We start from the raw sequence: 57,671 nt of genomic DNA on the forward strand, positions 1-57,671 counted from the left end.
TCATTTATGTTGTCATCGTCGGCGGTGGTGGGCGATAGCGGGCTCGAACCACTGACCCCCTCCTTGTAAGGGAGGTGCTCTACCAACTGAGCTAATCGCCCCGTCGTCGATGGAGGTGCATTATAGGGATACTACATTCTGAGTCAACGGTTTTTGAATAGATTTTTTCTGTTCGTTGCAAAAATAATCAAGATGTTTTAATTATCACCTAACAAGTGCCCTTTTTAATCAATTATCTACAATATCTTACTAAATTTTCTTAGAAAAAAATCACCAAAAGCTATCCAGACTAAAAATCTTAGACACTATTTTTTCAATTTGATGATTTTCTTTATCTGTAAAGAGAGAAGCTGATTGAGGATTCATTATAGGATGATAGAATAGAGGGACATTTTAGCAATGCTTAATAAAATCAGGATGCAAGGTCAGCGTATGAAGTCATCCTTTCATGGATGCGCGTCTCCCTTTTAGCCCGTAATATAACAATCGTGTTCATTCCCTATTGTTGTGTTGCATAAAATCCGATGAATATAAGCGCACAAGAAACAACGTTTCGCAATTAAGGCAATCTCGATGAGTAAAATCAAAACCCGTTTTGCACCAAGCCCAACTGGCTACCTGCACGTTGGTGGTGCTCGTACCGCCCTGTATTCCTGGTTATTTAGTCGCCACAATCAGGGCGAATTTGTCCTGCGTATTGAAGACACCGACTTAGAGCGCTCAACCCAGGAAGCTATCGATGCCATTATGGACGGTATGAACTGGTTGAATTTAAATTGGGATGAAGGCCCTTACTACCAAACTAAACGTTTTGATCGCTACAATGCTGTGATCGACGAAATGCTAGAAGCTGGCACCGCTTACCGTTGCTACTGTTCTAAAGAGCGTTTAGAAGCATTACGCGAAGATCAAATGGCTAAGGGTGAAAAACCACGCTATGACGGTTGCTGCCGTGATCATGAACATAACCACACGGCGGCAGAGCCACATGTTGTCCGTTTCCGTAACCCACAAGATGGCTCTGTTATTTTCAATGATACCATTCGTGGGCCAATTGAATTCAGTAACCAAGAACTGGATGATCTGATCATTCGCCGTACTGATGGCTCACCAACTTACAACTTCTGTGTTGTTATTGATGACTGGGATATGGAAATTACTCATGTCATTCGTGGTGAAGATCATATTAATAATACACCTCGTCAAATCAATATTCTGAAAGCATTGGGGGCACCAGTGCCTGAATATGCTCACGTTTCGATGATTCTAGGCGATGATGGCAAAAAACTCTCTAAACGCCATGGCGCAGTTAGCGTTATGCAATACCGTGATGACGGTTATCTGCCACAAGCACTACTAAACTATTTAGTTCGCTTAGGCTGGTCACACGGCGACCAAGAAATCTTCACGATTGAAGAGATGAAAGAATATTTCTCTCTTGATGCTATCAGCAAGTCAGCAAGTGCATTCAACACTGAAAAATTACAGTGGCTGAACCATCACTACATCAATACCCTGCCAGCTGAAGAAGTAGCAACCTACCTCGCATGGCATATCGAACAACAAAATATCGATACCAGCACAGGTCCACAATTAGTTGAATTAATCAAACTATTAGGTGAACGTTGCAAGACACTGAAAGAAATGGCGGAATCATGCCATTACTTCTATCAAGATTTTGACGAATTTGATGCTGATGCAGCGAAAAAACATTTACGTCCAGTCGCTCGTCAACCATTAGAAGTAGTGAAAGATAAACTCATCGCTATCTCAGATTGGACTGCGGAAAATGTTCATCAGGCAATCGAAGCAACAGCTGCTGAGTTAAACGTCGGTATGGGTAAAGTGGGTATGCCACTACGTGTTGCAGTGACAGGTGCGGGTCAATCCCCAGCTTTAGATGTTACCGTTCACGCTATTGGTCAAGCACGCTCCATTGCTCGCATTGAAAAAGCATTAGCGTATATCGCAGAACGCGAAGCATCTGCACAATAAGCCCCTCTCTATTTACTGCCTCTTAACTTCAGGGGCAGTTTTCTTTTTGCCTCCCCCTTCAAATGGGAATTGATTGCAAAATGTTCTATATTTCAGCAATTAAACCCGAAAAACATATTAATATATTGACACTCCAACCGAGCTTGAATATGATGCCTCCCGTCCAAAAGATTTTGTTTGGGGCTATAGCTCAGCTGGGAGAGCGCTTGCATGGCATGCAAGAGGTCAGCGGTTCGATCCCGCTTAGCTCCACCATCTAAAACCAGTTTAGATGGTAGAATTTGAACAATAAATTCCAACAAAAACACTTTCGTTCGGGGGCTATAGCTCAGCTGGGAGAGCGCTTGCATGGCATGCAAGAGGTCAGCGGTTCGATCCCGCTTAGCTCCACCAAATCTCCCTTATTTCCCATTCTTATTTACTTAATTGTTCTTACCTACTTTCCTAAAAATAACACCTAAAATTTCACTTAACTCATTCAATCCTACTTATCTATCTGTTCACAACTAATTTACTCATATATAATTAACTTATAATTTTATTTAAATAAAATTATTCAGATGTGCAATCGCATATCGTTTGTTTTCCACTTCAACTAGGTGAGTTATGCCACACATAGATGCCGATATCATCGTGATAGGAGCAGGTGTTTCAGGTTTATCAGTCGCAAATCAGTTACAATCTCAACATAAAAAAATCCTTATTTTAGAAGCTCGCAATCGCCTCGGTGGACGAATCCATACCCAAGAAATTGACAACCAATTTTATGATTTAGGCGCATCATGGATCCACGGGATCACCAATAATCCAATTAATGCGATTGCTCAGCAGCACCATATTCAAACTGTCGTTTTCAATTACCAAGATGCGATTTTCTATAAGAAAAATGGCTTGGTTTTATGTGAAGATGAAAAAGAGGCTTTTGAAGCAGGCCTTGATTATTTGATGAACCAGTTTGAAATCATGTCATCTCCTTGCCAATTTAATAATGCGGCAGAAGCGCTAACTAGCTGGCTCCAAAGCCCGGAGTTTCACCATTTGCTCACCGTACAACACCGTGCGGATCAATCACTATTTGAGCAGCTGCAAGTGAGTTTACATGAATTTTTTGAGGTCATCGCAGAAGATCCCTGTGCATGTACGCTAGAGACCTTATCACCGCATTTTTTACAATTAGAAGGCTTTTGTGAAGGCGATGAAGTGATTTTCCCTCGAGGGTACTCACAAATCATCGAAACGCTATCTGATGGGCTAAATATTCGTCTTAACCATCCCGTTAAGCATATTGATTACCATGATAACCACGTTACCGTGACAACCCATGATGACCAACAATTTCATGCCACTAAAGTGGTTATTACTGTACCGCTTGGTGTCCTGAAGAAAGAAGCTATTCAATTCACACCAGCACTACCTAATGTAACTCAAGATGCGATTAACCAACTTGGATTTGGTGTATTCAATAAACTATTTATCACTTTTGAGCATGCATTTTGGCGTAAGGATTCACTCAATAATGTGAATAGTATGTATATCCATGAGTCTGATTACTGGCTCAATTTTATGGATGTAAGCACGATTTACCAAAAACCAACCCTACTCTTTCTATTTGGTGGGTTGTCCGCAAAATGGCTTGAGGAGTGTGATGAGCAGACCGCATGGCATGAATTACAAGCATCACTCTGTAAAGTGTTTGATCATGTTCCCGCGCCAATACGTTTGATGAAAACCGAATGGGAAAAAGATATTTATGCGTATGGCTCATTTAGTTATCCTGCATCTAACTATTCAGCCAATCAAATCGCACAATTAAAACAGCCTATTGATAATAAAATCTTCTTTGCGGGAGAGCATTTAGCACTATTAGGCGCAGGTACTGTGCATGGCGCTTACCAATCAGGTATAGAAACGGCTAATACAGTGATCAGCACACAATAATAGGCCATTAAGCCTCTACCCCTTATTGGCGTTTTAGAGGCTTAACAATGCTATCTAGCCCTTCAATCTTCAGCCCTAATGTCATTTCCATCAACTGTCCTAACCGCCCTGCCGGAAACTCCCCTTTTTTATAAAACCATAATAGGTATTCCTCTGGCAGGTCAATCAGTATGCAACCTTTATATTTACCAAACGGCATCGATGTATTAGCTATATCAATTAAGTCTTGTTTTTCCATTCTTTCCTCATGCTTTATCGATAGAAAGCCTTAGACATAAAAAAACGGCATTCACTGAATGCCGTTTTTCACTGTAACACTTTTTATAGCGGTAACTACAGGATTAATCCAACCACTGCCGCAGATAAGAAGCTTACCAGTGTTGAACCATACAGTAATTTCAGACCAAAACGTGCAACGGTATTTCCTTGTTTTTCATCTAACCCTTTAATCGCACCAGCAATAATACCGATAGAAGAGAAGTTAGCGAACGAAACTAAGAATACGGATAAAATACCAACAGAACGGTCTGATAAACCTGATGCCACTGCTTTTAAGCCATCCATTGCTACGAATTCGTTAGTGACCATCTTCACAGCCATGATGCCGCCAACTTGCAGTGCTTCATTAGCAGGAATACCTAACATCCAAGCAAATGGATAGAACACATAACCCAGCATGGTCTGGAAGCTCACGCCGAATATCGCGGAACAGATACCATTAACCATGGCAATCAGTGCAATAAAACCAATCAGCATCGCAGAAACGATAATCGCAACTTTAAACCCTGCAAGAATATATTCACCTAGCATTTCGAAGAAACTTTGACCTTCATGCAGACTACGCATTTGGATCTCTTTTTCCCCTTCAGGTGGGTACGGGTTGATCAGTGATAATACAACGAACGTACCAAACATGTTCAGCACCAGCGCTGCAACCACATATTTTGGATCCAACATCGTCATGTATGCGCCAACAATTGACATTGAAACGGTCGACATCGCCGTTGCTGCCATCGTGTACATTCTTCTTTCTGACATGCTGCTTAATTGGTCTTTATATGCAATAAAGTTTTCTGACTGACCCAGCAATAATGAGCTCACTGCGTTGAATGACTCAAGTTTACCCATACCGTTAACTTTCGATAACACCGTACCGATGATACGAATGACAAAAGGCAGTACTTTAATGTGTTGTAGAATACCAATCAGCGCTGAAATGAAGATGATTGGACACAGCACTTGCAGGAAGAAGAAGGCCAAGTTTCCTTCAATCATTCCACCGAAGATGAATTTAGTCCCTTCTGCTGCATAACCCAACAAGTGGGTAAAGACACCAGCAACAGCAAGAACAAAGGACTCACCAATACCTGATTTTAAGAACAAGTAAGCGAGCGCAATTTGAATAACGAGCAATTGAATAACGTAGCGTGGACGAATCCCTCTACGGTTACTACTCGCTAGAATCGCAAGTGCAGCGATAATAACTATGGATAAAATAAAGTGCAGGATCGAGGTCATATTTGACTCCAACAAAGTTACGAATCAGTCTATGCGCATATTCTATGTAATGGGCAACATTTAAATGAGATTAAAATCACATTAATATGAAAACTGGCTCTACCATTTTTCCAAAAGTAACGACCAGATCACGTTTCACGAATCACGTCCCAATAACAACAGGATAAATGTTAGCCAGAAAATAATAAATGCCATTATCCCCTTGGTTGATAATGGCATTGCGCATTAAATATAGGTCACGATTAGATATTCAGCAAACGAATTAACTCTTCTTCATCAATGACTTTTATGCCGAGTTCAGTAGCTTTCGCTAACTTAGACCCCGCCGCTTCACCCGCAATAACTAAGTCCGTTTTTTTCGACACACTACCTGCGACTTTCGCACCTAAAGCGACCAGTTTATCCTTGGCATCATCACGAGAAAGTGTTGACATCGAACCTGTCAGAACAACTGTTTTACCCGCAAATGGACTGTCAATTTCAGCACTATTAATGACTTTAACTTCTGGCCAATGGATATTCGCAATAGTCAGTAAATCATGAATAACTTGGCGATTATGTTCTTCACGGAAAAAATGCACGACATGCTTCGCAACCACTTCACCAATATCCTGTACAGTTTTCAGTGAATCTTCATCTGCTGCCATCACCGCATCTAACGACGCGTAATGTGCGGCGAGGTTTGCCGCAGTGGCTTCACCCACTTCACGGATCCCTAATGCATAGATGAAACGGGCGAGTGTAGTTTGTTTAGATTTCTCTAACGCATCAATCAGTTTTTGCGCGGATTTTGGTCCCATTCTTTCTAGACCCGTTAATTTACCCGCTGATAATTGGTAGAGCTGCGCCGCATTTGCGACATACTCTGCATCCACCAATTGCTCAATGATTTTATCTCCCATGCCATCCACATCCATTGCACGGCGAGAAACAAAGTGCTTCAGAGACTCTTTCAACTGCGCCCCGCAGGTTAACCCGCCTGTGCAGCGAGCTACCGCCTCCCCTTCTACACGCTCAATATCCGAATTGCATACTGGGCAGTGTGTTGGAAATATAATTTCACGGCTATCCGCAGGGCGTTTGTCCATGACAACACTGACAATTTGTGGGATCACATCCCCTGCTCGACGGATTACGACCGTATCACCAATGCGAACACCTAAGCGATCTATCTCATCGGCATTATGGAGTGTCGCATTACTGACGACGACACCTGCAACTTGTACTGGCTCTAAACGTGCCACAGGTGTGATGGCTCCAGTGCGCCCAACTTGGAATTCAACATCCTTCAGCAATGTTATCTGTTCTTGGGCTGGAAATTTAAATGCCGTAGCCCAACGTGGCGCACGCGAGACAAACCCCAATTCCTCTTGGATTGCAATATCGTTCACTTTAATCACTACACCATCGATATCAAAACCGAGTGTTGGGCGAATTTTTTCAACATGATGATAAAAATCGAGAACTTGCTGGCAACCCACACGCAGTTGAACATGCTCACTGACTGGTAATCCCCAAGCTTTAAATTGCATTAACCGTTCATAATGGGTATCCGGAAGTGTTTTTCCTTCCACCAGCCCCACGCCATAGCAATAAAAGGTTAATGGACGTTTAGCCGTAATACGTGGATCTAACTGGCGAAGGGAACCCGCTGCCGCATTACGTGGGTTAGCGAAAATCTTACCATCCGTTTTACGTGCTTCTTCGTTCATCGCCTCAAAGCCTTTTTGAGGCATAAAAACTTCACCACGAATTTCAACACGCGCAGGAATATTATCCCCGCGTAAACGTAGCGGAATTGCTTTGATCGTGCGTACGTTGGCCGTGATATTTTCGCCAACAGTACCATCACCACGGGTTGCCGCTTGAACTAACTCACCATTTTCATACAGCAAACTGACAGCTAGACCATCTAATTTGAGTTCGCAGCAAAATGTTAATTCAGTGTGGTTATGCAGTCGGTCTTTCACGCGTTTATCAAATGCGAGATAGCTTTCTTCATCAAATACATTATCTAAAGAAAGCATGGGAATTTCATGGCGAACAGTGTCAAATGCCGCTAAAGGTGCTGCCCCTACGCGCTGCGTTGGTGAGTCCGTTGTGATCAGCTCAGGATGTTCTGCTTCAAGCGCCTTGAGCTCTTGCATCAGTTTGTCATATTCCACATCGGGAATTTCAGGGGCATCCATAACATGATAGAGGTATTCGTGATGGCGCAATTGCTGTTTTAACGCGTCTATTTTTTGTGTGAGTGCGTCAGGATTTTTTTTCGTCGTCATGTTTCACCAATAGATATAAAAAACCCCCTAAGTCGGGGGTTTTAATTAACTTAATGTATTTCGAATTCTTGCATGATACACCTCTATTTTTTGAGGTGTCAGTATTTTTCGTTCATCATCCAATACAACACCGCCTGCATCTGATGCGATGCGCTGCGCGGCTTGAAGCATGAGTTTAAAGTTTTGGCTCGCCTCACCGTACGATGGCACCATCATAAAGATAGAGACACCCGGCGTCGTGAAATCAGCCATAGCTTCTGGATCAAATGAGCCTGGCTTCACCATATTCGCCAAACTAAAGAGGACTGGACCAGACCCCGCTGGGTGCACATGGCGGTGGAAAATATTCATGGCTCCGAATTGGAAACCTGCCTGAAGAATACTTTGCAACAAAGCTTCACCTTCAAGAACTTGACCATGATGTGCCGCAACGTGCAGTACCAGAACAATTTCTTTTTCGCTTGCAGAGGCGGCTTTCTCGGTCGATGCAGTCTCAGGCTCTTGTGCAACTTCAGCGTGAGAATGTGCAACTGACTGCGCCGTATCCTGAGAAACTGGAGCTTGTGTTGCAGGCGATTGAGGTGCTCGCTCTTGAACGGGTGCAACAGAGGTTGCCGGCTCAGGATAAATTCTTACTGGCTCTGAAACATGTTCTTGAACATCAGCATCATCCGCAATATTAATCGTTAATTGCTCTGGTGCCTGACGATTATCGGCATGTGGAGCAAATACTGGCTCAGAAGCAACTGATTTAGCGACTTTAGGAGCAAGTTGCGGTGAGTGCTCTGCCGTTAAATTAAACTCAGGCTCTGCGTCACGTTGCGTTGTATGAGATGGAGAAATATGAGGTTGAACAACGGGCTCAACACGCGGCTCTTCTTTCACCATATAGATAGGCTGATCGTCAACAGCGACTTTTTGTGTCGGTTGATTCTCAGTAAACAAAGCAGAATCATCATATTCAGATGAGTTTTCCTGCGTGTCATTCTTTCTACGTTTTACAGGTCTGTCGCGAAATAACTTAGAGCGCTCTTTACGGCTGGTCCATAAACCATGCAGTAATAAAGCGACAATCGCTATCGCACCTACGACCACTAATATTAGACGCAAATCCTGCATCGCTGCTATCTCTAGTTGATGAATAATGATGCCATCACGGCGGAAACTACCTTAAGATTATTTCTCAATTGCTCTAAGTGCAACCCTCAGAACGATTTTCTTACAAGAAAGAGAATATTCCGCTTTCATTTGCTGCTTTTTTATACAAAATTATCACTAGTCAGTGTAATTTCATACCTATATGATACATGCTCACCCGTAAAGGAGATAATAAGAAGTATGACCCAATCGACATTTTCGCCACAAAAAAATCACTCTGGATTTTATTACTTTTCCCAAGGGTGGCGACTAATCACTCGTCCTGGTATTAAACGTTTTGTACTTTTGCCTCTGTTAGCAAACATTCTGTTACTTGGTGGTGCTTTTTGGTGGTTATATAGCAAACTGGGTGGATGGATTGAGCAGGTCATGAGCTATATTCCTAGCTGGCTACAATGGCTTGACTATTTAATTTGGCCCCTCGCTGTCATTTCTATCTTACTGGTATTTAGCTATTTCTTTAGTACCATCGCCAATATTATTGCGGCGCCATTTAACGGCTGGTTATCCGAGCATTTAGAAGCTGAACTGACGGGTAAACCTGCTCCTGATACAGGTATGGCTGAACTACTAAAAGATGTGCCACGCATGATTAAACGTGAATTTGTGCGTATTGCTTACTATTTACCACGCGCTATCGTGCTATTGGTCCTGTTCTTTATCCCAGGGATTGGGCAAACTGTCGCCCCTGTTTTATGGTTCCTATTCGGCGCATGGATGATGTCCATTCAATATTGTGACTATCCTTTTGATAACCATCGCGTTGGATTCAATGACATGAAGCAAGCGCTCTCAAAAGACCGCGTGAATAATGTTCAATTTGGTGGTGCTGTCAGCTTACTCATGATGATTCCAATTCTGAACTTAGTGATCATGCCTGTTGCCGTCTGTGGAGCAACATTAATGTGGGTCGACCGCTATCGCGCTCGTTATGCTCGCTACTAATACTTTTTAGGGATATGCAGGTACCCCACCTGCATATCCCTACTGTCAACGCTTCTCACTATTCTGCTCTCCATCATACTTTCAATCTTGGTTATAATAATGCGCTTTTAAATAACCTATGGTTATATTCTAGTGTTAAATCATATTTGCAATAATCAGTTGTTCGAGTATGTTGAATTCATATTCAATTGTGAAAAGCACACCTAATTCTTGGCTAACCGTTAATTTTAAGGATGTCCCATGAGCAAAATTTATGAAGATAATTCGTTGACCATTGGAAATACACCATTAGTGCGTTTACAGCATTTTGGCAATGGAAATATTTTAGCGAAAGTGGAATCTCGCAACCCAAGCTTCAGTGTAAAATGCCGTGTCGGCGCAAACATGATCTGGGACGCAGAGAAAAAAGGCATCCTGACAAAAGATAAAGAATTGGTAGAACCAACCAGCGGAAACACCGGTATTGCCCTTGCCTACGTGGCCGCTGCGCGCGGTTATAAATTAACATTGACCATGCCAGAAACCATGAGCGTTGAACGCCGTAAGTTACTAAAAGCCCTTGGCGCAAATCTGATCCTGACTGAAGGGGCAAAAGGCATGAAAGGTGCGATTGCCAAGGCGGAAGAGATCGTCAATAGCAATCCTAATAAATATCTGTTACTTCAACAATTTAGCAACCCCGCCAACCCTGAAATTCACGAAAAAACAACCGGTCCTGAAATTTGGAATGACACCGATGGAAACGTGGATGTTGTCGTGTCAGGCGTCGGTACTGGTGGAACAATTACTGGCATCGGGCGTTATTTAAAACACACCAAAGGGAAAAAAGACGTGGTTATGGTCGCGGTAGAGCCAACGACCTCCCCAGTCATTACACAAGCGCTAGCAGGTGAAGAGATCAAACCCGGTCCCCATAAAATTCAAGGGATTGGTGCTGGATTTATTCCAGGTAACTTAGACCTCTCTATTATCGACAAAGTCCTTCAAATTAGCGATGACGAAGCCATTTCAACCGCACGTGAACTCATGGAAAAAGAAGGTATTTTAGCCGGGATTTCATCAGGTGCAGCAATTGCAGCAGCAGTAAAACTGGCCGCTTTACCTGAATATAAAGGTAAAAATATTGTGGTTATTTTGCCTTCATCCGGAGAGCGCTACTTATCCACTGCCTTGTTTGCCGATATTAATGCAGAATAATAAACGCTAAGTTAACATTACGTTAAAAAAGCACCAGTTAGGTGCTTTTTTTGTGGGTGAGATCATAAATTAGCACGGATTGAGATGATTTATTATCCGGTGTTTAGTATTAAACATAGTAATTATTTCACACCTCGAAATTAATCACTTTTTGGTCACTTATGTTCTGAAATGCAGAATACCCACCAAAAGTGTGGTGTGATACATAAGCTAAAAAAATGATAATTTGGTTGATACCAAACAAAGTAGCAAACCAGATGAATCATTGATAATCTAAATTATACGCATGTACAGCATATTTCATCTACAATAGGCTGTGTCATCATAAAAAACTTAAAATCACTGAGGAAATATTATGTTCCAGCAAGAAGTTACTATTACAGCACCTAATGGTTTACATACTCGCCCTGCGGCTCAATTCGTTAAAGAAGCAAAAGCATTCACTTCTGATATCACCTTGAGCTCAGGCGGTAAATCAGCGAGCGCAAAAAGTCTGTTTAAACTACAAACTTTAGGTTTAACTCAAGGTACAGTAGTCACCATTTCTGCTGAAGGTGAAGACGAGCAACAAGCAGTTGAGTTTTTAGTTAAACTGATGGGCGAGTTAGAATAATTTTCCACTCTGCCATCTTGTTTTAACGTAATAATTCCCCGTCCCTGAATACATTATTCGGGGACACCTGCTTAATCACTTATATCTACTGTTGTCTCTGCAACATCAAAACTCCTATCAGTAGTAAGGTAATATTATGATTTCAGGAATTTTAGTATCCCCAGGTTTTGCTTTTGGTCAGGCTCTCATCCTCAAAGAAGATCCTATTGTTGTCAGCACCCGTAAAATTACTGACGAGCAAATCGATAAAGAGATCCAAAACTTCATTGATGGACGAAACAAATCAGCTGAGCAGCTTAGCCTTATCAAAGAGAAAGCAGAAAAAAATCTTGGTGCGGAAAAAGCTGAGATTTTTGAAGGTCATATCATGCTGCTGGAAGATGAAGAGTTAGAGCAAGAAATTGTCTCCCTCATCAAAGGCGATAAAAAAACAGCGGATGCTGCCGTTTATTCGGTCATCGAAGACCAAGCACAAGCACTCGAAGCGCTAGATGATGAATACTTAAAAGAACGTGCAGCAGACGTGCGTGACATCGGTAAGCGTTTACTCAAAAACATCCTTAATATTCCAATTGTTGATTTAAGCGCAATCACCGAGGAAGTTATTTTAGTTGCACCTGATTTAACCCCATCCGAAACCGCTCAGTTGAACTTAGACAAAGTTTTAGGCTTCATCACTGACCTCGGTGGTCGTACTTCTCATACCTCTATCATGGCTCGTTCACTAGAAATCCCTGCTATCGTCGGTACAACTGACGCCACCAGCAAAGTGAAAAGCGGTGATTTCATTGTGTTAGATGGCGTAAACAACACCATTTATCTCAATCCATCTGAAAGCGAAATTGACAAACTGAAAGCCTTCAGAAATGAGTACCTGCAAGAAAAAGAAGAGCTGGCAAAATTAAAGGATTTACCCGCAATAACCTTAGATGGTCATCAAGTCGAAGTCTGTGCCAACATTGGTACCGTGCGCGATGTCGCTGGTGCTGAACGCAATGGTGCAGAGGGTGTGGGTCTATACCGTACTGAGTTTTTATTCATGGATCGTGATGCTCTACCTACAGAAGAAGAGCAATTCCAAGCCTATAAAGCCGTAGCAGAAGCCATGGGTAGTCAAGCTGTCATTGTTCGTACCATGGATATTGGTGGCGATAAAGACTTACCATACATGAACTTACCGAAAGAAGAGAACCCATTCCTTGGCTGGCGTGCAATTCGTATTTGTCTTGATCGCAAAGAAATTCTACACTCTCAATTAAGAGCTATTTTAAGGGCGTCTAAATTTGGTAAACTGCGTATCATGTTCCCGATGGTTATTTCTGTTGAAGAAGTTCGGGAACTGAAAGCAGAACTTGAGATGCTTAAAGGGCAGCTACGAGAAGAAGGCAAAGCCTTTGATGAAGCCATTGAAGTCGGTATTATGGTGGAAACACCAGCCGCAGCAATTATTGCACATCATTTGGCGAAGGAAGTTGATTTCTTCAGTATTGGGACGAATGATCTCACTCAATACACTTTAGCGGTTGACCGTGGTAATGAGCTGATTTCTCACCTTTATAATCCGATGTCTCCAGCCGTCTTGAACTTGATTAAACAAGTGATTGACGCTTCTCACGCAGAAGGTAAATGGACGGGTATGTGTGGTGAATTAGCAGGTGATGAACGTGCGACCTTATTGCTGTTAGGCATGGGGCTGGACGAATTTAGTATGAGCGCAATCTCAATTCCTCGTATCAAAAAGCTGATTCGTAATGCGAATTATGCAGATACACAAGCGCTAGCGGAACAAGCACTTGCTCAACCAACAGCCGAAGAATTGATGAAACTTGTAGATACCTTTATCCAAGAAAAAACGTTATGCTAACAGCAGCACATTAGTTCGGTCCCATATAAAACGATTAGGAGAAGGTCCATGGGTCTGTTTGACAAACTGAAATCACTAGTTTCGGAAGACAAGAGTAGCAGTGGCAATATTGAAATTATCGCGCCATTATCTGGCGAAATCGTCAATATTGAAGATGTACCAGACGTTGTGTTCGCAGAAAAAATTGTCGGTGACGGTATTGCTATCAAGCCTTCTGGCAACAAAATTGTGGCTCCGGTTGACGGTACAATCGGTAAAATCTTTGAAACTAACCATGCATTTTCAATTGAATCTGATGATGGTATCGAACTGTTTGTTCACTTCGGTATTGATACTGTTGAACTTAAAGGCGAAGGCTTTAAACGCATCGCAGAAGAAGGTCAATCTGTGAAAAAAGGCGATGTCGTTATTGAGTTTGACTTAGCTCTGTTAGAAGAAAAAGCGAAATCAGTTCTAACGCCTGTTGTTATTTCAAACATGGACGAGATTAAAGAACTGAATAAATTGAGTGGTACAGTGACTGTTGGTGAAACCGTCATTATGCGTATTAAGAAATAATTGCGCTAAACCTGAAATAAACCACTGAATGATAAACCACCAGTCACTTATCGATACTGGTGGTTTTTTATTGGAAGCTTCACTCTGACTTTAGTTTATTAATGTTTTATTTATCAAAAACACCCGTTGATAGATACCGGTCTCCACGATCGCAAATAATCGCGACAATCACCGCTTTAGGATTCGTTTTTGCCACCCGCAGAGCTCCCGCAACAGCACCACCGGAGCTCACACCACAGAAAATACCTTCACGTTTTGCTAACTCTTTCATGGTATCTTCAGCCTCTTGCTGGTTCACATCCAGCACATGGTCGACTAACTGACTATCAAAAATACCCGGTAGATACTCTGGAGACCAACGGCGAATACCTGGAATTTGACTCTTTTCAGCGGGTTGTAAACCCACAATCTGCACATCGGGTGATTGGCTTTTTAAATAACGGCTGACCCCAGTTATTGTCCCTGTGGTTCCCATACTGGAAACAAAATGGGTGATTCTTCCTGCGGTTTGCTGCCAAATCTCGGGTCCCGTTGTTGTAAAATGTGCCAACGGATTATCTGGGTTGTTGAACTGGTCTAGAACTTTTCCTTCGCCATTGTTTGCCATCTCTTGAGCCAAATCTCGCGCGCCTTCCATGCCTACCGTCGTGCTGACTAGAATTAACTCCGCGCCATAAGCTTGCATCGATGCTTTACGCTCCTGGCTCATATTGTCCGGCATCAGCAATTTCAGTTTGTAACCTTTCACTGCCGCAATCATGGCTAACGCAATCCCCGTATTGCCACTGGTTGCCTCGATTAATGTATCCCCTGGTTTGATCTCCCCACGTTTTTCCGCTTCGTTAATCATTGAGAAAGCCGCCCTATCCTTCACAGAGCCTGCGGGGTTATTACCTTCGAGTTTGACCCAGATTTCTGAATCCAGACCTTCGGTCAGGCGTTGCAGACGAACCAACGGCGTATGACCAATAAACTGTTCCAACGTTGACACTGTGTTTTTCCTTATAATAATTTTTTATTGATTGATAATATAATTAACAATCAATTCTAAAATCAATCATCCCTTTTAAATCTACGCGCTTTTAGCAAGAGAGGGGAAAAATAATGGCTCTTTTCCCTGATAAATTTGTGTCTGCTGGCTTCCTAAATAATAATGTTCACCTCTCAGTGGAACCGTATTTGCATCCTGCCATACCACAGATAACGTTTCCTCACTCCACCCTAAAGGCTGCACAGTTAATTGCCAAAAATGCCCTCTAGGTCCTGATTCAATGACTCTCACAGGCAGCTGGTGAAGTTCATCCGCTTGCTTTTGCAAACGAATATCCCAAGGACGAATAAACACATCAACATCGCCTTGTTGAGCACTGATTTGAGGCAGTGGGAAGGTAAAATTCGCGACCTGCAATTGAGAACCTCGAATATTCCCAGCAATTTTGTTCACCTCCCCCATAAATTCAAGGACAAAACGTGTTTCAGGTGCTTGCCAAATTTCATTCGGGGTGCCAACTTGTTCAATATGCCCTTGGCTCATCACCACGATCCGATCTGCCACTTCCATGGCTTCTTCCTGATCGTGCGTCACAAAGACACTGGTAAACTTTAATTCTTCATGGAGCTGACGTAGCCAACGACGTAATTCAATACGCACTTGAGCATCTAGAGCCCCAAAAGGTTCATCTAGCAATAAAATTTGCGGCTCAACAGCTAATGCTCTTGCTAGCGCTACCCGCTGTTTTTGCCCACCAGAAAGCTGAGATGGGTACCGTTCAGCCAAATGCGCTAGTTGCACCATCTCTAGCAATTCCATGGCTTTTTGCTTAATAACCGCCTTAGATGGGCGCTGTTTTCTCGGTAACACCGTTAAACCAAATGCGACATTCTCGAATACCGTCATATGACGAAACAGCGCATAATGTTGGAAAACAAACCCCACATGCCGGTCTTTCGCATGTACTTGGCTAACATCTTGCCCATGAAAGCGTAACGAACCGTGACTTTGCTGCTCTAATCCGGCAATAATGCGCAGTAACGTGGTTTTACCCGAACCTGAAGGTCCTAACAACGCTACCATTTCCCCTGAGCCGATATCCAATGAGATGTTGTCCAGCACCTGCGTTCTGCCGAACAATTTACCGACATGATTAATTTCAATACTCATAATTAATGGGCTCCTGACTCAGTTTGCTGCCGGCTTAAATGCCATTGCAAAGCACTTTTTACAATCAACGTGATGATCGCTAATAACGCTAAAATTGCCGCAGCAGTAAATGCGCCGACGGTATTGTAATCTTGATGAAGTAATTCCACTTGCAGAGGCAATGTATAGGTTTCCCCACGAATAGCACCAGATACCACAGAGACTGCACCAAATTCACCGATAGCTCGTGCATTCGTTAATACAACACCATAAAGTAATGCCCAGCGGATGTTGGGGAGCGTTACTCTCCAGAACATTTTCCAACCCGATGCGCCTAATAAGGTTGCCGCTTCATCTTCTTGGCTTCCTTGGCTCAGCATTAACGGAACTAGCTCCCTTACCACGAATGGACACGTCACAAAAATAGTCACTAATGCCATTCCCGGCCATGAAAACATGACTTGTATATCAAACCCTTCTAACCAGCCGCCAAACCAACTATTCGAGCCATAAAACAACAAATAGAGCAACCCCGCCACGACCGGAGAAACAGCAAAAGGAATATCCACTAACGTCAGTAACAATTGGCGACCTGGGAACTGAAAACGCGTTACAAGCCACGCCAACATCACTCCAAACACCAAATTCACTGGTACCGTTATTAATGCAATAAGCAGGGTTAGTCCAATTGCATGCAGCATATCGGGATTACCAATATTGGCTAATACTTCTCCCAACCCTTTTTGAAAGGCGGTGATGAAAATCCAGATAATTGGTACCACTAATAACAAAGTAGAAAAGAATAGCCCTATCGTAATGAGCGCCCATTTTCCCCAATTGATGCTTCTACGTTGAGTCATCGGAAACGGTGTAATTTGTCCCATTAGTGCCCGCCTAATCGTTTACCAAAACGGCTTTGAATAACATTCACTGTAAAGAGTAAAAATAATGACACGGCTAAAATCACGGAAGCAATGGCACTCGCGGCTGGATAATCAAATTGCTGTAATTGGCTAAAAATCATTAAGGAGACCACCTCCGTTTGCCACGCAATGTTTCCGGCGATAAAAATAATCGCACCAAATTCACCAAGGCTGCGTGTAAAAGATAAAACCGTTCCAGCAATTAATGCAGGGGATACTTCGGGTAACACCACACGTCGGAAAGTTTGCCAACGCGTTGCCCCTAAGGTCTGAGCCGCCTCTTCATATTCCGGACCTAACTCTTCCAGAACCGGTTGAACCGTTCTGACAACAAAAGGAATACTGGTAAATGCCATGGCAACTGCAATACCTAGCCATGTATTCACTACTTTAATATCAAACTGATGTAGATACTGACCATACCAACCTGATGTCGCAAATAATGTTGCAAGGGTCAGCCCTGCAACGGCGGTAGGCAATGCGAAGGGTAAATCCACCAGTCCATCTAAGAATAAGCGTCCAGGAAAACGATAGCGGGTCAAGATCCATGCCAGTAACATTCCAAAGACCGCATTAAATAAGCTCGCAACGAGCGCAGCGAGTAATGTTACTTTATAGGCCGCAACAACCTGAGGGTAACTAATTACTGCCCAATATTGTTGCCATGTCATATCGGAAAGCTGCACAACAAGCGCGCTTAAAGGCAATAGCAAGATTAAACAGACGTAAAATAAGCTACTGCCTAAAGTCAGTCCGAAACCCGGTAAAAACCGCTTTCCTGATGTCTGCATTAACGGCGACCTTGTTCCATGAGTTGATCGAATTCACCGCCCGTGGAAAAGTGCTCATTCATGACATTCGTCCAATTGCCAAATTGAGACTCCACCGTAAATAACTGAGTTGCTGGGAATTTACTCTTATTTTCCGCCATGACTTGCTTATCATTCACGCGATAGTTAAAACGAGTGATAATATTTTGAGCTTCTGGGCTATACAGATAATTCAAATACGCTTTCGCGGCTTTCTCTGTACCATTTTTTTGCACATTTTTATCGATCCACGTGACAGGGAATTCCGCTAAAATATCCACAGGAGGAACAATCACTTCATAATCTGATTCACCGTACTGGCTGCGAATATTATTCACTTCTGATTCAAAACTGATTAAGACATCCCCCAATCCCCGTTCAATGAATGACGTCGTTGCACCTCGCCCTCCGGTATCAAAAACTTCGACGTTTTTCAGGAATTGCTGCATTTGTTCACGGGTTTTTGGACTGCCTTTTCCATTTTCTTGGTTGAAAGCCCCCCATGCCGCAAGGTAGGTATAACGACCATTTCCCGACGTTTTTGGGTTTGGAAAAACTAATTTCACATCACTGCGTGCAAGGTCATCCCAAGTTTTAATGCCTTTAGGATTACCTTTACGGACCAAAAACGCCATTGTCGAATAATAAGGCGAACTGTTATTCGGCAAGCGCGCCTGCCAATCTGCAGGGATCAATTGCCCTTTATCATGAAGGATCTGCACATCCGTCACTTGGTTAAACGTCACCACATCAGCTTTTAAGCCTTGTAAAATCGCTAATGCCTGCTTGGATGATCCCGCATGGGATTGTTTGATAGTCAGTGGTTCTTGAGGGTTTTCCTGCGCCCATTGCTTTTCAAATTCTGGATTTAATGCTGCAAATAGCTCTCTTGAAATATCATAAGAGCTGTTCAATAACTCAGCTGCCGTTAGGGATGCGCTACTCATCAACGAAAACATCGCCAAACTCGCTAACCCCGTATTTTTTAACATTGATTTTTTCATGAGATCCCTACTTGTGACTAAACCCAAACATTAACTAAAAACAATGTATATGTTTTGGTTATAACTTTGTAGTTATCAATCATCATTTGATATATCAAGTTGGAATAATAAAGAGGTTATAGCAATAAGCTAAAAAATCTGATGGAAATTTAAGAGGTTAATGTAATGAGTAAAGCTCATAGAGATCCTGCGGCAAAATGTCGAGAACAAATATGACCACTTGCTAAGCGTAAATTTTGGTTATTCGTTGATATCGATATGGATAAATATGATGGATGTGCCGAGAGGATCAATATCACTCTGCTGCAGCACGTAAAGGACTACAACAAACTGATCAGTAAACACTTTCAAGCTGCCGCTGTCCGCGACAGCTTGAATTATCACAATAAGATTATAAGGATAATAATCTTTCAATTGATGGTGCGTAGTAATAACTGCCAGAAACGGCTTTAGTCATACGTAGCAGATCATCATATTTACCATCAGTTTCACCAAACATGCTCAGTAATTGCTGTTCAATATTATGGATGGTTGCGCAGTAGGCAATAAAGAATAAACCATGTTTACCGCTTGCCGTGCCGTATGGCAGGCTATGGCGCATAATAGAGAGCTCTTCCCCCTCTTCTTCAATCACCACGCGAGAAACATGAGATGTTTTATTACGCGCATCTTCGTCTAATTCAACGCTATCGTGTTTAGTGCGGCCAATCATTTTCTCTTGTTCATGCTCAGAAAAACGAGACCATTTTTTCAGGTCATGCTCATAGCGCTGCACCATCACGTAGCTACCACCAATATCATCGCCTTGATTAATCAACGTGACTTCAGCTATTTCTTCACCTTGTGGGTTTTCTGTGCCATCAATAAAGCCACTTAAGTCTCTATCTTCCACCCAACGGAAGCCATGAGTTTCCTCAACAACCTCAATAGATTGCCCAAATGCCTTCAGAGCAGCCTGCGCTAAAGAAAAGTTAATATCATGACGTAATGATTGAATATGAATCAACATATCGCGCTGAGTGGCTGGCGCTAATCCTTTACCTAACGTACGAAATGGTTTTAATTCCGGCGCCACGCTCGCGTGCCCTAATTGCTTCCACACCTCAGAGCCAAATGCAATCACCGCGCCAAGACGATCATCGGGGAATTTTGCTTGCAGTTTGGTTAATTCATCAACAAAAACTTTGCATCCTGATTTAACCTCTTCTAGTGACCCAGTCACCATGGCTTCAATAAAAATGCCGAAACGACTATGTTCCTTCAAAATACCACTTTGGGAATGAGACATGCATAAACCCCTTAGAATGAATAAATTACACAAACCTATACTTTAAAATAGTTTATCGCATTAATCATGATTTTCACCTTGTTTTAACGCAAGAGTTAATCAGTCTAGGTCATTCAGAAGGGTTTGACGTGAGGAAAAGATAAATATCAGTGTTAGCAATAAATTAAAACCGTAAGTTATTGTTTTCTACAATCCAAAAACTTACGGTACATGTATTCGTAATTTATTTATGCCAAATAATTTGTGACACCTTCCATGTCTTCAATACTTCATCAGCTGGCATTAAATTATCAGGACCTTGCCATTTACCACTAAATTTGTAGACCACTTTGCTACTTTGTGGCGCAACACACAGTACCGTAGGAATATTATCGACGGCTTCCCCAAGGGAACATGAACCATAAGCTTTCTGATAAATATCACCAAACTCAGTACCAATTTGAGTATCCCATTCCGTCAGCATATCCGGGTCATTAACCACAATACGTGAAACGGTGCCTTTTTCGGGTCCAAAGACTTCCACTGCAACGTCTAAATCTTTCATGGCTTGAAATACAGATATCATTTCACCATTTTCAAGTTGCATACCGCCACGTACAACATAACGATCATCAAGCTGGTTATTAATCACGTCACGATCCATCGGTGTCAGGCTGGTGATGGCACCAACACCCGCATCAGAAATCATCAATGGGCTGTGAAACCAGGTTGATGGAGAGAAAAAACTTTTTCCAGCACAGCCTGATAGCATCACTACGCCACCAAGCAAAGAAACTTTAAATAGGGTTACGAATGCGTTTTGGGACATATCATCCTCTTTAGCGGGTCATATAATGCATATTGAGACAGTCTATTTAATAAAAAATTCAAGCTAGTTAGCTAAACTGCCAAGAAAATAATCACTGGCAGTTTAAAAATCCACGTCGAGGGTCAGTTTTTTCGAATAAATTAAACGCTCGGCTTGCTCTTCTTCATACAACATTTTTTCAAACATACAGATTGCTGCATCAGATTCTTCGTTGACCAACAGCTCAATTCTGCCACAACCTCGGGCAATCAATTTTTTCTCTAAACGGCTCACTAACGCATTGGCAATACCACGCCCACGATATTCAGGATGAACAGCTAAATAGACTGCGGTTCCCCGAATCCCATCGTATCCCCCCATTATAGTGCCAACCACTTCACCGGATACCTCGGCAACTAAGAAAAGATCCGCGCCACATTGCAATTTACGCTCAATATCTAGTTCAGGATCCCCTGAAATTTCATTCAATTGACAGCGTTCCCACAACGTCAGCACATCTTCATAATCATTTTGGCGAAATATGCGTATTTCCATCATTTTGTCCGTTTGAGCTAAACTTCCTGCCATTATCACTGCTTTTGATACACAATCAATAATCAATATGCCTTTTTTACCTCAACGGGGTATACTTTACTCATTTTCTTTCTCCCAATGGTTCTATTTAAAAACAATGAATTACCCAGATATTGACCGTGTAAAAGCCTATTTGCAAAGCTTGCAAGATACTATTTGCCAGAGAATAACAGCGTTAGACGGCAAAGAAACGTTCCTCGAACAAACATGGGAGCGAGCAGAAGGCGGAGGTGGGCGTAGCCGAGTTTTAACTCAAGGTGCTCTGTTTGAACAAGCCGGTGTTAATTTTTCACATATAAAAGGTGAAAAACTGCCCGCATCAGCCACCGCACACCGCCCAGAATTAGCAGGTCGTAGTTATCAAGCGATGGGTGTTTCATTAGTTATTCATCCTCTCAATCCTTATATTCCTACGACTCATGCTAATGTGCGCTTTTTTATTGCCGAAAAAGAAGGGATGGAGCCCGTATGGTGGTTTGGCGGCGGATTCGACTTAACCCCTTATTACGGTTTTGAAGAGGACGTTGTACATTGGCACTCTGTCGCTAATGCATTATGTGCGCCTTATGGTGATGAGGTATACCCTAAGTTTAAACAATGGTGCGATGACTATTTCTTTTTAAAACATCGGAATGAACCGCGGGGTATCGGTGGTCTATTCTACGATGACCTAAATCAATGGGACTTTGAAACCTGTTTTGCTTTCACCCAAGATGTTGGAAATGGCTTTCTACAAGCCTATGTTCCCATCGTGGAAAAACGTCGTGAAATACCTTGGGGCGAGCGTGAACGCCAATTCCAGTTATATCGTCGAGGGCGATATGTCGAGTTTAACCTCGTTTGGGATAGAGGCACCCTTTTCGGCTTGCAAAGTGGTGGACGTACTGAATCAATTTTAATGTCCATGCCACCTTTAGTCCGCTGGGAATACGATTATCATCCTGAAGAAGGCAGCCCAGAGGCTAAGCTATATACTGATTTCTTAATCACTGGTAAAAATTGGCTCGAGCATAATAAATAATACAAACTTTTGTAATTAATCAGATTTTTATCTGCTAGTTTTTCTAATAAAAATTAGCAGATATTGATTTAATAGCTTAATTATCATGTAGTTACAATAAAATCACAACCGTTTATGATTCCATTTCGTCAAACAAAATGGAGTTCTAAATGAGTCAAATACTTGGTCGTTCACTATTATCACCTAGCTTAATTTCACACTTCTACCAAGAAAGCCTGTGTAATAATTTAAAATCTACATTATTCCATATCAATGACATTATGAGCCGCACTTATACACATGAAGATGCGAGTTATCAACGTCAGTTATTATCTAGCGCTTGTAATATAACGGGAGGAACCTACAATCGCCTGATCCGCGATGCACAGCAACGCGTAGAAAACTACACACATAATCACTCTAGCCTACCGATTTGTCGCCGCGAAGAAATGCCTGCCGATGAGCATATGGCACATAGCGATTTTGCAATCATCATGCGAGAGGAGGATAAGGTAGCGCCAACCGAGCCAGCCCATCGCGTATTTGACGCCATTGGACTGATCCGCTCATTCCTCAAGGAGAAACTCAATATTGATCAGATGTTTGGTTGTGATGCTGATATCAATGCGGTTATCCATTATGATAAAAACTACGCCAATGCATTTTGGAATTCTCAAGCTATTTTCTTTGGGGATGGTGATGGAACAGTTTTTGGTCCCTTCTACAACGATATTGATATAATCGCTCACGAGCTTGCACATGGATTTATTAGCTCCCAGGCTGATTTTGACTATGTTGACCAATCCGGCGCATTAAATGAATCTGTTGCTGACGTATTAGGTATCATGGTGAAGCAATATGTTCAAAAACAAACCGCGGAGCAATCTAACTGGTTACTGGGTGAAAAATTATTCATCGACAAGAAAAAAGGACCTGCTTTACGCTCAATGAAAGCGCCGGGAACCGCCTACTATTTCACAAAATCAAACCAAGACCCACAAGTCGGCCATATGGATCAATACCGAAATTTACCACGATATGTTGATAATGGTGGTGTTCATATCAATTCAGGTATTCCAAACAAAGCCTTCTATTTATTGGCAACAAAACTGGGAGGATACTCTTGGGAAGTTGCAGGCAAAATATGGGTGGCGGCAGTCTCTGATCCTAGCGTGTCAAATACTGCGACATTTATTGAATTTGCTAATGCCACAGTCCGTTCAGCAAAAAATCTCTTTGATGAGAAAATTGAATTGGCAACTCGCCAAAGCTGGTTGGATGTAGGATTAAAATTAAACTAAGTTCTAATTTGTGATTTATCGATTATTGTCGGCCCACAGAGAGGCTGACTTTTACCTAACATAATAAAAAAGGTCAAGAATGCAGTTAATTCACTTATTCTCAACCTTTTTTCACTTCTGAATTCAATTAACGTTTTTTCTTTTTACGTCCAGGCTGGGTAAATTTCTTTTTCGGTGGTTCTGCATTTACCTTAGGTTTTTGACTACCTGAGCCTTGTTTTCCCGATGACTTGTTATTACTGGCACGTGCTTGAGGTTTTGCAGCTTTTTTCGGTTTAACATCCGATTCTGATTTTTCAATCAGATTAAACAATTCAATAAGCTCATCATCCGTCAAATCACGCCATTCACCCACAGGAATGCCTGTCAGTCTCACATTCATGATCCGCACACGCTCTAGCTTAGTGACTTCATAACCAAAATGCTCTGTCATACGACGAATTTGACGGTTTAAACCTTGGACTAACGTAATACGGAAAACAAAAGGGGCTTCTTTTTTGACCTTACATTTCTTAGTCATCGTTCCTAAGATAGGCACTCCGGCACCCATACCGCGAATAAACTCATCCGTCACAGGTTTATTGACGGTGACAATATATTCTTTCTCGTGGTCATTGCCAGCTCGTAAAATTTTATTCACCAAGTCACCGTGGTTCGTCAGGAATATCAACCCTTGGGAATCTTTATCTAAGCGACCAATTGGGAAGATACGAGTGCTGTGATTGACATAATCCACAATGTTGTCTTTTTCGCCGCTTTCCGTAGTACTCACGATCCCAACCGGCTTATTTAAGGCAATTAACACTAAATCTTCTTCATTGCGCGGCTCAATCAGCTGCCCATTAACCTTCACCACGTCTCCAGCAGAAACTTGGTCGCCGATCCCTGCACGTTTACCGTTAATAAAAACATGACCTTGCTCGATATAACGGTCAGCCTCACGTCTAGAGCAGATACCGCTCTCGCTAATGTATTTATTCAGGCGTGTGGTTGAATTGATTTCCATGGTTTTCCTCAGTCATTAAAACAACGTTAATTTTTAGGGCTGTGGGAGTGCCGATTATTAATAAGAAAAAGCCGTAACAACACATTTACGTTACGGCTTTGGTCTGTTTATCGCGCGAACAGTTCGCTATTAACGCTTTTTCAAATGCTGCATTAAGCGTTTACGTTTACGTAGCTGAGTTGGCGTCAATTTGTTTTTCTTATCCGCATATGGGTTTTCACCCTCTTTGAATAGAATACGAATTGGCGTTCCCATCACATTTAATGAACGGCGGAAATAGTTCATTAAATAGCGCTTATAGCTATCGGGTAAATCAGAGACTTGGTTACCGTGGATCACTACGATTGGCGGGTTATGACCCCCAGCATGGGCGTATTTCATTTTCACACGGCGACCACGAATCAGTGGTGGCTGGTGCTCATCTTCTGCCATTTTCATGATACGGGTTAACAGTGCAGTACCGACGCGACGAGTTGCTGACTCATAAGCTTCTTGTACCGATTCAAACAAGTTACCGACACCACTGCCATGCAATGCAGAGATAAAGTGAATACGTGCAAAGTCCACAAACCCAAGACGTAGCTCCAGCATATCTTTAACGTGCTCGCGATCTTCAGGTTTCATTCCATCCCATTTATTCACTGCAATAACCAGTGAACGACCTGCGTTCAAGATAAAACCTAACAGGGAAAGATCTTGGTCAGAAATACCTTCACGCGCATCGATGACCAGAAGTACAACGTTCGCATCTTCAATCGCTTGCAGCGTTTTGATCACCGAGAATTTTTCAACCGTTTCGGTGACTTTACCACGCTTACGAACCCCAGCAGTGTCGATGAGAATATATTCACGCTCATCACGCTCCATTGGGATATAAATACTGTCACGGGTCGTCCCCGGCATATCAAAGACAACAACGCGATCTTCACCTAAAATACGGTTCGTCAGCGTTGATTTACCCACATTTGGGCGTCCGACAATCGCCAGTTTAATCGGTAACGTAGAGGGATCGAAATCGTCTTCATCTTCTTCAGAAAGTTCACCTTCCGCTTCAAGCTCCGCCCAATAAGCTGCGTTAGCTTCTTCGTCGGTGAGTTCAATTTCTTCGTCTTCAACCTCAATGAAAGGTTTTAAAGAGTGCTCAATTAGCTGAGTTACACCACGACCATGAGATGCGGCGATCGGGTAGATTTCCCCCAGACCCAGTGAATAAAAATCACCAACAACGATATTGGCATCAATACCATCAGTCTTGTTGGCAACTAAATAGGTTTTTTTCTTGCGGCTGCGTAAGTGTTTAGCGATGCCTTCATCCGCAGGCATTAATCCCGCTCTGGCATCTACCATAAAGAGGACAACATCAGCTTCTTCAATCGCTTGGAGCGACTGTGCCGCCATGTGGGTTTCTACGCCCTCTTCTGTACCATCGATACCACCCGTGTCGATAATAATAAATTCGTGCCCTTCAACTTCTGCACGACCATATTTACGATCACGAGTCAGACCGGGAAAGTCCGCTACAAGTGCGTCACGGGTACGGGTTAATCGATTAAATAACGTGGATTTTCCTACGTTTGGACGCCCAACCAGCGCTACGACGGGTATCATTCTTAAGTGCCTCACAACTTTAATTAACTAATAGAATTCTGAGGCTTAAACTCAGAAAACAAAAAAACGAAACGGCCCCTGTATTCAGGAACCGTTTATTTTATCGATAAATTGTCTGCTTGTCAGGAAATTAACGTGTTAACAGGTAAACTGTTCCGTTTCTTGCCTGAACCATCAGTTTATCACTTGCAATGACAGGACGGCTGTGGATCCCTGAACTGTTCAATTTATTCTGTGCCACAAATCCGCCAGTGCTGGTATCTAGCCAGTGTAAGTAACCTTCTTTGTCACCCACAACGATGTAGCCATTATAAACTTCTGGTGCCGATAATCCGCGGTTAAGCAGCTGGTCTTGAGTCCATAACGTCACACCATCACTCTTACGAACAGAAAGAACGCGATCCGTTTGGTCAACTAAATATAAGTTATCACCCGATAACACCATGTCGTTGATAGAACCCAAATCACGTTTCCACAACATCTGACCGGAACGCATATCTAACGCAGCTAATGTGCCGTTGTAAGCAATTGCATACACTTTGCCATCATCAATAACTGGCGTCATGTCCACATCATTCAAACGACCAATTTCTGTTGAGCTGGTGACTTGAGAGATACGTTGCTGCCAAATCAGCTGACCTTGAGACAACAGAACCGCACTAACTCGACCATTATCACCACCAACAATAGCGGCACCAAATGCAACCGCAGGCGCAGACTCACCACGTAATGAAAGCGATGGAGTGTCCATATTCACAGTCCACTTAATCGCGCCAGTCGCGGTATCCAGTGCCTGTAATTGACCATTGCTAGTGTGGATGATAACCATATCGCCATTAACGACTGGTTTGGATAGGGCTTCGCCCGCCACTTCCACATCCCATAGCACTTCACCGTTTTCTTTATTCAGCGCGATAACTGTACCACGCTCAGTGCCGATGAAAATTTTGTCATCATAGATGGTCAAACCACCAGACAGTAACGCAGATAAATTGGCAGAAAGAAAACCAGTACGTTTCGATAAATCGACAGACCACAGCTCTTTGCCGCTTTCAAGCTCAAGCGCTTTAACTAAACCTTTGCGATCCGCAGCATAAACTGCCGAGCCATCCCATGCTGGAGAGAGTTCAGAATAGAACTGCTCAACACCATTACCAATGGACTTATCCCAAACAATTGAAGGTGTAAATTGATTCTCAACCTGTGGTAATGGCGCCATCACAATAGAATCAGTTTCGCTGGAACAACCGGCAAGTAAAGCTGAAGCAACCAGGCCTACCAAAAGAGTTTTGCGCAACTGCATAGTGTGTCGTTTCCTTTCTTCTTATGAATTAGATACGTTGTTCAATTTCAGAGTCAAAATGCCTCTGAGTGATTGAGAACCTTCACTTTCTAACCCCTGAGTGTATGCCGCTTTAGCGCCGGATTTATCACCCTTCTGGAGTAAAGCATCCCCACGGACATCCTGTGCCGTAGCTTGCCATGACTTACCTTGAATCTTTGCAACTGAAGCAAGCGCTGCATCTGCATTACCGAGCGCAAGTTGGATACGTGCTAAACGCAGATTAATCACATCTTGCATATCAACAGTTTTTGCTTTCGCTAATGCGTCCGTCAGTGCTTTCTCAGCACCGGCTAAATCGCCTTTATCAGCAAAAACTTGCGCCAGTTCCAGTCCAGTCATTGCACTGTAAACATCGTTAGTTTCTGCTGCAAATTTTTGCGCAGCTTGAATACCTTCAGCTGAGCCTGAACGCAGTTGTGTATTCACCACTTCGTATTTTGCTGCGCTTTCTTGCAACACATTCGACTTGTGTGATTGCCAATAGTTCCAACCAAATACACCACCGACACCAATTACCAGCCCAACAACTAATGCAACGCCGTTATTCGCGAAAAAACGTTTGATCGCATCAACTTGATCTTGTTCGTTTGTATAGACTTCCACTTGTCTCTCCTTAACCTAACAGCGCAGCGATACGCGATGCCACGAGTTGCTGTGAAATAGTTTCTTGCTCACCAGTACGTAAGTCTTTCAACGTCACTTGGCTATTGTTAATTTCGTCTTCACCTAAGATCAGGGCAATTTTCGCCCCTTGCTTATCGGCACGAGCGAGTTGTTTCTTAAAATTGCCGCCACCGTGGTTAGTCATTAAACGTAAGGTTGGTAACTCATCACGGACTTTCTCTGCAATTAATAACGCAGCTTGTTGGCTATTTTCACCAAATGAAGCCAGATACACATCTGCAACTGAAGTGTCCGCTGTAAATTCTGGGTTCACCTCTTGTACGAGCAGAACCATACGTTCCATGCCCATAGCAAAACCCACTGCTGGCGTCGCACGACCGCCCAGTTGTTCAACTAAACCATCATAACGACCACCAGCACAGACAGTGCCTTGTGAGCCTAACGCGGTAGTGACCCACTCAAATACTGTGCGGTTATAGTAATCTAAACCACGAACTAGGCGCTGGTTAACTCGGTATTGAATACCCGCGTTATCTAGTAACTTGCACAGACCTTCAAAGTGCTCACGGGATTCTGCATCAAGATAGTCAAACAGAGCAGGAGCATCATTTAATAATGCTTGGATGTCTTGGTTTTTAGAATCCAAAACACGCAGAGGATTGCTATACATACGGCGTTTACAATCTTCATCCAGTTTATCTTTGTGCTGTTCAAGGAACGCCACTAATGCGTCGCGATAGTTTGCACGCGCGTCTAATGAACCGATTGAGTTAAGCTCAAGAGTCACATGCTCACTGATCCCAAGTGCACGCCACCAGCGGGCAGTCATTAAGATGACTTCAGCATCAATGTCAGGACCTGCTAGACCAAAAACCTCAGCGCCAAGTTGATGAAATTGACGATAACGCCCCTTCTGTGGACGCTCATAGCGGAACATAGGTCCTAAATACCACAAGCGCTGTTCCTGATTGTACAGCAAACCATGCTCAATACCGGCACGGACACAACCTGCGGTATTTTCTGGGCGCAGTGTGAGGCTCTCTTCGTTACGGTCATTGAAGGTGTACATCTCTTTTTCAACAACGTCAGTCACTTCACCAATCGCCCGACGAAATAACGGGGTCTGCTCTACAATCGGGGTACGAATTTCACTGAAACCATAACCTTGTAAGATATTTTTCAATGTTGCTTCGATTTTTTGCCACACTCTAGTATCTGCTGGCAAATAGTCATTCATGCCGCGAATGGCTTGGATATTTTTTCCCACTTTATTTCTCTATTTTCAGAATTACATAAGGTCGATTATAAGAGCGAAATGTCATCAGGTTCAATCAACAAACTGCAAATCCACCGAGGAATCGGGAATTATCTGTTGATTTTGGTCGCTATGGCGTAATTTTAAGAAAAAATTACCGTGATTAACACCGCTAATCACAGGCATAAATAGAAAAACTGACTCATGAGGAGCCAGTTTCTAATTATTATTTTTCGATTTGATTAACATTTATTCGCATGCTTTCGTCCAGCATTGCCGCTTTGGCACGAATTTTGGCTTCTAACTGGTCAATGATGTTGTCATTATCAAAACGCTCTTTTTGACGAACACCATCTTCGTAGAATCCACTTTTGGTTTTCGCACCCGCAACACCTAAGGTAGAGACTTCCGCCTCTCCTGGACCATTCACGACACAACCGATGATAGACACATCCATTGGCGTAATAATATCTTCCAGTCGCTGTTCTAACGCATTCACTGTGCCAATCACATCAAATTCTTGACGTGAGCATGTTGGGCAAGCAATAAAGTTGATGCCCCGAGAACGAATACGCAATGATTTGAGGATATCAAAACCAACTTTAACTTCTTCAACGGGATCTGCAGCGAGAGAAATACGTAATGTATCCCCAATCCCTTCCGAGAGCAGCATGCCTAAACCGATAGCCGATTTCACTGAACCTGAACGTGCACCACCCGCTTCTGTGATCCCTAGATGAAGAGGTTGATCAATTTTTTGTGCCAATAAACGATAAGATCCTACCGCAAGGAAGACATCGGACGCTTTGACGCTAACCTTGAATTGGTCAAAGTTGAGCCTATCCAGAATATCCACATGGCGCATTGCCGATTCAACTAGAGCTTCCGGCGTTGGTTCACCGTATTTCTCTTGAATATCTTTTTCTAGCGATCCCCCATTCACACCGATACGGATCGGAATATTGTAATGGCGAGCACAATCAACAACTTGACGAATTCGTTCTTCACTGCCGATATTGCCAGGGTTGATACGTAGGCAGTCAACGCCATATTCTGCGACTTTTAGGGCAATACGGTAGTCAAAATGGATATCAGCGACCAGAGGTACATCAACTTGCTGTTTGATGAGCTTAAAGGCTTCTGCTGCATCCATTGTTGGAACAGATACACGCACAATGTCCACCCCAACGCGCTCAAGCGCTTTAATTTGGCGGACAGTGGCTTCAACATCAGTTGTACGGGTATTGGTCATTGATTGAACAGCGATAGGTGCGCCGTCACCGACAGGAACATTACCTACATAAATACGCGTGGATTTACGTCTTTTGATTGGTGATTCGTTATGCATTTTAGTTTAATTCTCCGAACATCCATGTGCTCATTAATACCATGGCGCTCTTTAATATCATGGCATAGTGTATGGTCATTGCTTTAACGCGCCCCACTATACACAAGAAAGCAAACTATAAACTATCACAAAGAGTGTTTTAGGATAGAGTTTGCTTCTTTCAATTCGTTACATTTTTATGCTTCTGGCAGCTTAAATTTCGCGGAACGTTTCGCTTTGATAAAGCGGCTTAAATCAACGTCTTTACCTTGGAATTGCACCGTGACATTCGCCGGAGCCCCAATATTTAAACGGTAAGGTTGCGCCCCATCAAGCTCAAGTTTATCGCCACTATTTTTCATGCCGCTGAATAACACTTTATTATTTGCGTCACGAATTTCTAACCAGCACTGACCAGAGAAATTCAACGTTAAGCCATTGCTCGTTACTGCTGGCATATCTGCTGTTTGAGTCGCATCCGCTTGGACTCTATCAACGGAAGGGATAGTTTGTGGCGCATTCGGCAGAGGGATCGTTTTTACGCTATCTGTCTCAGTATTCGTCGTGGTTGTTTGGGCATCCGTTAAGACGGGAGCAGGCTCTGCCTGTTCGGCACTATTGTTGTTCGCAAGCGGTGCATCAACAGTGACATTGCTAACAGGCTCACTACTCGTATCTTGCTGAGTCAGCACTAAGTCATTTTGGTTAGCCATCGTCAGTAAATCTTTTTGTTGCGCATTATGGTCTTGCCACCACCAGATACCAATCATCGCAATCAAAATAATGACGATCAACCAAGTCAATTTCATTAGCCAACCTTCACGTTTTTTGCGCTTTTTGCCTAATGAGTAACTTTGCATTGGAGAAACATTCGGGGCCTGTGCGGGAACATCACTTTTCAAGAGGGAATTGATGTCATTCTCAGGAATTCCAACCATTCTCGCATACAGACGAATATAACCACGTAAAAACGTCGGTTCAACACCCGCAGGATGAATATCTTGTTCTATTTCCTTTACCGTACTCACTTTAAGACACAGTCGCTCCGCAACCGCTTCTTGCGTTAAACCCATGTGTTCACGCGCTCGGAATAATAATTGTCCTACAGTGAGAGAGGTTTGTTCGGTATTATTTTCGATAGTCATTTGCTGGCAACACTGTTTCCAAGTTTAATAAATATAAAGTGGATTTTACGCCACTTTACCCGTCTGCGTACGTCATAGTTTTCAACAACAATAAACATGATATGCCGCTTTAACTATTGTAGGCGAACCAGGACGTTTTGCCTAACCATAAAACGCCCTGAATCATAAGCTAACCCACTGATTAGATATTATCTATATATCAGACTGATTTAACCTGGATAGGTTCCCCAGCAAGGCGTTTTTTCAAGGTTCGTTTCGTCCTATCAATCACATCACCTGCAAGCTGTCCACATGCAGCATCAATATCATCACCGCGAGTCTTGCGAACTATAGTGGTAAAACCGTATTCCATCAATACTTTAGAGAAACGGTCAATGCGGCTATTGGAGCTACGACCATAGGGTGCACCTGGGAACGGGTTCCATGGGATCAAGTTGATTTTACTCGGCGTGTTTTTCAAGCATTCCGCTAATTGGTGCGCTTGTTCAACGCTATCGTTGATATGATCAAGCATGACGTACTCGACTGTGACACGTCCCGCATTCGCATTGGATTTTGTTAAATAACGATTCACACTGGCTAAGAATGTTTCGATATTATATTTCTTATTGATTGGTACGATTTCATCACGTACATCATCTGTTGGCGCATGCAGCGAAATTGCCAGCGCCACATCAATCATATCGCCCAGTTTATCCAACGCAGGAACAACCCCTGATGTTGAAATAGTCACTCGGCGTTTTGACAAGCCAAAACCAAAATCATCTAACATGATTTCCATCGCAGGAACCACATTATTTAAGTTCAATAACGGCTCACCCATCCCCATCATCACCACGTTGGTGATAGGACGACGACCGCTAGACTTCAGAGAACCGATGATTTTAGCCGCACGCCAAACTTGTCCGATGATTTCGGAAACACGTAAGTTACGGTTAAAACCTTGCTGCGCGGTAGAACAGAATTTACATTCCAGTGCACAGCCAACTTGAGAAGAGACACACAGTGTTGCGCGATCAGCTTCAGGGATATACACCGTTTCAACCAGTTGATCACCCACTTTGATAGCCCACTTAATTGTGCCATCCGATGAACGTTGCTCATCAGCAACTTCCGGCGCACGAATTTCCGCGACTTCTTTTAATTTGGCACGAAGCACCTTGTTGATATCGGTCATTTGATCGAAATCATCGAAACAATAGTGGTAAATCCACTTCATAACTTGATCTGCACGGAAAGGCTTTTCACCGAGCTCAGCAAAAAATTCGCGCATCTGTTTACGGTTTAAGTCCAGTAGATTGATTTTTTGATTATTTCTTTGCGGTTGATCGTTTTTTTCTGGCGTAACAGATACAGCAGAAGGAGTTGCACACTGTGCATTAGTAGTCATATCAGACATTGAGTTTGCCTCGTTATTACACTTTCGGCAGTGCGAAAAGCACGACGTAAAATAGGGATTGCGATTAGTCAGGACGACTAAAAATAAATCACCCTGTTAACGCAATAATTAACAGGGCGACATATTGTACAAATATTATAACAATAATGCTAATGCATTATTGAGAACGCCTTAGCGTGGGCAGATTTCGTCAGCAGCGAAGAAATACGCGATTTCACGTGCAGCAGATTCTTCAGAGTCTGAACCGTGAGTTGCGTTTTCAGTGAAGCTGTCAGCGTAATCAGCACGTAAAGTACCTGCTAATGCGTTGTCTGGGTTAGTTGCGCCCATCAGGTCACGGTGACGTTGAATTGCGTTTTCGCCTTCTAACACTTGTAACATGATTGGACCAGAAGTCATGAATTCAACCAGACCATCAAAGAAAGGACGACCTTTGTGCTCAGCGTAGAAGCCTTCAGCTTGTTCACGAGTCAGGTGCATCATTTTAGCTGCAACGATTTTGAAGCCTGCACTTTCAAAACGGTTGTAAATTGCACCGATGACGTTTTTCTTAACTGCGTTTGGTTTGATGATAGAAAATGTACGTTGAACAGCCATAAATAACCTCTTAGCGATTGACTTGACTTTTACTCTTTATTCTCTGCTTTGTTTCTCTTACTTAACCCAATGTTCCCACTAGGATTTCAAGAGGGGCATGTGAAGAACCAAGAATATGTGTCTGTTGTAGTTTTTATATTATTTCTATTCCTGATGTTAGGAAGCAGAAAAATAGGGCGTTGATTATAGGGGCTTGGATTACAATTTCCTACAGTCACAACAACATTTTGTTAATCTTTTTATAGCAAAAAATGCTAACTTTTTAATTAAGTCACTGTTTTATGCTATTACTTCACCTTAAAGTTGATAGCAGTCACCTGTCCACTCATATCTAAGACAGATATTTGGTAGTTTCCACTTTTTTCGAGCGTCAGCAAAATTGCCCCATTTTGCTCTGTATTGTTCACTTGCTCACCGTTTAAAAACCACCATTTTTGCCCTTGCCCACCTTGGGTGAGTAAACGCAGGTCTAAACTGGTTTTTCCGGGTAAACGCTGGAGAACGTCCCCTTCGCGGATCCCAGAAATTAACAATGGTGGCATTTCAAGGTTCAATGGAGGACATACCGTATCTGGTTTAGGTAGTCGATTTACCCGTTTTTCACTTGCTGGTAGCCATGACTCTACGGTGATCGGCCATAAATGGATCTCTTTTTCTTCCGCATTCGGGCAATCCGCCGCCACTTGTAAACCTTGTTCATTGACCCACACTTTTTGTCTGAGTCCCAATGAGGATTCTTGATCTCGTGCCATTAACGTTGGTGGAATTGTATTATCTAAAATCCAACTCAAACGACGCTGGCGACAATTACTATCTTCTTTCAATAATGAGGTTCCACCCGGCCAGCAAATGACGGCCTGGCTGACACTCGCAGGTCTTGAATCTTTTGGGAGCACTTCGCGAGATTGATAAATCCGCGTCAATAGCATGTTATTAACTTGATTCATGATAGGAATAGCAGTGGCATAGCCAAGCTGCCCCGCAACGGGTGTAGCGTCAGGGCGCCCGACCCAAACGCCAATGGTATATCGAGGATTTACACCAATCGCCCACGCATCACGGTAACCATAACTGGTTCCTGTTTTCCAGGCAAGATTTGGTTGTCCAGATAGATTTGCATCCGGTACAGGACGCGCTTCTCCAGCCATAATTCGACGAACAATCCATGCCGCCCCTGGTGACATCAAGGCTCGGTCGCGAATCACATCCGCTGGTCGATAACGCAGTGGAGACACTTTTCCTTGGCGAGCAAATGCACTGTATGCCGACACTAAATCTTCCATACGCGCTGCTGTTCCGCCTAAGATCAACGATAAATTGGGTTCTCCCCCCACAGGAAAACGCAGCTCGGTTCCGACATTACGTAATTGCGCGGTAAAACGCTTACTACCATATACATCCAGTAGCTGTACAACAGGTAAATTTAACGAGCGCACTAATGCATCACTAACACTCACGGGACCATTGAAACCGCTATCAAAGTTACCGGGGCGGTAATCATTAAATCGACGCGGTACATCTTGCAAAAGTGACTCTGCATGGATCAACCCATCATCCATTGCCAAGGCATATAAAAAAGGTTTGAGTGTGGAGCCCGGTGAACGCCACGCGCTGATCATATCGACATGACCAAAGCGACTATCATCCTGAAAATCAATCGACCCGATATACGCTTTCACGCTCATATCCGTGTGATCAACCACCAGCAATCCTAAAGAAGTTTGCTTAGGTAATTGGTTTTTCCAGTTCATCGCCATATCTTCAAGCTGCTTTTGCAGGCTTGCATCAATGGTTGTCTCCACGATGGATTCTTGGGAATCTTTAACCATCCGACGCGCCAGCAATGGCGCTAAATGCGGATTTTTACGTGGCGCAAGCCAGATTTGCTCTTGCTTAATTTCATTGACTTTTTCAGGCGACCATACTTGATATTCTGCAAGTCTATCGAGCACTTTATCCCGCGCTACTTGTGCTCGTTCTGGGTATCTATCGGGTCTTAAGCGACTCGGAGCTTGAGGTAAAACAGCAAACAGTGCCGCTTCACTCGCCGTTAATTTTGCTGGGGATTTATTTAAGTATACCCAGCTAGCAGCACCAATACCTTCAATCGTGCCCCCATAAGGCGCACGGTTAAGATACATTTCGAGGATTTCATCTTTGGAATAGTGATATTCCAGTTGTGCGGTACGCCATAACTGCTTAAGTTTGCCGCCAAAAGTACGTTCATGAGGGTCAATCAGCCTTGCTACCTGCATCGATATCGTGCTGCCCCCAGAAACAATGCGCCCTGAGCTCACTAACTGCCCCGCAGCACGCATAAGTGAAAATGGATTAACACCCGGATGCTGATAGAAATGGCGATCTTCATAAGTTAATAACGCGTCAATATACTCAGGCGAGACCTCATCCAGTTTCACGGGGAAACGCCAAATACCGTCTTTATCGGCAAAGCGCCATAACGGAGTCCCATCCCCCGCGACAACCGTGCGTGCCATCTCAATCTGCTTGATTGGCAGCGGCCAAATTTTATCTGCGGCTAAAAAGGCCAGTGGCAATACCACGACCAAAACCAGTAGCGTCCATCCAATGCGACGTAGCCATCTCTTCATTCGTCAATATACCGAGAGTTATTATTTGTTTTTATGATACTAAAAAAAGAGGGAAACACACGCTTCCCTCTTTATCTTCATCTAAATCAATAGCGATATTAATTCAATGTCAATTAACGAACCACTTCCAACTGACCATCGGAGTAACCCGTTGCACGCCACTCTGGCACATACATGGATTCCACCTGTGGTACTGGTTTGTTATATACACCCGGCGTTACCGCGCGAGCTAAGTAAACCAGTGTTGTTGGACGATATTGTTGAACTTCTACTGCCGCAACAAAACGGTCATCACGGTATTCCATGTGACGAATTTGCGACTGCTGCATATCATCAATCATCTCTTGCAGATTTGGCGCAGATTCACTGAGATTCGCGCTGCTATTGGCTAAGTTTTGGTTTTCCAACTCTAAGCCCGCAGGTAATAAATCCACCACCAGTGCATCAGGGACAGTTTGGTTGGCATTCACTTCCAACTTCACCACCACCATTTCGCCGCTTCTTAATCTATCGATTGAAATACGGTTGCCTTTCATATCGTAGTAACTGCGTTTGATATCCAGCACATTTGAGTATGGCTTCGGTGAACGCATCGGATAACCGACAACATTCAAGCGAGTATACAGTGTGCTTGTACCGCTGTTTTCAACACTATAACCATTTACTAGCTGTTGTTTAGTTAAGAACTCACTTACTGGTTTATCTGAAACCAATGGTGGCTCTTGACCATTGACTAGCGCTTTCCATGGTGTTTCTGTTTCATTAGCATAGAAACGACCGGCTAAGTACAGGGCATTGCTCTCTTGAGTTGAGAAATACTTCTGCGAAGTCAGGTTGTTAGATAGCGTTTGCAGTTTTTGGTCACGGGATTTTGGCATCAAGTTATATTCATTTAACAATGCCACGATCATCGCATCATCACGGATCGCTGAACCATAGTCACCAATGCTGCTGTAACGTGCGCTCTGTTTCTTCATACCATCAATAATGGCACTTTCACCACGTGCTTTATCACCCATCAGGTTTAATGCCACACCCAGTTGAACTAACGCTAAACCGCTGGTCGCATTGTTGGCTTGACCATAGATTTGACGCAGTGCTCCTAATGGCGCTTTCTGCTGAGTCGCTAACACTAAGCCCGCATAGGCTTGGATCGCAAAACGGGATGCGTCTGGCTGATCCGTGTACGGATAACTCACTTGGCTACCATCTTGTAAGTAGCTTAACAGGCGTGTATTCGCATTATTTAATGCACTTTGCGGTACAGAGAAACCACGCTGATTAGCTTTATTTAAGAAATCCGTCGCATAGGCGGTTAACCAATACTCTTCACGTCCCATTTTATCCCACAAGGAGAAGCTACCGTCGTCACGCTGCATGCTCAATAAATGAGGGATCCCTAACTCAATCGCTTTATGGCGATCCGCGTCAGTTTGTGAATTAATCCCCAGTTTTTGCAGTTCCGCTTGTGTAGAGAACAGTGACGGATACAGCCCACTCACGGTTTGTTCTAAGCAGCCGTATGGATACGCGAACAGCTCGCGAATATAGCGTGCAATTTGCAGTGGTGGACGACTCGTTAACAGAACTTGCCCTTCCAGCGTATCTTGCTGTAAATAAGCAAAATCATTGGTTGGTAATGACCAAATTTCACCCGGCTCAATCGCGGTAGCAAATGCCACAGTTTCAGCCGGTTGTGCTGGACGCACGCCCACTTTCCAACTGTTTTTGTACTCTTTCTCCGCTTCCCCTTCGACTTTCACGCCGTTAATGGTCATGGAGACTTCACCTTCACCAAAGCCATAATCAGCACTGACTGGCAGCGTCACTGTGGTACGCTTGCCCTTGGTCAGTTCGATATCACGGGTTGGTGCACCGTCTAATTTCACCATGCCCGACGCTTTAAATGTGACAGTCACATTCTGCGTATTGTCGGTCATGTTGGTAAGATCTAACGCGAAGTAAGATTTATCGCCCCCCGCCATAAAGCGCGGCATCGACATTTGCGTCACTAATGGTGCAGCAACCACTACTTTGCTGTCAGCATGACCAAAATCTTTTTGGTTCCACGCTTGCGCCATAAGGCGCAGCTCCCCATTAAAATCAGGGATAGCTAACGTAATTTCTCCTTCGCCATTTTTATCTAAGGCAACAGGTTGTGCTTGTTCTGCAATAATCTGCACTTCAGTTAATGGCTTCATACCACCACGCTCAAGTGCGGCATCTTCACCATCACCACCAAAGCGCAGGTTCGCTAACTTTCCTTGCCCTTCAATTAAGTGACCATACACATCGTATTGGTCAACGCTGTAGCGCTTACGACCAAAGAAAGCATCGTAAGGGTCTGGCGTTTTAAAATCCGTGATATTCAATACGCCAGTATCAACCGCAGAGAGCAATACATTCACTGTTTCAGGAAGTGGCTTGCCATCTTGAGAAGTGGCTTTGATCTTCACTTTCAGATCTTCATTTGGACGCATTTTTGTCGGTGCGTTCAGCGCCAATGCAATCTTACGATTTTCATCAGCTAGCGGCAGGTGTAATACCCCAACGGCGCGTTTAACAGTCGCCTCTTTGGAATCATCTCCTGGGCGAACAACCACCGCAGAGATATATAAATCATGGCGTGCCCACTCTTTATTCACCGGCACTTCCACATCTAACCCGCCAGCTGGGACATCAATTTCCTGCCACCATAATGGGGCACTGCTAGATTCAAGCAGAATATAACCTTTACCTGCTTTTGGCGCTTCGATGCGGACTTTGGCTTTTTCACCCGGTAAGTAAGCTGGTTTATTCAGACTGAGTTTCACTTGGTCAGGACGAACGGAACCGCTACCTCCGGTATTATCTTGCCACGAGAAGCCAGCCCAGAATTGAATGCTACTGACAAGCTCATTGTCAGGGTTAGTAATTTCTAAACGGAATGACCCCCAATCCACTGGGAATGAAATCTTAGCGGTGCCATCTTTCGCAATGGATATATTTTCATTCGCTATCACCAAATCTTTTTGGTCGTAGTTAGAGACCCAGCCGCCACTTTCTGACCAGCTCCAATAGTAATCACGACGCTCATACACTAAACGCGCCGTGAGGTTTTCAGCAGCCAGCTTGTGTCCAGCCATGTCTGACATGACAATTTCAAACTCAGCTAAAGAGTTTTCATCGACGTTATAACGTTTTGCGTAACGGTCAGTTCGGTAATCGTAGATCTCTTTTTTCTCGAATAACGGACGAATACCAACAAGTTTTTTCGCTGGCCAGATCGCTTGTTCAGCACGGCGAGTCACCGGACGACCGCCCGCCTCAAGTAAGCTAGCTTGCAGAACAGCGGTAATCGGGGAGCGTGTTGATTCCCAATTACTTTGTGGTAGGGAAATCACAGTTTCGCCACTGTTATTCAAGGTTAAATCAAACTCATCCAGCTTACGGGGTAAGCCTTCTTCATTAGTCGCACCGAACTCAAAACCTGGTAATTTCGCCACTGCTTCGCGGTTTGCTTTCAGTAATACTTGCCCTTGCAGCTGATTATCTGCTGCTGGTGCGCCATAGAGATAACGACCTTTAATATCAAATTCAACAGGCTGCGTGATTAATACAGGTTTTTCGCTGCCTGTAATATCCAGAGCCATACGCTCTGGCATAAAATCTTCAACGTTAAATTTGTAGTAACGTTGTGGAGACCCGTCACCTAAATCAAAACGCAGTGACCAGCCACCCGTTTCAGCATTTTTAGGGATCTCTAGCTGATACTGATACAGACCATCTTGTTTTTCATCGCCCTGCCACACAAAGCTTTTGTAGACTTGACCATCGGTCTTTAAGACATCCACTTTAACTGGTTGAGATTTCACAGGCTGACCATCGCCATCACGCAGTAAACCATTCACTAACAGTAATTCACCGGGACGATATAAATCACGAGGACCAAAAACAAAAAACTGTTTGGCATAACCGGAAGGACCCGAGATATCAAACTCAGACAAGTCTAACGCAGGCTGAGTCAGGTCAATCATACTGGTTTGCCCTTCGTGGGTTGCCAGCAATAATTTACCACCCGCTAGTTTATCTAGCTGAGCGTGACCGTCACCATCAGTAGTGCCCTTCGTCACTAACTGACCTTTTTCATCTAAAATACGTAGTTCGACGCCTTTGATTGCCGAACCTTTCGCTAATGATTGCGTGAAAATATCCACACGATCATGGTAGCTATGTAATGACACACCGATATCACTTAAGGTAAAGACTGTCGCTGGGAATTGATAACTGTAGCTACCCGCTTTTTGCATGATCGCCAAGTAGACGCCATCTTGTTGCAGCTCTTTGATGTCTTTCAATGGCAAGAGAATGGATTGGCGGGTATTTTTGTCTGGGTTTAAATCAAAGCGCCCAGTGTAGGCTAATTCAACTTTGTCGAGGAACTCATCGGAATACCAGTATTCATAATTGCTGCGGTATTGCCACATTGCGAGGAATTGCGGTAACTGCTTTTCATCAACACGGAAAAAGTTAACATCGATTTTATCCACGTTCAAAGCGATAACCGGTAAACCTTGTGCCACTTTACTTGGTAACAGCGACCCTTTACTCGCAAACCCAACGGTTGGAATAATCTGCGCAGTTTGGAATTTTTTCTCGAAACTGTTTGTAATGGTACGCTCGTTAACGGCTTTCACACCCGGATTAACGGAAAGGTTTAATTCTTTCGATGGCGGTAAATGACGGAAACGTAACTCCATTTGGTTATCAGACAGTTCCCAATCTCCATCCAGTTTGCCGGATTTCACATCCACCAGATTTAGGTACTGTCCAAAGTTTTGATTCGGTTGCAATGGCACCGAGAACGTCACCACCATGGCGCTCGCACCATCAAGTTGCAATTCTGAGGCATCCAAAATTTCCAGATCTTTCCCGGCATATTTTTTCACTAACTCTTCATTGGAAAGCTTAGGCGCTGCCTGTTTTTGTTCTGCAACAGGCGCCGTTTTAGTACTCGTTTCTGCCGCTGAGGTGGAGACATTACCCTCTTTTTTCGTGGTATCGTCAGTATTATCGCAGCCCGCTAATGCCATAACGGACGCTAAGGCTAATGCTACATAACGCTTTTTCGTTTTTAGACCCGCCAATGAAGTCCAACTTGATTGTTGTTTCATTACCGCCCCATCCCTTATTAAGTTAATTTATTATGTTAATGAAGCTCAAGAGCAGCTCTTGAACTTAAATACGTTGCGATGATTGAGCTTAGTGTGTAATCCGCAATAATAAGCATGCGCATTAATTGAATGCATAATTTAACAGAATGTAACACCAACACCTATCAGACAAAACGGAAAAAATGACATGAAAAAATAAAGACGCGGTAAAAGCCGCGTCTTTATTTTAGAGGAGGAAATTAGGTATTTTTGATGGGGATGCTGTCGCGTAAGAAGCTGCCTAGACGGCGCTGGTAAAAAGGTGCCACATGCTGGGTAATGAAGTGACTTAGCCCTTTTTCGTCTTCATTGACGACACAAAAATCAATAGACTCATCTTCGTCAATATATTCGCACGCGGTTGCACCAGCTTCTTGAATAATTTCATCGATATTTTCTGCGCCCGGAACAAATTCCAACGCTATCATCAAAATATCATCAAATTGTTCATCTTCCACTTCTTGAACCGAAACAATAAACGCGCGTCGTACGACTTTATGTTGTTTAAAAAACTCACTGAGCGCCGCTGTCAATTCTTCAGGTTCTTGTTCGAGAACGCTTAATTTTAATGAAGAACCTTCCGGCACCGTGAGTTCAGTAAACTGAACATCGGATTGCGAGTCTGTTGTTAGGTTTTGGGATTGTTGCGTCATTCAATATCCTCTACAACCAAAAATATTATCGTCTAAATTCAAAAACCATTCATGTTAAAGAAAAAATCGCAGGCTGCATTGACTGCACCACTGCGATTTCATTATAACGCGAATTATTTTGATTTTTTGAGAAGTAAGTTGGCTAATGTTCTCACACCAATACCGGTTGCCCCTTCTGCCCATAAACTCACTGGTGATTTACGGTAAGTTGCTGAACAATCGATATGTACCCAGTTTTGACGGTAGTTTTCAACAAAGTGAGACAGGAAGGCTGCCGCTGTACTTGCACCCGCCGTATGAGATGGTGCAGCGATGTTATTCAGATCAGCAAAACCAGAAGGTAATTGCTGACGATGGAATTCAGCTAATGGTAAACGCCAGAATAATTCAAACTCTTCGTCTGACGCTGACATTAACTCAGCCACTAATTTGTCATCAAAACTCAATACTGAGTGGTAGTCATTGCCGACTGCGGTTTTTGCTGCGCCTGTTAAGGTTGCTGCATCAATCAGTAAGGTTGGTTTATCGTTGCTTGCATCAATCAAGCCATCTGCCAGAACTAAGCGACCTTCCGCATCTGTATTCATGATTTCAACAGATTTACCATTACGATAACGGATAATATCCCCTAACTTGAAGGCATTACCACTCACCATGTTATCAGCAATACACAGGTATAATTTCACACGTTTGTTTAAACCACGAGTAATCGCAAGCGCTAACGAGCCAACCAATGTTGCCGCACCACCCATATCCGCTTTCATCGAGTTCATTGAAGAAGAAGGCTTAATGCTATAGCCTCCTGAATCGAAAGTAATCCCTTTACCCACTAAACAAGCAAACACTGGCGCTTTTTCGTCTTTGCCTGGGTTGTAGTCCAACGCCAGCAATACAGGAGGACGGCTAGATCCACGACCCACGGTATGAATACCCGTGTAACCTTGTTCTAATAGATCATCACCTTTAACAATGCGGTAGCTAATATCTTGAGCGCCCACTTTGCACATTAGGTCGATTGAACGTTGAGCGAGCTGCTCCGGTCCTAATTCTTCAGCAGGCGCATTGATGATGTCACGAACCCAATCAATCGTATTAATACGCTGTTCTAATTCTTTGCGATCCGCTTCTTGTAAAGCAGGCCACTCGATAGTTCTTGCCCCTTTTGGTGCGCGAAAACCCTGCCAAAATGCCCAACTTTTTTCTAAGTCCCAGCCTTCGCCAGTTAATGACACATTGCGAATACCTTGGCTATCTAATTTGCGACCAGCACTTTGTACTGCACACAGTTTGCCTGGGTGCTTAAGATGGATAGTCATGCCTTTATCGTTTGAACTTAATAGAGCGCCTTCGCCCCAGCATGGCGCTGCAGGTTCACATGTAATCATGACTGGCATAATTTGTTTGGTCATTATTTTTCTCACTTTATCCACTAAGTTAATTATTGCGGGTCTTGAATTTAGCAGACCATTAAATTTAGCTTATCACTTTCTGCTATAAATCTTTGCTAATTCACCAACTATACCCTAAAAATGGTCATAATATTGAGTTTAGTACCTATCGGATTAATAGGCTCTTTTGGACCATTTTATTTTCTAATAGGTCATATCACAGATGAAAAAAAACCGGATGCAATTTATTCATTGCTATCCGGCTTTATCCAACTATCTTATTCGTATTCATCCAGCCAGACTAACAAAATGGCTTCAAGGATTTTTTCGTTAGATTTTTGAGGGTCATCCTCAAAATCTTCTAAATCGCAGATCCATTGATGCATGTCGGTAAAACGCACGGTTTTTGGGTCTGTATCCGGATAAGCATCATAGAGCGCTTCACCGATTTCACGACTGTTTGTCCATTTTAGGCTCATAGCTAACTCATTCTCTAGCATGGTTAATCGTATACTTCGGAATATCGACAACCAGATCTTCATCCGCCACTAATGCTTGGCAGCTTAAACGGCTTTCCGGCTCTAGACCCCAAGCTTTGTCTAGCATGTCATCTTCGAGTTCACTGCTCTCTTCAAGTGAGTCGAATCCTTCACGCACGATGCAGTGACAAGTTGTACATGCACAGGACTTTTCGCAGGCGTGGTCAATTTCAATTCCATTGCGCAGTGCTACGTCTAAAATAGATTCGCCCTCTTGTGCTTCAACGACAGCACCTTCCGGACATAACGTACTATGAGGTAAAAAAACGATTTTAGGCATAATTATATCTCATCCACAGAATGGCCAGACAACGCCTGACGAATAGAAGCATCCATTCGGCGAGCGGCAAATTCTTGGGATTTCTTATCCAGTTGTTTAATTGCATTTTCAATAACAGTAGGGTCTGTGCCTTCTACTGCTTGGATTAACTCATTGACTGCATTATCAATTTCTAACTCTTCGGTTGGAGTCAGTAAATGTGCATCTTGCTCTAATGCAGTCGTTAAACTTTCAAGCACTCTTGCCGCTTCAACTTTTTGCTCCGCTAAGCGGCGCGCATTCAAATCCTCTTGCGCGTTAGTCATTGAATCTTTAATCATGGTTGAAATTTCAGTATCAGTTAAACCGTAAGAGGGTTTAACTTGAATCGATGCTGCTACACCCGTGGATTTCTCCATCGCACTCACGCTGAGTAAGCCATCTGCATCAACTTGGAATGTGACACGAATATGAGCCCCACCCGCTGCCATTGGCGGAATATCTCGCAGAGTAAAACGGGCTAATGACCGGCAGTCTGCCACCATTTCACGTTCACCTTGTACTACGTGAACGCTCATCGCGGTTTGCCCATCTTTAAAGGTTGTAAATTCTTGCGCGCGAGCCACAGGGATCGTGGTATTTCGTGGGATCACTTTTTCCACTAAGCCGCCCATCGTTTCCAAACCTAATGAAAGTGGGATGACATCTAATAGCAGCATTTCGCTATCAGGTTTATTACCCACTAAAATATCAGCTTGAATTGCAGCCCCAATTGCCACAACTTTATCTGGATCGATAGAGGTTAATGGCGTACGACCAAAAAATTCGCCCACTTTGTTACGAACTAATGGGACGCGAGTTGAACCGCCAACCATCACGACATTCAGAACATCACTGTTTTCCACTCCCGCATCTTTTAATGCACGGCGACATGCCATTAAGGTGCGCTTTACATGAGTTTCAATCAATGACTCAAAGGTTTCACGGCTGATGTTACCTTGCCAGTTTGGCAGTGTAATCGTTGCTGAATCAGCATCACTTAACGTGATTTTCGTTTCAGTGGCAATGTTCAATAGCTGGCGCGTTAAGTGGTGATCTCCCTGAACAGAAAGTCCCGCTTGCTGTGCAATCCATTGAGCTAGCACATGGTCAAAATCATCACCGCCTAAGGCTGTATCTCCACCGGTTGCTAACACTTCAAATACACCACGACTCAAGCGTAAAATTGATACATCAAAGGTACCGCCACCTAAATCATAAACCGCGATAACTCCTTCTTGGCCTGAGTCCAAACCATAAGCTATCGCAGCTGCTGTGGGTTCGTTTAATAAACGTAGAACATGTAATCCCGCTAAACGAGCAGCATCTTTCGTACCTTGGCGCTGCGCATCATCAAAATAAGCTGGAACAGTGATCACGACACCATCCATTTCTCCGCCAAGCGTTTGCTCTGCTCGCTTTGCTAGCGTTTTTAAAATATCAGCAGAAACTTGAATTGGATCGACTTGCCCGGCAGCCGTTTGGATAAAAGGCAAACCATTTTCGCTAGCTGTCAGCTGATAAGGTAAATTTGGATAACGAGCTTGAATATCAACCAATGAGCGCCCCATCATTCGTTTTACAGAAATGACAGTGTTCACTGGGTCTTGCTCAGAAAGTTGTTTTGCTTCCCAGCCGACAATACGATTATCCGTTTGATAGTTCACGATTGAAGGTAGCAGATAACGACCGTGTTCATCGGGTAACACCGCAGCTTCACCACTACGAACCGTCGCAATCAATGAATGTGTTGTACCAAGATCGATGCCCGCCGCCAATTTACGTTGGTGCGGTGCAGCGGTCATTCCCGGTTCACTTATTTGTAATAAAGACATAATCGTTTTCTCTTAAAAGTCGTCTAGTAACCGTTCTTCGAGTTGCTCAGCTTGTTGCTGTAACTTATCGAGAAAACGCAATTTTCGGACGGTATCAGCGGCTTTTTCCCACTGCATAGAGTCGAGTTCAGAGACCATCAAAGCGCTACGAGTCTGTTGCATTTGTTTGACGTTTTTCATAAAAACAGACAGCTGCTCAAGAGGTTGAGCACTGTTTTCGATGTTATCTAACTCTTCGCGTAATTCGAGTTGCTCCATCAAAAATGCGGTGTCATGTAAGGTATGTTGTTCGTTATTAATGTCATAACCTTGCAATAACAGCATATATTCCGCACGTTTTAGCGGATGACGAAGCGATTGATATGCCGCATTGATAGTTGCAGCATGCTGAAGTGCCTGCATTTTTTCCTGTTCTGAACAGGTAGCAAAGCGATCGGGGTGATATTGTCGCTGTAATTCTTGAAAGCGATGTGTGAGTTGCTCACTATCAATCGCATATTTAGGGGTTAACCCAAAGAGAGTAAAGTAATCCATAAGTGCTCAGTTTCTCGAACCGGGTACCAATGTCGCTAAGTTTTGCTAAAAATCATGTGGTTATTAGCGCTGCATTAGTTACATTGGTCAAAGTCATGCTCATTTAAAGACATTATACGTGAAAACTTTCACCGCATCCGCATTCACTGTTAACGTTAGGGTTATTAAATTTAAACCCTTCATTTAAGCCTTCTTTCACAAAATCCAGCTCAGTGCCGTCTAAATAAACCATGCTTTTGCCATCGACGATGACCTTAACACCCTTATCTTCAAAAACGGTGTCTTCTTCATTAATTACGTCAGCAAATTCAAGCACGTATGCCATTCCTGAGCAACCTGAAGTTCTTACACCTAAGCGCAAACCTTCGCCTTTACCACGATTTTTCAAGAACGATTGAATTCGTTGCGCTGCACTTTCTGTAAGAGAAATCGACATTGCAAACCTCACTTTAGAAACAAACAAGGCAGATGCTAGAAATTATTAGCATCCGCCTTCAAATCATCGGTACAACTCATTATATTTAAAGTTGCATAATAAATACATCTTTAATTAATTTGAGCTTATTTATCAGTAACTGAGCTATATATTTTGTTGTTAATATAATCTAAGAAATAGCTCTTACTTACTGATATTTATCTATTATTTGCTTTGGCGTTTGCTTTTATAATCAGCAATAGCAGCTTTAATTGCATCTTCAGCCAGAATTGAACAGTGAATTTTCACTGGTGGTAATTCTAACTCTTCAGCGATTGCTGTATTTTTGATTGACTCGGCTTCGTCTAAACTTTTGCCTTTCATCCACTCTGTAACCAGTGAACTTGATGCAATCGCAGAACCGCAACCATAAGTTTTAAAGCGTGCATCTTCGATAATACCATCATCATTGACTTTAATTTGCAATTTCATGACGTCACCACAAGCAGGTGCACCCACCATACCGCTACCCACGCTTGGGTCATTGTTATCAAATGAACCAACGTTACGTGGATTTTCATAATGATCGATAACTTTTTCGCTGTAAGCCATTCTTAAACTCCTAAAACTGTCTGATTAATGGTGAGACCATTCGATGCTGTTAAGATCCACGCCTGCTTTAAACATATCCCATAAAGGAGACAGCTCGCGTAAATGGCCGATTGCACCATGAATCTGTTTGATTGCATAGTCAATTTCTTCTTCTGTGGTAAAGCGACCTAAAGAGAAGCGAATTGAGCTATGAGCCAGTTCGTCATTCATACCTAAAGCACGCAGCACATAAGAAGGTTCTAAACTTGCAGATGTACAAGCGGAACCAGAGGAAACTGCTAGGTCTTTCAACGACATCATTAATGATTCACCTTCAACATAGTTGAAGCTGACGTTAAGAATGTGCGGCGCACCATTTTCTAAGTCACCGTTCAGGTAAACTTCTTCGATATCTTTGATACCGTTCCATAAACGTAAGCGTAACCCACGCAGACGTTCAGATTCTTGAGCCATTTCTTCTTTAGCGATGCGATACGCTTCGCCCATACCCACGATTTGGTGAACAGGTAATGTTCCTGAACGCATACCACGTTCATGACCACCGCCGTGTTGCTGCGCTTCTAAACGGATACGCGGTTTACGACGAACATACAGCGCGCCGATACCCATTGGTCCGTATAGTTTGTGAGCAGAGAATGACATTAAGTCAACTTTTAATGCTGACAAATCGATAGGTAATTTACCTACACTTTGTGTCGCATCCACATGGAATACGATACCGCGGCTGCGACATAATTCGCCAATTGCAGCAATATCCTGAACAATACCAATTTCGTTATTCACATGCATGATTGACACTAAAATAGTATCTTCACGCATTGCCGCTTCTAACTCTTTCAGGTCGATTAAGCCGTTGCTTTGAGGTGCTAAGTAAGTCACTTCAAAACCTTCGCGCTCTAATTGGCGGCATGTATCCAGAACAGCTTTGTGCTCTGTTTTACATGTGATGATGTGCTTGCCTTTCTTCTGATAAAATTGGGCTGCACCTTTGATAGCTAAGTTATCAGATTCTGTTGCACCTGATGTGAAAACGATTTCACGCGGATCCGCATTCACTAATTCAGCGATTTGATTACGTGCAATATCTACCGCTTCCTCAGCTTGCCAGCCGAAACGGTGTGAACGAGATGCTGGGTTACCAAAATTCCCATCCATTGTTAAACATTGCATCATTTTTTCAGCAACGCGTGGGTCAACTGGCGTTGTAGCTGAATAATCTAGATAAATCGGTAATTTCATTGCTCACATACTCCAAAGGACAAGACAACTTTGCCTTTAATTTTTTAATGACCCCAAGAGTGGAAACCGCTATAACTGGGCTTTTTCACTATTTGGTGATCGACTGCAATTTATAATCTATCTTTATGTTAGATACGAACTATTAGGCACGAATATTGATAATGGATTCTGGCGTAATGCCGTTTAGCATCGTTTTACGCTTTTCATTATCTTGCCTGTCAGCAACATCCATAACCTCTTGATTTTTAACTAATTCATCAAGGCTAATGCTACTGAGGAAACTTGTAATTCTGTCACTTAGGTCACGCCATAATGCGTGAGTTAAGCAACGGTCACCATTTTGACAACCTTCTTTATTACCCTGACAACGAGTCGCATCAACGGATTCATCAACCGCAGCAATTACTTCAGCAACAAAAATTTGGTCTGCGTCACGCCCAAGCAGATAACCACCACCAGGACCGCGCACACTAGAAACTAAATCGTTTTTACGTAAACGAGAGAAGAGTTGCTCAAGATAAGAGAGGGAAATTCCCTGACGTTCAGAAATGTCAGCTAAAGGTACTGGACCTGTCTGAGAATGTAACGCGACATCTAACATCGCAGTTACTGCGTAACGCCCTTTAGAAGTGAGTCTCATAACATAAATACTCCGTGGTAAAATATGCAATAATTGTGACATACTTGAGTAATTTGGTCAACTATTTACCTGACTAATTTACTCAAGTATTCTGTTCACTTTACCACAGCATTAACCTCATTTTTTCGCCCATTTTTCCATTGAAGTCAAAATGCCACGAAGAATATGCAACTCTTGAGTTTCTACATGGGCACGGGTAAATAAACGTCGTAGTTTATTCATAATTAACCCTGGGTGCGCCTTGCGAATAAAGCCGGATTCATTCAATACGCTTTCAAGATGAACGTAAAAACGCTCTAAATCTTCAGCAGGTGGGTATTCTACCTCATCATCCACTGATGTTTGCGTATTTTTTTCAGCAATTGCCAAATACGCCATGCGGATTTCGTAGCTGACCAACTGTACCGCCATCGCCAAGTTCAACGAACCATATTCAGGGTTAGTCGGAATATAAAGATGATAATTACATCTTTGCAATTCTTCGTTAGTTAAGCCGACTCTTTCACGACCAAAAACAATGGCAACGGGTGCATCTTTAGCTTGTTCAACCGATTTTACGCCACATTCACGAGGCTCAACCATTGGCCAAGAAAGCGTACGAGAACGTGCACTGGTGCCAATAACCAGTTTGCACCCTTCCAGCGCCTCATCGAGAGATTTCACGACTTTGGCATTACCGATAACATCACTCGCTCCCGCTGATAATGCGATAGAGTGAGAATCAGGTTCAACAAGTGGGTTGACTAAATAAAGGTTTGAAAGCCCCATTGTTTTCATTGCGCGGGCCGTTGAGCCCATATTGCCAGTGTGTGAGGTTTCAACAAGAACGATACGGATATTTTCTAGCATGGTTTATACATTATCATGAAAAATTAATCGCAAGAGTCTAACACAAAATTGCTTATTGTGACGAACATCTATATACTTTGCGTCTCTTGTTTTTCGTTCTTTAACATCCCAGTGGAAAATACCCATGCATCCGATGCTTAACATCGCCATACGTGCTGCACGTAAGGCTGGTAATTACATAGCTAAAAACTATGAAGACCCTCAGAATGTGACTGTAACCCAAAAGGGTTCTAACGATTTCGTCACTAACGTTGACCGAGACGCTGAACAAATCATCGTTGATATTATTCGTAAATCTTACCCAGACCACACAATCATCACTGAAGAAAGTGGTGAATTATTAGGTAAAGATGATGATATTCAATGGGTAATCGATCCACTGGATGGCACCACCAATTTTACAAAACGTCTCCCTCACTTCTCAGTTTCTATCGCTGTACGCGTTAAAGGTCGTACAGAAGTTGCCGCTGTCTATGACCCAATGCGTAACGAATTATTTACTGCTGTACGCGGTCAAGGCGCTCAAATGAACGGCTACCGTTTACGTATGGCTGAGAAACGTGATCTTGAAGGCGCAGTTGTTGCAACTGGCTTCCCATTCAAACACAAACAACATGCACCTATCTACATGAATATCATGGGCAAAATGTTTGAACAGTGCGCTGATTTCCGTCGCACAGGTTCTGCTGCTCTGGATTTATGCTACGTGGCGGCGGGTCGTGTTGATGCTTACTTTGAAATCGGCTTAAAACCATGGGATTTCTTAGGTGGTGAGCTTATCATGCGTGAAGCAGGTGGGATCATGACTGACTTCGTTGGTGGTCATAACTATTTAGCATCAGGCAACTTAGTTGCAGGTAGCCCACGCGTTGTTCGCGATATTTTGGCTGCAATGAAAGATGAATTATCTGAAGCGTTAAAACGCTAATTCCCGCAGAATTCAAGACAGATAAAAAAGGCGCTAGGTTATAAACCTCAGCGCCTTTTTATCTTTCATAATGTTGTTTGTTACGCTTGAACACTCACTTTTGGGCGAATAAATAATGCAGGTACAGCCAACAGCGCCATCAAGTAAAATACAACACCATGTTGATCAGGCATGCGTTCATATATATAACCGACCATGATGGTAATCACCGCAAGCCCGCCTCCTGTTGCTAATGCCGAGTATGCACCTTGCAACGGAATGATTTCATTCTCTTTACGTGCACTGATAAAGCGCATCGCCGCTAAGTGACATACCGTAAACGTGCCGCTATGTAAAACTTGCACGATGATCAATACAGGTAGCGCAGTAAATGCCCCCATCATTCCCCACCGAATAATTCCACAAACTGCCGATAATAATAATAAATTTCGAGCGCTCCAGCGGCGGAATAAACGGTGACTCAACATAAATACAATAACTTCCGCCACCACACCCAGTGACCATAAATTTCCAATCACCAAATCTGAATAGCCGGCTTCCTTCCAAAACAAAGAAGCAAAACCATAATATGCGGCATGAGCGCCTTGTAATAATGTCACACAGATGAGAAACATCAGGACGTTTTTATCTGCAATCAGTTGTTTAAATGAGACCTTATTAGTGCCTTCTGTTTTAGCTACCCCTGCTGGCATAATGGCAGGTTTTAACATCGCTCCAAATAATAGTGCAGCACAACTAATCACAAGTGCGACCATAATTGAAGTATGTCCCCATACTCCCGCAAAATAGCCCATAGAAGATGAGCCAATAATAAAGGCGATGGAGCCCCAAACACGAATTTTGCCGTAGTCAAATGTGAATTGCTTCTGCCATGTTCCCGCTAATGAGTCCCCCAATGGCACCATCGGTGCAAAAAAGAGGTTAAACCCTATCATGACAAACATTAACCAAGCCCAGTGAGAGCCGAATGAAAATCCAATTGAAAAAATGAGGGAAAGTGCAGCCAGCAATCGCAAACCATTAATCAACTTCGACGGTTCTTTGACTTGAGGAGTAATAAACATTGCACCTAAAAAACGCGCCGCGAGCCCTATGCCAAGCAATAACCCGATCATTTCGGCATCAATACCCTCACCTTGCAGCCATACCGACCAAAATGGTAGGAAAATACTGTAGGCAAAAAAGTAGGTAAAATAATCAATCGCTAACCAGCGCGTTGATGGGATAACCATCACTCCTCCCTTTTTTCAATGCAAAAAACCCGCTTTTACACGATGTAGAAGCGGGTTTAGATAACTAATCAGTTTAAATTATGCGTAAACTGGGTATTTTTTACAGATAGCTAATACTTTCTGTTTAACGGCTTCAATGGTCGCTTCGTCATTGAGGTTGTCCAGAATATCACACATCCAGCCAGCTAGCTCGCGAGCATCTGCTTCATTGAAGCCACGACGTGTAATTGCAGGAGAACCAATACGAACACCAGAAGTTACAAATGGGCTCTTCGGATCGTTAGGTACGCTGTTTTTGTTCACAGTGATATTTGCGCGACCCAATGCAGCATCCGCGTCTTTACCTGTGATGTCTTTGTCAACTAAGTCAACTAAGAACAGGTGGTTTTCAGTACCGCCAGAAACGACTTTAAAGCCGCGCTGTTGGAAAACTTCCACCATGGCTTTCGCATTTTTAGCGACTTGCTGTTGGTAAGTTTTAAACGCAGGCTCCATCGCTTCTTTCAGTGCTACCGCTTTACCCGCGATAACGTGCATCAGAGGACCACCTTGTGAACCTGGGAATACCGCAGAGTTCAGACGTTTATACAGATCTTCATCACCACCTTTAGCCAGGATCAAACCACCGCGTGGACCTGCTAAAGTTTTGTGTGTTGTCGTCGTGACGACATGAGCATGTGGAACTGGGTTAGGATACACCCCCGCAGCCACCAGACCCGCAACGTGAGCCATATCAACGAACAGATAAGCACCGATGCTATCAGCGATTTCACGCATTTTTGCCCAATCAACCACACCAGAATACGCGGAGAAACCGCCGATGATCATTTTTGGTTGGTGTTTTTTCGCTTGTGCAGCGATATCGTCGTAATCAATTTTACCGCTTTCATCGATACCATAAGGAACGATGTTATACAGCTTACCGGAGAAGTTGACTGGAGAACCATGAGTTAAGTGACCACCGTGCGCAAGGTTCATACCTAATACAGTGTCGCCTGGTTGCAGAAGTGCCATATAGACAGCCGCGTTAGCTTGTGAACCTGAGTGTGGCTGTACGTTTGCGTAATCAGCACCAAATAACTCTTTCGCACGGTCGATAGCTAATTGCTCAACAACGTCAACAAATTCACAACCACCGTAATAACGTTTAGTTGGGTAACCTTCCGCATATTTATTGGTCAGCTGAGAGCCTTGAGCTTGCATAACTCGTGGGCTGGTGTAGTTTTCAGAAGCAATTAATTCAATGTGTTCTTCTTGACGTTGTACTTCTTTTTCCATTGCTTCCCACAGTTGTGGGTCGTAATCTGCAATATTCATTTCACGCTTTAACATTCGCTTCTCCTGCCTCAGCAATTCAATAAGGTAACAATCAATTCAACTTAATGACTGACAGTGTAAACTCTTTTTCGCCATTGAGATAGCCCCTAAGAAAAAATATACGCAAACGATTGCATTAATTTTTTTGCTTTCAGATAGCCTTAAACAACACAAAATATAATAGTGCATATTTCAATAATACCGAGATGAATATCTAACTTTGCAAGCGACCTCTAACTTTGCAGTGAATTCCCTCACTTTTTGACACGTTAATTATTTACATTTACCGTTAAATATTATAAGTTGCATATAAAATACATGTTTGTAAATTCATAAAATCATGAAAATAATTCAGGAGCACCTGTATGCTTGACCAACAAACTATCGCCACAATTAAATCCACTATCCCCGCTATCGCTGCAACGGGTCCTAAGCTAACCGCTCACTTTTATGACCGGATGTTCAAACAACATCCAGAACTGAAAGATATTTTTAATATGACTCACCAAAAAAATGGGGATCAGCGTGAAGCTTTATTCAACGCCATTTGTGCGTATGCTGTGCATATTGAAACCCCTGAAGCCCTGATTGGCGCGGTGGAAAAAATTGCTCAGAAGCATGTCAGCTTAAATATCAAACCTGAACACTACCCCATTGTTGGTGAAAATTTGTTAGCTGCAATTGATGAGCTACTTAGCCCAGGTCAGGAAGTCTTAGATGCATGGGGCAGAGCTTACGGTGTACTCGCTGATATTTTTATTAATCGTGAAAATGCGATTTATCATGAGAATGCTGAAAAAGTAGGTGGTTGGGAAGGTTTAAGAGAATTTAGAGTGACTAAAAAGCAGCCACAAAGCACAGTCATCACTAGTTTTGAATTCACACCTGTTGATGGAAACCCCGTTGCTGACTACCGCCCAGGACAATACATTACCGTCTATCTGAACGAAAATAGCTTTGAAAATCAAGAAATTCGTCAGTACTCGCTCACTAGCGCACCAAACGGCAAGACCTACCGTATAGCGGTCAAACGTGAAGAGCAAGGCACAGTATCAGGCTTTTTACACCAACATCTCAATGAAGGTGATATCGTTCGCTTAGCGCCACCTTGCGGCGACTTTTTCCTTGATGTCGATCCACAAACACCAGTCACACTGATTTCTGCAGGTGTGGGGTTAACCCCAATGCTCAGCATGCTTAACCATCTCACACATCAACAACATCCAGCACCAATCAATTGGCTGCATGCTGCTGAGAATGGTGATGTTCACGCATTTGATCAAGAAGTTAGCAATCTAATGGCACAGCATGAGCAAGGTCATTCGGCAGTTTGGTTCAACCAGCCAACGCAACAAGATCAGTTGGGTACAGACTATCAATACCGCGGATTACTGGATTTAGCACAAGTGAAAAACAAAGTGCTTCAGCCGAATATGCAATTCTACTTCTGCGGACCTGTCGGCTTTATGCAACATGTCGGAAAACAGCTGATTGAGATGGGCGTTACTGCTGATAGCATTCATTATGAGTGTTTCGGTCCTCATAAGGTATTGCCACTGAATTAATGAAAGTTATTCATTATAGTGAATTGTTTTTTAAGACTTTAATTTAAATTATTTTTCATTTTGCGGTAACGGACTCGCATATAAATATATTGTCATCCCAAGTAGGATATATTTATTCCGTTACCGCACTTTTCACTCAAATAACTAAGCTTGAATGGTTCAAGTTAGCAAATTAACTGAAATCGTTAAATCGCTTCTTCATCCTGTTCTCCCGTACGAATACGGATCACTCGAGCGACGTCATACACAAAAATCTTACCATCACCAATTTTGCCAGTCTGCGCTGTCTGCATGATGGTTTCGACACAGCTTTCAACGATATCGTCAGGCACCACAATCTCGATTTTTACTTTAGGTAAAAAATCGACCATATATTCTGCACCACGATAAAGTTCCGTGTGACCTTTTTGACGACCGAAGCCTTTCACTTCGGTTACGGTCATGCCAGTGATCCCCACTTCGGCTAAAGCCTCGCGTACATCATCAAGTTTAAATGGCTTTATAATTGCATCAATTTTTTTCATATTCAGTCCCTGTTATGACCAGTTTTTCCGGCCAAAACCTGAGGTAATCGGATAACGACGATCTTTACCGAAATTACGCATTGTGATCCGTGGTCCAACAGGAGCCTGACGGCGTTTATATTCGTTAATATCGACAAGACGCACAACTTTGCGAACGATTTCTCTATCAAATCCGAGCTTAATAAGATCAGCCACAGATAAATCTTTTTCTACATAACCGTCTAAGATAGCATCTAACACATCGTAAGGTGGTAAGCTATCTTGGTCCAACTGACCTGGCGCGAGTTCCGCTGAAGGTGGTCTATCAATCACGCGCTGCGGAATTGCCGGCGATATTGTATTACGATATTTAGCCAGTTCAAAGACCAGTGTTTTCGGTACATCTTTTAGGACATCAAAGCCACCTGCCATATCACCATATAGCGTTGAGTACCCTACTGCTGACTCACTTTTATTGCTGGTTGTCAGCACTAAGCGGCGGCGTTTATTGGACATCGCCATTAAAATAACGGCGCGGCAACGAGCTTGTAAGTTTTCTTCGGTAGTATCCGGTTGAGTTCCCTCAAACATCGGTTGTAATTGAGCCATAAAAGCATCAAACATCGGCTCAATAGACACAATATCAAACTCAACACCTAACAATTCAGCCTGCTCTTTCGCATCATGAATGCTCATTTCTGACGTATAACGAAATGGCATCATCACGGCTTGAACACGATCTTTCCCAATAGCATCTGCCGCAATCGCCACGGTTAATCCTGAATCAATCCCACCAGATAGTCCTAAAATCGCCCCATTGAAGCCATTTTTATTGATGTAATCGCGAGTGGCTAAGACTAATGCTTGATATACCTGCGCGATTTGAGACGCTTCAGGCTGTTTCGGCTGCTCAGTCACTAATTTCACATCTTCAAAGGTGACTGTCGCCACTTGCTCTGCAAATTCAACCATTTGATAGACTTGCTTGCCTTTGTTTGCCAGCACTTTCGAGCCACCATCAAATACGAGTTCGTCTTGTCCACCCACTTGGTTAAGATAAACAATCGGCAAACCGGTACGCTGAGCATGCTCCACCAGCAGATCAC

General features: G+C 43.1%; 49 protein-coding genes and 3 tRNA genes (1 of these 52 running past the window's edge). 13 read left to right on the forward strand and 39 right to left on the reverse strand.

The window, feature by feature from the left end; all coding sequences use genetic code 11:
* Positions 1-25: 25 nt before the first annotated feature.
* Positions 26-101, reverse strand: a tRNA-Val gene (locus PROVALCAL_RS07605).
* Positions 102-573: 472 nt separating this feature from the next.
* Here PROVALCAL_RS07605 and gltX point away from each other — a divergent pair.
* The 4 genes from gltX (at position 574) to PROVALCAL_RS07625 (ending at position 3,933) form a co-directional block, all read left to right on the forward strand.
* The gene (gene gltX, locus PROVALCAL_RS07610) at positions 574-1,995 is read left to right on the forward strand and encodes a glutamate--tRNA ligase (protein ID WP_006658600.1); all 1,422 of its coding nucleotides are present in this window, start codon (positions 574-576) and stop codon (positions 1,993-1,995) included.
* 179 nt (positions 1,996-2,174) lie between these two features.
* A tRNA-Ala gene (locus tag PROVALCAL_RS07615) sits at positions 2,175-2,250 on the forward strand.
* A 62-nt stretch (positions 2,251-2,312) separates the two neighbouring features.
* Positions 2,313-2,388: transfer RNA gene (locus PROVALCAL_RS07620), tRNA-Ala, on the forward strand.
* 213 nt (positions 2,389-2,601) lie between these two features.
* Positions 2,602-3,933 carry a flavin monoamine oxidase family protein gene (locus PROVALCAL_RS07625; protein WP_006658601.1) on the forward strand — a complete coding sequence of 444 codons (1,332 nt, stop codon included), beginning with the start codon at positions 2,602-2,604 and terminating at the stop codon, positions 3,931-3,933.
* Positions 3,934-3,955: 22 nt separating this feature from the next.
* Here the strand turns inward: PROVALCAL_RS07625 and PROVALCAL_RS07630 are convergent, their stop codons facing one another.
* The 4 genes from PROVALCAL_RS07630 to zipA all read right to left on the reverse strand — a co-directional run bounded on the left by PROVALCAL_RS07630 (position 3,956) and on the right by zipA (position 8,849).
* Positions 3,956-4,171: a DUF3820 family protein gene (locus tag PROVALCAL_RS07630; RefSeq protein ID WP_006658602.1), complete on the reverse strand. Its 216-nt coding sequence runs from the start codon at positions 4,169-4,171 to the stop codon at positions 3,956-3,958.
* A 95-nt stretch (positions 4,172-4,266) separates the two neighbouring features.
* A complete protein-coding gene (locus PROVALCAL_RS07635; RefSeq protein WP_006658603.1) occupies positions 4,267-5,451 on the reverse strand; it encodes a NupC/NupG family nucleoside CNT transporter in 1,185 nt (394 codons plus the stop codon).
* Positions 5,452-5,693: 242 nt separating this feature from the next.
* Positions 5,694-7,730, reverse strand: a complete 2,037-nt coding sequence (gene ligA / locus PROVALCAL_RS07640; RefSeq protein WP_006658604.1) for an NAD-dependent DNA ligase LigA — start codon at positions 7,728-7,730, stop codon at positions 5,694-5,696.
* 45 nt (positions 7,731-7,775) lie between these two features.
* Positions 7,776-8,849, reverse strand: a complete 1,074-nt coding sequence (zipA, locus tag PROVALCAL_RS07645; protein WP_006658605.1) for a cell division protein ZipA — start codon at positions 8,847-8,849, stop codon at positions 7,776-7,778.
* Positions 8,850-9,068: 219 nt separating this feature from the next.
* Here zipA and cysZ point away from each other — a divergent pair, with 219 nt between their 5' ends.
* The 5 genes from cysZ to crr all read left to right on the forward strand — a co-directional run bounded on the left by cysZ (position 9,069) and on the right by crr (position 14,065).
* Positions 9,069-9,833: a sulfate transporter CysZ gene (cysZ, locus tag PROVALCAL_RS07650; protein WP_006658606.1), complete on the forward strand. Its 765-nt coding sequence runs from the start codon at positions 9,069-9,071 to the stop codon at positions 9,831-9,833.
* A gap of 240 nt (positions 9,834-10,073) precedes the next feature.
* Entirely contained in the window at positions 10,074-11,030 is a 957-nt protein-coding gene (cysK, locus tag PROVALCAL_RS07655; RefSeq protein WP_006658607.1) for a cysteine synthase A, read from the forward strand.
* 355 nt (positions 11,031-11,385) lie between these two features.
* Positions 11,386-11,643 carry a phosphocarrier protein Hpr gene (gene ptsH, locus PROVALCAL_RS07660; RefSeq protein WP_006658608.1) on the forward strand — a complete coding sequence of 86 codons (258 nt, stop codon included), beginning with the start codon at positions 11,386-11,388 and terminating at the stop codon, positions 11,641-11,643.
* A 136-nt stretch (positions 11,644-11,779) separates the two neighbouring features.
* Positions 11,780-13,507 carry a phosphoenolpyruvate-protein phosphotransferase PtsI gene (gene ptsI / locus PROVALCAL_RS07665; protein WP_006658609.1) on the forward strand — a complete coding sequence of 576 codons (1,728 nt, stop codon included), beginning with the start codon at positions 11,780-11,782 and terminating at the stop codon, positions 13,505-13,507.
* 48 nt (positions 13,508-13,555) lie between these two features.
* The gene (gene crr, locus PROVALCAL_RS07670; RefSeq protein WP_006658610.1) at positions 13,556-14,065 is read left to right on the forward strand and encodes a PTS glucose transporter subunit IIA; all 510 of its coding nucleotides are present in this window, start codon (positions 13,556-13,558) and stop codon (positions 14,063-14,065) included.
* A gap of 106 nt (positions 14,066-14,171) precedes the next feature.
* Here the strand turns inward: crr and cysM are convergent, their stop codons facing one another.
* From cysM to PROVALCAL_RS07710, 8 genes are all read right to left on the reverse strand, one after another.
* A complete protein-coding gene (gene cysM, locus PROVALCAL_RS07675; protein ID WP_006658611.1) occupies positions 14,172-15,056 on the reverse strand; it encodes a cysteine synthase CysM in 885 nt (294 codons plus the stop codon).
* A gap of 81 nt (positions 15,057-15,137) precedes the next feature.
* On the reverse strand, positions 15,138-16,226 hold the full coding sequence (gene cysA, locus PROVALCAL_RS07680) for a sulfate/thiosulfate ABC transporter ATP-binding protein CysA (RefSeq protein ID WP_006658612.1): 1,089 nt from the start codon (positions 16,224-16,226) through the stop codon (positions 15,138-15,140).
* Between the two features lie 2 nt (positions 16,227-16,228).
* On the reverse strand, positions 16,229-17,089 hold the full coding sequence (cysW, locus tag PROVALCAL_RS07685; protein WP_006658613.1) for a sulfate/thiosulfate ABC transporter permease CysW: 861 nt from the start codon (positions 17,087-17,089) through the stop codon (positions 16,229-16,231).
* Positions 17,089-17,919, reverse strand: coding sequence for a sulfate/thiosulfate ABC transporter permease CysT (gene cysT, locus PROVALCAL_RS07690; protein WP_006658614.1), 831 nt, complete (start codon positions 17,917-17,919; stop codon positions 17,089-17,091). Before cysT ends, cysW begins: the two co-directional genes overlap by 1 nt.
* Entirely contained in the window at positions 17,919-18,941 is a 1,023-nt protein-coding gene (gene cysP / locus PROVALCAL_RS07695) for a thiosulfate ABC transporter substrate-binding protein CysP (RefSeq protein WP_006658615.1), read from the reverse strand. The genes cysT and cysP overlap by 1 nt, the downstream gene beginning before the upstream one ends.
* A gap of 391 nt (positions 18,942-19,332) precedes the next feature.
* Complete coding sequence (locus PROVALCAL_RS07700; protein WP_006658617.1) at positions 19,333-20,229, reverse strand: Dyp-type peroxidase; 897 nt, start codon at positions 20,227-20,229, stop codon at positions 19,333-19,335.
* A 223-nt stretch (positions 20,230-20,452) separates the two neighbouring features.
* Positions 20,453-21,037, reverse strand: coding sequence for an RpoE-regulated lipoprotein (locus tag PROVALCAL_RS07705; RefSeq protein WP_006658618.1), 585 nt, complete (start codon positions 21,035-21,037; stop codon positions 20,453-20,455).
* Positions 21,038-21,139: 102 nt separating this feature from the next.
* Positions 21,140-21,571, reverse strand: a complete 432-nt coding sequence (locus PROVALCAL_RS07710) for a GNAT family acetyltransferase (protein ID WP_006661311.1) — start codon at positions 21,569-21,571, stop codon at positions 21,140-21,142.
* 136 nt (positions 21,572-21,707) lie between these two features.
* On the opposite strand from PROVALCAL_RS07710, the gene hemF reads away from it, so the two are divergent.
* Positions 21,708-22,631, forward strand: coding sequence for an oxygen-dependent coproporphyrinogen oxidase (gene hemF, locus PROVALCAL_RS07715; protein ID WP_006658620.1), 924 nt, complete (start codon positions 21,708-21,710; stop codon positions 22,629-22,631).
* Positions 22,632-22,780: 149 nt separating this feature from the next.
* Positions 22,781-23,911, forward strand: a complete 1,131-nt coding sequence (locus PROVALCAL_RS07720; protein WP_006661309.1) for a M4 family metallopeptidase — start codon at positions 22,781-22,783, stop codon at positions 23,909-23,911.
* A 127-nt stretch (positions 23,912-24,038) separates the two neighbouring features.
* On the opposite strand, the gene rluF is transcribed toward PROVALCAL_RS07720, so the two are convergent.
* The 22 genes from rluF to trmJ all read right to left on the reverse strand — a co-directional run bounded on the left by rluF (position 24,039) and on the right by trmJ (position 51,020).
* Positions 24,039-24,917 carry a 23S rRNA pseudouridine(2604) synthase RluF gene (rluF, locus tag PROVALCAL_RS07725; protein ID WP_006658622.1) on the reverse strand — a complete coding sequence of 293 codons (879 nt, stop codon included), beginning with the start codon at positions 24,915-24,917 and terminating at the stop codon, positions 24,039-24,041.
* Positions 24,918-25,046: 129 nt separating this feature from the next.
* Positions 25,047-26,525, reverse strand: a complete 1,479-nt coding sequence (gene der / locus PROVALCAL_RS07730) for a ribosome biogenesis GTPase Der (protein ID WP_006658623.1) — start codon at positions 26,523-26,525, stop codon at positions 25,047-25,049.
* Between the two features lie 130 nt (positions 26,526-26,655).
* The gene (gene bamB / locus PROVALCAL_RS07735; RefSeq protein ID WP_006658624.1) at positions 26,656-27,828 is read right to left on the reverse strand and encodes an outer membrane protein assembly factor BamB; all 1,173 of its coding nucleotides are present in this window, start codon (positions 27,826-27,828) and stop codon (positions 26,656-26,658) included.
* A 21-nt stretch (positions 27,829-27,849) separates the two neighbouring features.
* On the reverse strand, positions 27,850-28,473 hold the full coding sequence (locus PROVALCAL_RS07740; RefSeq protein WP_006658625.1) for a YfgM family protein: 624 nt from the start codon (positions 28,471-28,473) through the stop codon (positions 27,850-27,852).
* A 10-nt stretch (positions 28,474-28,483) separates the two neighbouring features.
* The gene (gene hisS / locus PROVALCAL_RS07745) at positions 28,484-29,761 is read right to left on the reverse strand and encodes a histidine--tRNA ligase (RefSeq protein ID WP_006658626.1); all 1,278 of its coding nucleotides are present in this window, start codon (positions 29,759-29,761) and stop codon (positions 28,484-28,486) included.
* 214 nt (positions 29,762-29,975) lie between these two features.
* The gene (gene ispG, locus PROVALCAL_RS07750) at positions 29,976-31,097 is read right to left on the reverse strand and encodes a flavodoxin-dependent (E)-4-hydroxy-3-methylbut-2-enyl-diphosphate synthase (protein ID WP_006658627.1); all 1,122 of its coding nucleotides are present in this window, start codon (positions 31,095-31,097) and stop codon (positions 29,976-29,978) included.
* A 176-nt stretch (positions 31,098-31,273) separates the two neighbouring features.
* Positions 31,274-32,221: a cytoskeleton protein RodZ gene (rodZ, locus tag PROVALCAL_RS07755; protein ID WP_006658629.1), complete on the reverse strand. Its 948-nt coding sequence runs from the start codon at positions 32,219-32,221 to the stop codon at positions 31,274-31,276.
* Positions 32,222-32,420: 199 nt separating this feature from the next.
* Positions 32,421-33,620, reverse strand: coding sequence for a dual-specificity RNA methyltransferase RlmN (rlmN, locus tag PROVALCAL_RS07760; RefSeq protein ID WP_006658630.1), 1,200 nt, complete (start codon positions 33,618-33,620; stop codon positions 32,421-32,423).
* Between the two features lie 171 nt (positions 33,621-33,791).
* Complete coding sequence (gene ndk, locus PROVALCAL_RS07765) at positions 33,792-34,217, reverse strand: nucleoside-diphosphate kinase (protein ID WP_006658631.1); 426 nt, start codon at positions 34,215-34,217, stop codon at positions 33,792-33,794.
* Positions 34,218-34,504: 287 nt separating this feature from the next.
* The gene (pbpC, locus tag PROVALCAL_RS07770; protein WP_006658632.1) at positions 34,505-36,826 is read right to left on the reverse strand and encodes a peptidoglycan glycosyltransferase PbpC; all 2,322 of its coding nucleotides are present in this window, start codon (positions 36,824-36,826) and stop codon (positions 34,505-34,507) included.
* Between the two features lie 113 nt (positions 36,827-36,939).
* Positions 36,940-41,979, reverse strand: a complete 5,040-nt coding sequence (locus PROVALCAL_RS07775) for an alpha-2-macroglobulin family protein (RefSeq protein ID WP_006658633.1) — start codon at positions 41,977-41,979, stop codon at positions 36,940-36,942.
* A gap of 239 nt (positions 41,980-42,218) precedes the next feature.
* Positions 42,219-42,671, reverse strand: a complete 453-nt coding sequence (locus tag PROVALCAL_RS07780) for an enhanced serine sensitivity protein SseB C-terminal domain-containing protein (RefSeq protein ID WP_006658636.1) — start codon at positions 42,669-42,671, stop codon at positions 42,219-42,221.
* Positions 42,672-42,784: 113 nt separating this feature from the next.
* A complete protein-coding gene (gene pepB / locus PROVALCAL_RS07785) occupies positions 42,785-44,080 on the reverse strand; it encodes an aminopeptidase PepB (protein WP_036963906.1) in 1,296 nt (431 codons plus the stop codon).
* Between the two features lie 257 nt (positions 44,081-44,337).
* Positions 44,338-44,538, reverse strand: coding sequence for a Fe-S cluster assembly protein IscX (iscX, locus tag PROVALCAL_RS07790; RefSeq protein WP_006661301.1), 201 nt, complete (start codon positions 44,536-44,538; stop codon positions 44,338-44,340).
* A 7-nt stretch (positions 44,539-44,545) separates the two neighbouring features.
* Positions 44,546-44,878, reverse strand: coding sequence for an ISC system 2Fe-2S type ferredoxin (gene fdx, locus PROVALCAL_RS07795; RefSeq protein ID WP_006658639.1), 333 nt, complete (start codon positions 44,876-44,878; stop codon positions 44,546-44,548).
* Between the two features lie 2 nt (positions 44,879-44,880).
* Positions 44,881-46,731 carry a Fe-S protein assembly chaperone HscA gene (hscA, locus tag PROVALCAL_RS07800; protein WP_006658640.1) on the reverse strand — a complete coding sequence of 617 codons (1,851 nt, stop codon included), beginning with the start codon at positions 46,729-46,731 and terminating at the stop codon, positions 44,881-44,883.
* Between the two features lie 12 nt (positions 46,732-46,743).
* On the reverse strand, positions 46,744-47,265 hold the full coding sequence (gene hscB, locus PROVALCAL_RS07805) for a co-chaperone HscB (RefSeq protein WP_006658641.1): 522 nt from the start codon (positions 47,263-47,265) through the stop codon (positions 46,744-46,746).
* Positions 47,266-47,377: 112 nt separating this feature from the next.
* Positions 47,378-47,701 (reverse strand): iron-sulfur cluster assembly protein IscA, encoded by a 324-nt coding sequence (gene iscA, locus PROVALCAL_RS07810; RefSeq protein WP_006658642.1) that lies wholly within the window; start codon positions 47,699-47,701, stop codon positions 47,378-47,380.
* 204 nt (positions 47,702-47,905) lie between these two features.
* Positions 47,906-48,292 carry a Fe-S cluster assembly scaffold IscU gene (gene iscU, locus PROVALCAL_RS07815; protein ID WP_006658643.1) on the reverse strand — a complete coding sequence of 129 codons (387 nt, stop codon included), beginning with the start codon at positions 48,290-48,292 and terminating at the stop codon, positions 47,906-47,908.
* A 24-nt stretch (positions 48,293-48,316) separates the two neighbouring features.
* Positions 48,317-49,531 (reverse strand): IscS subfamily cysteine desulfurase, encoded by a 1,215-nt coding sequence (locus PROVALCAL_RS07820; RefSeq protein ID WP_006658644.1) that lies wholly within the window; start codon positions 49,529-49,531, stop codon positions 48,317-48,319.
* Positions 49,532-49,673: 142 nt separating this feature from the next.
* Complete coding sequence (gene iscR, locus PROVALCAL_RS07825) at positions 49,674-50,171, reverse strand: Fe-S cluster assembly transcriptional regulator IscR (RefSeq protein WP_006658645.1); 498 nt, start codon at positions 50,169-50,171, stop codon at positions 49,674-49,676.
* A gap of 117 nt (positions 50,172-50,288) precedes the next feature.
* Entirely contained in the window at positions 50,289-51,020 is a 732-nt protein-coding gene (gene trmJ, locus PROVALCAL_RS07830) for a tRNA (cytosine(32)/uridine(32)-2'-O)-methyltransferase TrmJ (protein WP_006658646.1), read from the reverse strand.
* A gap of 124 nt (positions 51,021-51,144) precedes the next feature.
* Between trmJ and suhB the strand changes: the two genes are divergently transcribed.
* The gene (gene suhB, locus PROVALCAL_RS07835) at positions 51,145-51,948 is read left to right on the forward strand and encodes an inositol-1-monophosphatase (RefSeq protein ID WP_006658647.1); all 804 of its coding nucleotides are present in this window, start codon (positions 51,145-51,147) and stop codon (positions 51,946-51,948) included.
* A gap of 80 nt (positions 51,949-52,028) precedes the next feature.
* Here the strand turns inward: suhB and PROVALCAL_RS07840 are convergent, their stop codons facing one another.
* Positions 52,029-53,180 (reverse strand): 3-phenylpropionate MFS transporter, encoded by a 1,152-nt coding sequence (locus PROVALCAL_RS07840; protein WP_006658648.1) that lies wholly within the window; start codon positions 53,178-53,180, stop codon positions 52,029-52,031.
* Positions 53,181-53,258: 78 nt separating this feature from the next.
* On the reverse strand, positions 53,259-54,512 hold the full coding sequence (gene glyA, locus PROVALCAL_RS07845) for a serine hydroxymethyltransferase (protein ID WP_006658649.1): 1,254 nt from the start codon (positions 54,510-54,512) through the stop codon (positions 53,259-53,261).
* A gap of 350 nt (positions 54,513-54,862) precedes the next feature.
* On the opposite strand from glyA, the gene hmpA reads away from it, so the two are divergent.
* Positions 54,863-56,062 (forward strand): NO-inducible flavohemoprotein, encoded by a 1,200-nt coding sequence (gene hmpA, locus PROVALCAL_RS07850; RefSeq protein ID WP_006658650.1) that lies wholly within the window; start codon positions 54,863-54,865, stop codon positions 56,060-56,062.
* Positions 56,063-56,247: 185 nt separating this feature from the next.
* Here the strand turns inward: hmpA and glnB are convergent, their stop codons facing one another.
* Both glnB and PROVALCAL_RS07860 read right to left on the reverse strand, forming a co-directional pair.
* Positions 56,248-56,586 carry a nitrogen regulatory protein P-II gene (gene glnB / locus PROVALCAL_RS07855; protein ID WP_004921424.1) on the reverse strand — a complete coding sequence of 113 codons (339 nt, stop codon included), beginning with the start codon at positions 56,584-56,586 and terminating at the stop codon, positions 56,248-56,250.
* Between the two features lie 12 nt (positions 56,587-56,598).
* On the reverse strand, positions 56,599-57,671 hold the 3' portion of the coding sequence (locus PROVALCAL_RS07860) for an NAD+ synthase (protein WP_006658651.1). It continues 550 nt past the right edge of the window; 1,073 of the gene's 1,623 nt are visible here — the last part of the coding sequence; its start codon lies off the right edge, out of view; its stop codon occupies positions 56,599-56,601.

The sequence above is a fragment of the Providencia alcalifaciens DSM 30120 genome (assembly GCF_000173415.1).
Classification (GTDB): Bacteria; Pseudomonadota; Gammaproteobacteria; order Enterobacterales; family Enterobacteriaceae; genus Providencia; species Providencia alcalifaciens.

Bases quoted from the DNA above. Each gene is read 5' to 3' on its own strand.
- gltX (WP_006658600.1), top strand. From the start codon at position 574: ATGAGTAAAATCAAAACCCGTTTTGCACCAAGCCCAACTGGCTACCTG.
- PROVALCAL_RS07625 (WP_006658601.1), top strand. From the start codon at position 2,602: ATGCCACACATAGATGCCGATATCATCGTGATAGGAGCAGGTGTTTCA.
- PROVALCAL_RS07630 (WP_006658602.1), bottom strand. From the start codon at position 4,171: ATGGAAAAACAAGACTTAATTGATATAGCTAATACATCGATGCCGTTT.
- PROVALCAL_RS07635 (WP_006658603.1), bottom strand. From the start codon at position 5,451: ATGACCTCGATCCTGCACTTTATTTTATCCATAGTTATTATCGCTGCA.
- ligA (WP_006658604.1), bottom strand. From the start codon at position 7,730: ATGACGACGAAAAAAAATCCTGACGCACTCACACAAAAAATAGACGCG.
- zipA (WP_006658605.1), bottom strand. From the start codon at position 8,849: ATGCAGGATTTGCGTCTAATATTAGTGGTCGTAGGTGCGATAGCGATT.
- cysZ (WP_006658606.1), top strand. From the start codon at position 9,069: ATGACCCAATCGACATTTTCGCCACAAAAAAATCACTCTGGATTTTAT.
- cysK (WP_006658607.1), top strand. From the start codon at position 10,074: ATGAGCAAAATTTATGAAGATAATTCGTTGACCATTGGAAATACACCA.
- ptsH (WP_006658608.1), top strand. From the start codon at position 11,386: ATGTTCCAGCAAGAAGTTACTATTACAGCACCTAATGGTTTACATACT.
- ptsI (WP_006658609.1), top strand. From the start codon at position 11,780: ATGATTTCAGGAATTTTAGTATCCCCAGGTTTTGCTTTTGGTCAGGCT.
- crr (WP_006658610.1), top strand. From the start codon at position 13,556: ATGGGTCTGTTTGACAAACTGAAATCACTAGTTTCGGAAGACAAGAGT.
- cysA (WP_006658612.1), bottom strand. From the start codon at position 16,226: ATGAGTATTGAAATTAATCATGTCGGTAAATTGTTCGGCAGAACGCAG.
- cysW (WP_006658613.1), bottom strand. From the start codon at position 17,089: ATGGGACAAATTACACCGTTTCCGATGACTCAACGTAGAAGCATCAAT.
- cysT (WP_006658614.1), bottom strand. From the start codon at position 17,919: ATGCAGACATCAGGAAAGCGGTTTTTACCGGGTTTCGGACTGACTTTA.
- cysP (WP_006658615.1), bottom strand. From the start codon at position 18,941: ATGAAAAAATCAATGTTAAAAAATACGGGGTTAGCGAGTTTGGCGATG.
- PROVALCAL_RS07700 (WP_006658617.1), bottom strand. From the start codon at position 20,229: ATGTCTCATTCCCAAAGTGGTATTTTGAAGGAACATAGTCGTTTCGGC.
- PROVALCAL_RS07705 (WP_006658618.1), bottom strand. From the start codon at position 21,037: ATGTCCCAAAACGCATTCGTAACCCTATTTAAAGTTTCTTTGCTTGGT.
- PROVALCAL_RS07710 (WP_006661311.1), bottom strand. From the start codon at position 21,571: ATGGAAATACGCATATTTCGCCAAAATGATTATGAAGATGTGCTGACG.
- hemF (WP_006658620.1), top strand. From the start codon at position 21,708: ATGAATTACCCAGATATTGACCGTGTAAAAGCCTATTTGCAAAGCTTG.
- PROVALCAL_RS07720 (WP_006661309.1), top strand. From the start codon at position 22,781: ATGAGTCAAATACTTGGTCGTTCACTATTATCACCTAGCTTAATTTCA.
- rluF (WP_006658622.1), bottom strand. From the start codon at position 24,917: ATGGAAATCAATTCAACCACACGCCTGAATAAATACATTAGCGAGAGC.
- der (WP_006658623.1), bottom strand. From the start codon at position 26,525: ATGATACCCGTCGTAGCGCTGGTTGGGCGTCCAAACGTAGGAAAATCC.
- bamB (WP_006658624.1), bottom strand. From the start codon at position 27,828: ATGCAGTTGCGCAAAACTCTTTTGGTAGGCCTGGTTGCTTCAGCTTTA.
- ispG (WP_006658627.1), bottom strand. From the start codon at position 31,097: ATGCATAACGAATCACCAATCAAAAGACGTAAATCCACGCGTATTTAT.
- rodZ (WP_006658629.1), bottom strand. From the start codon at position 32,221: ATGACTATCGAAAATAATACCGAACAAACCTCTCTCACTGTAGGACAA.
- rlmN (WP_006658630.1), bottom strand. From the start codon at position 33,620: ATGTCTGATATGACTACTAATGCACAGTGTGCAACTCCTTCTGCTGTA.
- ndk (WP_006658631.1), bottom strand. From the start codon at position 34,217: ATGGCTGTTCAACGTACATTTTCTATCATCAAACCAAACGCAGTTAAG.
- pbpC (WP_006658632.1), bottom strand. From the start codon at position 36,826: ATGAAGAGATGGCTACGTCGCATTGGATGGACGCTACTGGTTTTGGTC.
- PROVALCAL_RS07775 (WP_006658633.1), bottom strand. From the start codon at position 41,979: ATGAAACAACAATCAAGTTGGACTTCATTGGCGGGTCTAAAAACGAAA.
- PROVALCAL_RS07780 (WP_006658636.1), bottom strand. From the start codon at position 42,671: ATGACGCAACAATCCCAAAACCTAACAACAGACTCGCAATCCGATGTT.
- pepB (WP_036963906.1), bottom strand. From the start codon at position 44,080: ATGACCAAACAAATTATGCCAGTCATGATTACATGTGAACCTGCAGCG.
- iscX (WP_006661301.1), bottom strand. From the start codon at position 44,538: ATGAGCCTAAAATGGACAAACAGTCGTGAAATCGGTGAAGCGCTCTAT.
- fdx (WP_006658639.1), bottom strand. From the start codon at position 44,878: ATGCCTAAAATCGTTTTTTTACCTCATAGTACGTTATGTCCGGAAGGT.
- hscA (WP_006658640.1), bottom strand. From the start codon at position 46,731: ATGTCTTTATTACAAATAAGTGAACCGGGAATGACCGCTGCACCGCAC.
- hscB (WP_006658641.1), bottom strand. From the start codon at position 47,265: ATGGATTACTTTACTCTCTTTGGGTTAACCCCTAAATATGCGATTGAT.
- iscA (WP_006658642.1), bottom strand. From the start codon at position 47,701: ATGTCGATTTCTCTTACAGAAAGTGCAGCGCAACGAATTCAATCGTTC.
- iscU (WP_006658643.1), bottom strand. From the start codon at position 48,292: ATGGCTTACAGCGAAAAAGTTATCGATCATTATGAAAATCCACGTAAC.
- PROVALCAL_RS07820 (WP_006658644.1), bottom strand. From the start codon at position 49,531: ATGAAATTACCGATTTATCTAGATTATTCAGCTACAACGCCAGTTGAC.
- iscR (WP_006658645.1), bottom strand. From the start codon at position 50,171: ATGAGACTCACTTCTAAAGGGCGTTACGCAGTAACTGCGATGTTAGAT.
- trmJ (WP_006658646.1), bottom strand. From the start codon at position 51,020: ATGCTAGAAAATATCCGTATCGTTCTTGTTGAAACCTCACACACTGGC.
- suhB (WP_006658647.1), top strand. From the start codon at position 51,145: ATGCATCCGATGCTTAACATCGCCATACGTGCTGCACGTAAGGCTGGT.
- PROVALCAL_RS07840 (WP_006658648.1), bottom strand. From the start codon at position 53,180: ATGGTTATCCCATCAACGCGCTGGTTAGCGATTGATTATTTTACCTAC.
- glyA (WP_006658649.1), bottom strand. From the start codon at position 54,512: ATGTTAAAGCGTGAAATGAATATTGCAGATTACGACCCACAACTGTGG.
- hmpA (WP_006658650.1), top strand. From the start codon at position 54,863: ATGCTTGACCAACAAACTATCGCCACAATTAAATCCACTATCCCCGCT.
- glnB (WP_004921424.1), bottom strand. From the start codon at position 56,586: ATGAAAAAAATTGATGCAATTATAAAGCCATTTAAACTTGATGATGTA.